Here is a 43,023-nt window from a genome sequence, read left to right as displayed (position 1 = left end):
CGCTCTGGTCATACATGAAGTGCTCTTCGACGCCATCCGCAACGCGCCGTGCCAAGCGCCCGCCACGATCGTGCTCGAACTGAGTGACTTGGCCGGCCTCTTCAACCGAGAGCAATCGCCCGTTACCTTCTTGGTATGTATAGCGCGTGGTCTTGCCGTCGAACGCCGTCTCTTCGAGCAGCTTGCCCACCGGATCGTAAGCGAACCGATAGGTCGCGCCGTTTTGGTCGGTCAACGCCGTGAGACGCCCTACGCGGTCGTACCGATAGGCAAGCGTTTGATCGAGCGCGTCTCGACGACGCGCGATCCGCCCCGCCTCGTCATAGGTGTAACGTGTCGTGCGCGACAAGCCATCGGTGTGGCTCAGTAACCGCCCCTCAGCGTCATAGCTCAGTTGCTCGACACTGCCCGGAGCACGAATCGCGATCGGATGCCCGTTCGGGCCGTATTCGATCGTAGTCGCACCGCCTTCCGCATCCTTCGTTTCGGTCAGGCGACCTTGGCTGTCATAGGCCCACTTGGTGGTCTTTCCCGAGCAGTCCCTGTAGCTCTTGAGCAGCCCAGTGTCGTCGTACGCGAGCGCCTTCGTACCACCCTTGGCATCCTTGATTTCAGTCAGCCGCCCTTGGCCGTCGTAGCTGTATTCGGTCTTGTGACCCAGCGGGTCGATTTGCTCGGTGACGTTGCCCTTCTGGTCATACGCGCGCTTCCACACCTGACCGTGCGGATCGGTCAGGCGAGTTATCTGATCCTTCTCGTCGTACGCGAACTCGACAAGGCTGCCATCGGTACGGTGATGGCCGATTAAGTTGCCACGCTCGTCATATGCCAAGCGTTCGACGCTGCCATCGCGATGAATGTACTGCGTGAGGTTGTCATCCTTGTCGCGGTACATCCACTCTTCGCTACCGTCCGCATACACGACACGGAACGGATAGCCTTTGATGTCATAGTCGTACTGCGTCACGCTCCCCAGGGCATCCGTGACGAACACACGCCGCATGTCGGGATGCCAAGCCAAGCGCACTTCATCGCTGCCACCGTCCGCGTATTCGCGCACACACTTTGCCTTCGGCCCCGTACCATCCCATTCGAGGTTCACGCCGCGACCGGTACGATCCGTGTAGCGCGTCACCAGATGATGCTGGTACTGATACTGCCGCCTGTTGTCGTAACGATCGAACGCCGCTACCAAATCGCCCGCATCATCGTAGGCATAGCGAGCCAACGTCCCGATCCGATCCCCTGCATCGTTGTGATGCGAGATCTGAACGATGAGCCCCCGCTCGTCGCACTTGAAGGCCACTTGCTGGTGACCAGCGATCAGCCGCAGCAAGCGACCTTGCGCATCGTAGTCGACAACGATCTGATGGCCGGCACGTGTGCGGATCATGCTCAGGCGGAACGTATCGCCGTGGCGCTCGTAGGCTTCCAGTAACTCGTAGCTGCGCGTGAGCATGAGCTGGTCATCGCTGAGCCGCAGCAGCGACAAATTCTCGGAAGGATCTCGATGATTCTGCTCTGGGGCCAGCAGCGGATACGTGAGGCTCCGCCCATCCGCACCGTGATAGACGAGTTCATTCTCGCGGATATCAAAGCGCGTCGTGTACGGCGTAATCCACCGTGCCCCAAGCTCGCCATGTGCATCGTTAGCATCGAAGAACGACCGATAGGTCCGCTGCCACACGATCGGCAGTGGTCCCTCCAGCACGAAGTCCTCGTGTTCGATCCGCTCATCACCGAGCGCAAAGCCCACCGACCTGGGGGTGCTGGCCGGCGGCGTTTTCACCGGACAGCTCTGCTTGCAAGGACCCGCGCCCGGGTGCTGGGCCTGAGCCGTGACACGCGTCGTGTCGACGCGCCCTTCCTGCTTCACGTGCTCAACCTTCGCACTACCCTTCTCGGGCGTCGCCGTCATGTGCATGTTGTGGTGCGTGCGCTCACGCCAGCGCACGACGCCCTGCTCGCCCATCGAGATGAGCCAACCGATCTTGCCGACATCCTCACCGTCGAGCTCGCGCACGCGCCTGGTCACTTCCGGAATATGCCCGCGCAGAAACGTCGACACCTTCATCAAGTGAGCGCTGGCCTGCGCGTCGATCATCTTGGCCGCGCTTGCCGTCACATTGATCGCCGCCTTGCACTCGATCTTGACGAAGTCGAGCAGGAACTTGCCCGTGCCATACACCACGCGTCGCCCGTCGTAGGACTTGAAGCCCTCAGCCACGTCCTCGGCGTGTTTCCCGGCCGCGTGCAGGTTACCCGTCACGCTCAGGTGCTTCTCACCCGCTGCCTCTGCAAAGAGGTCCGCAAGCGCGTTCATCAGCTTCTCGATGAACTCGGCACTGTGCTTCAGCACCTCGGCCAAGCCCGCCCGCAGCCGCTTCATGAACGTCTCGATCTCGCCCGCGTAGCGCTCGTTCAGGTTCGCCACCATCGCGCTGATCACGGCATCGCGCAACTCGAACGCGGCACCTTCTACAAGCGCTTTGCCGCTCTTGGCAATCTCTTGGCGCAACAGCTTCAGCAGAGGCCGCGCGCCCAAACGCAATTCAGCCGTTCCCGGTGGAATCGGCACCACGCCGATCAAGTCGACACCGAGATTGAGCCAATCGAACGCGTCGACGGGTTTATCGCCGTGCTCGACCATTGCCTTGATGTCGAGCACGGCATCGGCTGCCGCGAAGATGTTCGCGAGAATCGGAGCGTTCTCGGCGACGGACTTCAACCGCTCAACCGTAATCCATCCGTTACTGATGCTTTGCAGCCACTTATCGATGGCATCGACGCTCGCATGGACGTCGATCGGCTTCAGGTCGAACAGTGGCGAAACGAACACGTCGGTCGGTTTCGGTTGCAGGACGCCCGTTTCGGCCATGATCATCCTTCTTTTTTTGATTGGTGTAGAACGTGAGAGCCAGCGTAACCATGCTTGCCAGCACGGCCTGAGAGATCAGAGCGACTTCGCCATCGGCATGGCATTACGCGCCATCTGCACCGCCCCACTCATCTGCTGAGCCGCCGCACCTAGTTGCGATGCTTGCGACAACGCGGGTTGCATCCCCGTCGGCAGCGCCTTTGTCAGCGCTTGTTGAGCAAGCCCCAACGCTTGCCCCTCGGCGGCCTTCGCGAGCGCGCCGGTACCTTGCGTCGCCTGCGCGGCTAAACCCATTAGCGCGCCAGCGTTCTTACCGATGCCGTTCACGGCCGTCCCGCCCATCGTGTTCGCGAGACTCGCCGAACCCGGGACACTGCCAACGCCAGCCACCTTCCCCAAACCCGCCGCCCCGCCAGGCCCATCGCTATCCGGCATCAACCCACCTAGCTCGCTTTGCGTCTGCGAAGCACCGGCCCCTTTCCCTTCATCAGCCTTCGCCGGCCACTCCGCCACCTCGAACCGGCTCGGATCGTGATCCTGCTCCCGCGGATCGTCCCCAAACACGACCTTCTTCACTCCCGCGGGCAGCCCGCTGACGATCATGTGCCCCGCGCCATCGAGCGCGCCGGTCTTGAGCAACGCGCCACCCGCGTCATAAACCGAAAACGCGCCATGCTTGACCGCTTCCTTATTGGCGTAGCGATGCAATAGCTCGAGCTGCCCTGCCTGATCCGGACGCGGCGACGGCAACGGGTAGTTCATGTTCGCCGCGCTTTCCTTCGACCATGACGCCCCCCGCTCGAGAATCTGCCCCGACGTACCGTTCTCGATCTGACTGCCGTTGATCTTGATGTACGACCCACCCGCCCCGATCCAGATCTCCTTCGACGCCGCGAGCGTGATCTTGCCGTCCGAGCTCGTGATCGTCAGATCCTTCAGCGCGGTCAGCGCCATCGCGTCGTTCTGCGCTTGAATCTCCACCTGGCCTTTACCGGCGAAGAGCTTCATGCCCGCGTTCTGCACGAACAGACTCATCATCTGTCCCATGCTCGCAAGCAACGACTTGCCCGTCACCACATGCGTGCTCTGGCCACTCACGACGTTGACCTGCTCGTTCGCGATGACGTGCGTCGACTGCTGCGTCGATAAGCCGATACCGTCCGGGCTCGCCATCAGCATGATCGGATCGGCAAAGCCGTTTGCGTTGCCCGTGCCACCGCCAGCCGTGCGGCCACCGTTCGATTCGCTGCCAGCGACGCTGTGCTGCGTGGCGTCGGTGAACTTCTTCAGCGCATCCTCGCCCGCCTGCAAGGTCTCGGCCTTGCTTGTGGCACTCGCCTGCGACATCGCGTCCATCACGCTCTCGGCATTGACCAGTTGCTCGCTGGCAGGCCCCGCGCTCATCGGTTGGCCCGCCGAAGCAGCGTGCGTCGTGACGTACAGACCTTGCGCCGCGCGCAGCGCACCATAGGCATCGGACTTCAAATCGAAGCCCGTGCCCAGATACGCGCCGCGCGTGTTGTCGGTGTGCTGGATCAAATAGCCCAGGTGTAGATGCGACTGCGCCGTCGTCGTGTAGAGGTGCACACGATTCTGTCCCGTCGAGTCGTCCATCACGATCTGGTTGTAGCCGCTGCCGCCGTACTCCTTCGAGCGATGGCCCGACAGCAGCCCATGCGTGTTCCAGATCGGTGCCGTATCGCCGCCGTGCATGCGGCTCAGAATCACCGGGCGATCGCAGTCGCCCTCGAGCCATCCGACGAGAATTTCATCGCCCTTGCGCAACGGAAACGTGCCGCCCCGCGTGCCACCCGCATCGGGAAACGCTGCACGGACCCAGCACGAGGCACGCTCGTCGCCACTATTGCGCCGATTCCACGGGAACCACACTTTCACGCGATTGAGTTCGTCGGTGTAGACCTCTTCCTTGTCCGGTCCGGCGACGATCGCGTTTTGCAGTCGCATCCTCGGCTTGCGATGCTCGAACGGGCTCCGGAACGGCACGCGCCGCAGTTGCGCTTCAAGTTCGATGCGATAGAAGCCTTCGCTACCATCAGGATGACTCACGATTTCGCCACCTTGCTGACCGTGCGCAGCACGGGCCTGCTCGAGCTCCACGTTGAGGCTTTCAGGAAAGTCGACGCTGCCGTTGGCACCGGGCAGGTTATTCCGGATGATCCAGTCGACTGCGACGATCAGGAACTCGCGATCGGTCTGCTGACCTTCGTCGTGAATCGGATGGCCTTGCAGCTCGAACCAGCGTCCCGGCATCGCGTTGCGCAAGCCACCTACACCATGAAAACGGCGTGACCGAGATTCCCATTCCTCCATGCGGATGCGCGCAAAGAACTCGCCGTCCTTGGATTGGCCCCAGCTATAAGCCCCCGTGTAGTCGTAAATCTCGCCGTCGGCGGGCAGGCGATTCTGTGCCGGCACGTCTTCGCGCGAAGTGACGATCTCCTTGTTCAGATCGGAGCGCTTGTAGTCGAACGTACGCGTGGTCAGTTGCGCGCTGTCGAGCTGTCCTTTCTCGACCCACTGCGTCAGGCCGTCGGCCTCATCGTCGAGGCCTGCGCGGCTGAAGCGCACCGTCTGCTGACCGAGCGGCGGCACGAAGAACGCATCGTCCATCACGACCCACGTATGCGACTTGCCATCTTGCGCTTGCTCGAACCGCCCGAACATGCCAGCCGGCTCCATGCGCCGATGCGTGAAATTCCAATCGGAATCGGCCTGCACGCAATACGACGACTGCGGGCGCGTGCGGCGCAACTCAAAGCGGAAATTGGCCTGCGGATGCTGGTGATAGACGTCGGCGAGAATTTGCTCTTCGCTTTGCTCCTGCCAGTCGCGCATATCGCGGCGCAAGCGCAGGAAATACAGCCATGAGGAAAACCGTAACTGGAAGTACGTCAGATAGCCGTCCGAACCCAGGCGGCTGAATGCATGGACGTAGCCGTGATGCGGCAAATAAGTGCCGTCGGTCTGCTGAATCCACAACGTAACGGGCTGCGCAATCAGCGATTGCAATTCGATTTCTCGACGCGTAGTGACGACGTCGACGACGAATTCGTAATCGCGGCCCAGACGGCTCGTGCCCTTGACCTGTAGCGGCAGCAGGCAGTCGGTGCCGAGCGGCGTGTCGAGCTTGATCAAGCGGTTGTATTGCGGATTGCCGTTGACCAGTGCGTCATAAAGCCTATTTGAGCTCATACCGCCATTCCTTTCTTCGTCAGCCTGGGTCGCTTGATAGGGTGCGAATTTTAATTGACGAGCAAAAGGAAAGCGATAGTAAGCAGCATCACACTACGGGGCACCCGAAATGCATCACATGCATTAAGTGGAAATATTTTCCGAGATCAATTCTTGGACCTCACGGAATCAGAAATTATTTCCATGCATCGTCTTGCGCAATGCTTGCGTTAGCCCAAACAGCAAATCGCCCATTACCTCGATCAGGCAATGGGCGACGTGAAATCCACCGCCGTTCGAATCACCTCATGCGGCCATCGCCATCGCACGCGGCGTATGCAGCGCCGGCAATCTCGCCGACGGATGCGCCGTCAACGCGTCGTACCCGAACACCCATTCCGGTTGCGTCGGCCCGCGCATGAAGGTGTTCGCCGACGACACGCGATGCACTTCGCCAAGCCGCTCGGCGCGCGTGGCCGCAAACGTCGCGAACGCGGAGCCGAAGTCGCCGGCCCCCATCAGCGCACGGATCAGCGTGGCCACATCCTCGAGTGCCATGGCCGCACCTTGCGACATGAATGGCCGCATCGGATGGCAAGCGTCGCCGATCAGCAGCACGCGCGAGTTGCCGAATTCGAAACGTGCCGGCCGCTCGAACAGCGCCCACTTCGTCACGCTGCCTTGTGGCGCGCGAGCCAACATGTGCCGCACGTCGGGGTGAAAGTCGGCGAAGCGAGCACGCATTTCGTCGAGATCGCCAGGCATCGACGACGCCTCTGTGGGCCATTCGCTCTGCGGCATCATGGCTGCAAAGTAGAAGTCCTGGCGCGCGTGATCGAGCCAGTACGACAGCACGAACGTCTCGTCGCCCCACCACTTCGTCAGATCGTCCACGCGCAAGCCGCCAAGCAACGCCCGCTGATACGAGCCGCGAAACGCGACTTGCCCCGAGAACGTCGGCTGCTCGAAACCGCACAGCGCGCTGCGCACGCGCGAGCGCAGGCCGTCGGCACCGATGACGATGTCGGCATGGGCACGCGTGCCATCCTCGAATGAGAGCTCGATCGTCTCGCCACGCCAATCGAGGCCGGCAAGCCGTTTGCCCCATTGCACGGTGTTCGGCGCCACGGCCGACATCAGCGCCGCATGCAGATCGCCGCGCCGCAACGCGACGAACGGTGCGCCGAATTGCCGATGCGCCGCTTCTCCGAGCTCGAGGGCATACAGCATGTCGCCGTCGTAGGCATCGCGGTTCAGGAAACCCGCCGGCTCCTGACCGCTCACCAGCACCTGACGATGCAAATCGAGCCGGCGCATCACGCGCATGAGGTTCGGGCTCAAGTGAATGCCCGCACCTACGCGCATGAAACGCTCCGCCTGCTCGTAGACGGTCACGGTGTAGCCCAGACCCTGCATGAGGGCCGCAAGTGCACTGCCGCCGATGCCCGCGCCAACGATTGCAACGCGCGCGGCACCATTGTTCGTTAAAGACATGCCGTCCATCGAAGGCTCCTTCAAACACAAGAAGAGACATCACGCGTATGCGCTATGTGATCCCGGCAGGCACACGCGCGAGCCGATCTATAAAGAGAAGAACAGACAACCGATCAGGCGCCGTCGACGACAATGGCCACGCTGTTCGCGGTGCAGTCGCGAATCGCTTTGGCTGCCTGATATTCAGGCGAGCTATGCCATGCACGCGCTTGCTCGGCCGAGTCGAACTCGATCACGATCATGCGTTTGGGCTCCCAGGTCCCTTCGAGGTTGGCGGCCGCACCGCCACGCACGATGAAGCGCCCACCGTATTGCGCGACCGTCGGCGCACCGAGCCGGCGATATTCCTGATAGCCCTCGTTGTCGTGCACGTCGATGTCGAAAATCACATATGCCGTCATGGATACGGTTCTCCTGTTCTGATTCGATGCGTTTGGAGTGAGCGAGAGACGTGTGAACGAAAGCGATCAAAGCGCGGGGAATGCGACACTGCGCGTCGTCCCCGCGTTCACGCGCAACTGCCGTGCGGCCTGATATTCGGGCGACGCATGCCAGCGCTGCGCGTGCTCGACGCTCTCGAACTCGAGCACGACGATGCGCGGCGGATGCCACTCGCCTTCGAGCGACAGCGCATCGTCGCTGCGTGCCAGCACACGGCCACCGTACTGTTCGATGCTGGGCACCCCGAGCTTACGGTAGGCGGCAAACGCTTCGGCGTCGCGAATCTCCACTTCCACCACCACGTATGCCGTCATCTCAGCGACCCTCCGCGCAACCCTGCGCGCAGGCAGACACGGCAACGTCGACTGCCTGCTCATCGCCGTCGACCGAGACGAACACGCGCCCGCCCTCGATCTTGACCGGGAAGACGCGCACCGGACGTTGCAGCGGCGCGCACATTGGTTCGCCGGTGCGCAGGCTGAAGCGCCCCTGGTGCAGCGGACATTCGATCTCGTCGCCGAGCAGAAAGCCGTCGCTCAGACGCGCATCGCCGTGCGTGCAGCGGTTGTCGCTCGCGAAGACCTCGTCGTCGACCGCATAGAGCGCAACGTCGCGACCTTCGACGATCACGTTGGTCAGGCCTTGCTCGCGCAACGTGCCCGCATCGAATACGTCATGCCATCTCTCGCTCATGGCTCGCTCCTTACACCGGATAGATCAGCGAGTTCGGAATCATCTCGCTGTCATAGACGCACAGTCGCGATTCGACGCGCAGCCCCTGCGGCGTACGGCGAATGCGATCGATGTAGCGCCCCGTGTTGTAGACGTCGCTCATCTGCTCGGTCTTGGTGCGCAGCACGGCGTAATTGGCCTCGACTTCGAGCACATCGCCGTGCACGGCCTTGACGAAGGGCATGCCGATGATGTGCCGCTGATAGTACGGGTCGAAGAACAGCGTCTCCTTGATGCCGTAGACGCGGTCCTTCAGCATGCCCTTGCTTTCGAAGTCCATGACGGCGAGCGGATAGCCGCGTTCGTGGTTCTCGCGCGGAATCACCTTGTAGACGCACTCTTCGACGAAGAACTCGGGCCATGCATCCCATTCGCCGGTATCGAGCACCGACGCGTAGTGCGAGTAGAACGTCACGAGCTCGTAGTACTCGTCGAAGCTCAGACGCGGAGCGGTGTCCGCATGGCGGGCCGAGACGTTCAGTGTTGTCGTTGTCGCCGTCATTCAAGCCTCCATCACTTGGCGCCAGTATTGGTACATGCCGCGCACGAGCGTCTCGCTGACCATGTGGTCGGTGCGATCGTCGACCTCCCGCCCGCCCAGTTCGTTGTACACGTTGCCTTCCTTGATCGTGTCGAAGTTCTGCTGCACGCATTCGATCACTTCACCGTCGTCGGCCGAGACAAACCCAGCCGGGCCGAACAGATTCGCCTGCCGCAAGCGACGGCGCGTCATCGCTTCGTCGTCGGTCTCGAAGCCGAAATGCGTCCACACGTAATCGAACACGCCCGGGCTGATCGGGCGGATGCGTCGCGTCGACAATGCGTTGACCTGCTGCTGGATGATCACGCTCGGCATCAGCGTCAGCATCACGACGGTCGGCTCGCCCCACCACGGCTCGTGCACGACGTCGAGGAAGCGGTCGTCGTTCAACGTCATGCGGTCCTTGAAGCTCGTGACGTTGTGCGTAACTTCGCCACCGCCGCCACCGCTGCGGATCGAGATCATCGCGCCGTGCCGATGATGCGCGTCGGTGACGAGTTGGGCCGGATTGTCCGCACGCCACAGCCCGAAGTTGACGAACCAGGTGTGCAGCAGGCCTGCGTGATAGGGATCCTTGATGTTCTCCACCATTAGCTTCCAGTTGCTCGGAATGCGCTGACGCGTATAGCCGAGCACCGTGAGCTTCGGGCCATGAAAAAGGCGATCGTAGTAATGCAGGATCTCAGGACCGAGGTAGTCCTCGAACGATTCGACGTTCTGGTCGAACGAGGCGAACACCGCGCCGCCGCGCGTCGACACGCGCAGCCGCCGCAGCGCATGGTTCTTCGGATCGAAATCGGCCGGCATGCCGCCGTTGATCTTGCCGCCTTGACGCACACCGCGACGGAACGGCACGCCGATCAGGTTGCCGCACAGGTCGTAGTTCCACTGATGATAGGGGCAGTGAAAGTCCTGCGTGTTGCCCGAGCGCTCGCGGCAGAACTGCATGCCGCGGTGCGCGCACGCGTTTTCGAAGACGGCGACCTCGCCTTCATTCGTGCGCGTCATGATGACCGAACGCTCGCCGACTTCCGTGCGCTGGAAGTCGCCCGGATTCGGAATCTCGGCCACGAGCCCGATGTAGCACCAGTGCCCGGCATAGAACAGGCGCTCCAATTCGCGCTGATAGAGCGCCTCGCTCGTGTAGGCCTCGAACGGAGTGCGGCTTGCGCCCTCGCCTTTCCAATCGAGCTTGATGGGTACTTCGATAGGTGCGTTCAAGTGATCCTCCTTGTCAGTCGGAAAAGGCGTGTTGCGCCAGCGCGCTCCGATAGAGCGCAGAACGCCGCCGCGCGCGCACCGCACCGGCCAGCGTGTGAATCAATTCGACGGTGTCGTCCCAACCCAGACATTCGTCGGTGATGCTTTGCCCATACGCGAGCGGCACACCCGGAATCAGGTCCTGGCGGCCGTGCGACAAGTGCGACTCGATCATCACGCCAGCGATGCGGCCCTCGCCATCGGCGATCTGCTTGGCGAGATCGCGACACACGGCCGTTTGTCCTTGCGCGACCTTGCCGCTGTTGCCGTGGCTCGCGTCGACGACGACGGTCTGCGCCATGCCCGCGCGCGCAAGATCGGTGCACACGGCGTCGATACTCGCCGCGTCGTAATTGGGCTTCTTCCCACCGCGCAGCACGACATGCGCGGACGGATTGCCATCGCTTGCTACGGCTTCGATCCCCCCGTCCATCGACAAGGCGAGATAGCGATGCGGCGAATGCGCCGCGACGAGCGCATCGATCGCCACCTTCACGCCGCCGTCAGTGCCGTTCTTGAAGCCGATCGGCATGCCGAGCCCCGAGGCGGCCTGGCGATGCATCGGCGATTCAGTCGTACGCGCACCGATTGCGGCCCACGACACGAGGTCGTCGAGATAACGCACCGTCATGAGATCGAGGAATTCGGTGGCAGCGGGCAAGCCCAGCGCATGGATGTCGAGCAGCAGACGCCGCGCGCGCTCGAGCCCCTCAGCGATGCGATAGCTGCCGTCGAGCCGGGGGTCGTTGATCAAGCCTTTCCAGCCGACCGTCGTGCGCGGCTTTTCGAAGTACACACGCATGACGATTTCGAGCGCGTCGCGATAGGCATCACGCAGCGAGGCAAGACGCGTCGCATACTCGAGCGCCGAGCGCGTGTCGTGAATCGAGCACGGCCCGACGATCAGCGCGATGCGCGTGTCCTCGCGCCGTACGATGCGAGTCAGCGCATCGCGGGTGCGGCGCACGAGCCCATTGGTCGGCGCGCTGGCCGGCAGGAAAGCGCGCAATTGCGCGGGCGAAACGAGTCGTGCCGTGCGGGAAGGCAACGCCCTGTTGTCGATCACATCATCCATGTTTCTCTGCTCCTGCTGCACCCCGATTGGATGGGACGCATTAGAACGGAGCAAAGGCATCGCGAAAACTGGCAGATCTTCCAGAAACCTGCCGTCACTGGCAGTTCTCTCAGTTTATTGGGTGATGAATAAATCTATAGTGTTTCCACGCGTTTAAGCGCGAACGGTTTCTTGTACGAACTCCCGTGGAGACACAAATGGAAAAGAAGCATTTCGAAACACCGATCGAGGTGAAGTATCGTGACGTCGATGCGATGGGGCACGTGAGCAGCACGGTGTATTACGACTATCTGCAGCACGCATACCTGACTTTCATGCATGCACTGCTCGAGCTACCGCTTTCGGAAAAGCTTCCGCACATCATGGTCAAAACGGCATGCGAATACGTCAAGCCGGCGCACTATGGCGACCGGTTAAAGGTATGTAGCAGCATCACGCGTTTCGGTTCGAAGAGCTTCGATATCGAGCACCTGATGAGGCTCGATTCGGATGACGGCCAGATCGTAGCGAAGGGGTATTCGACGCATGTGATGTATGACTATACGAATAACGTGTCGCTTGCGGTTCCCGACGAATTCAAGGCACGCGTGGAAGAGTTTCAAGGCGTGCTGGCGAGTTGAGCGACGCACCGCTGTCCTGGTCGGCCCGGCCTCGCAAAATGCGAGGCCTTCGGGCCGGTAGTGGGTGCTAGTTGAACGCGATGATCCCCAATATGACTGCCTTTACGGCAGCGTGCGTCTTATTCGACGCATTCAGTTTTGAAATGGCACTGGCCACGTGAAAGTTAATCGTGCGCTCGGTGACCCCGAGAATCATTCCGATTTCACATGACGTTTTTCCCACGGCGGCCCAGCGCAGGACCTCGCATTCACGCTCGCTAAGTGGCGACACTCCCCTTGCATCGCCACGCAACGGCAAAGGCGGCACAAAGTTCTCGTGCTTAATCAGTTGCTCCATATTCTGCTCCGCAAAAGAAAGCAATACCCGCAAGTTACTTGCTTCATTCGCCATCCGGACCGACGGCAACAAACGATCGGTCCGTGCCAGCACGGATCGGACGGCGGCGTTTAAAAATTCCCGACAGCTCAGGAGGGAACAAATAGAACAGCTAGAATTAGCGGCTTCTTCGAGGCATGAATTATCGAGTGTGTACGGATGGGGACGCCGTGCCTCTTGACCGCTCTCTGGCAACATGAAGCCCTTGGCTTACGAGCCTTTTTTCGTGTCGCAATCAGCATAATCGCAGTTGTCGCACTGCGGAAGAAGCGTGAGGCGCACTATATTCGTGATTACAGCGCCATGAACGGGGTAGCCGCCATGTCATCCACCATCGACCTCAATATGCTCGTCGTACTCGACGTGCTGCTGACCGAACAAAGCGTCGCACGCGCCGCGCAACGTCTGGAACTGAGCCCATCCGCGATGAGCCGCTCACTGGCCCGTCTGCGCAACGTCACCGGGGACCAGTTGCTCGTGCGCGCCGGCCATGCCCTCGTGCCGACACCGCTTGCGCTGGAGTTGCGCGGCAAGGTCCGCGCCGTGGTGGCCGATGCTCAGAACGTGTTGCGCCCATCGGTCCACCTGGATCTCGCCTCGCTCGAACGAACGTTCACGGTTCGCGCGAACGACGGCTTCATCGAGCGCTACGGGGCACGCATTGCGGGGCTGGTCGAGCAGGAAGCGCCCAACGTGCGCCTGCGCTTCGCCGCCAAACCCGACAAGAGCGGCGCGATGTTACGTGACGGCATCGCCGATCTCGAGATCGGCGTCGTCAGCAACATGGCACCGGAGCTGCGCATTCAGGCGCTGTTTCGCGACCGCTTCGTCGGCGTCGTGCGCGCCGGTCATCCGCTCGCCGAGGGCGAGATCACGCCGGAGCGCTACGCCGCGTTTCGCCACGTCAGCGTGTCGCGGCGCGGCCATCCGTTCGGGCCCATCGACGATGCGCTGCGCGACCTCGATCTCAAGCGCACGGTCAGCATGATCGTGCCGAGCTTTCCCGCTGCGCTGGCCCTCGCGCGCTCGACCGAGCTCGTCGCCAACGTGCCCGAGCGGCAGACCGAGCCCGCGCGCGCCGGCATGTTCACGTTCCGCCTGCCGGTCGCCACGCCCGACGTGACGGTGTCGCAGATCTGGCACCCGCGCTTGGAAGGTGATTGCGCGCATCGCTGGCTGCGCACGTGTCTGCGACGTGTATGCAGCGATTCCCAGGACACGGCAGAATGACACGCTCGGTCGCCTGCTTCACGAATCAATCGGCCACGATCCATCGCGCGAGAGAGCGCGCGAGGCACTAAATCAAAACAAGCGAGCATCGACATGTTTTTCTTTACGAAGCAGAAGTCGAAGACGCCCCCACCGCTGGCCGTGGAAGTCGTTCACATCCACGATCTGACGCCGCACATGCGGCGCATCAGCGTGACGGGAGAAGGGTTGGCCGCGATGAAGGCGGTACTGCCCGCCCAGTGGGTCAAGATGTACGTTCCGCTCATGAGCGGGGGCAGCGCCGGCCGCGCCTATACGATCAGCGCACTCGATCGCGGCGCGCACCGCATGGATATCGACATCGCGCTGCACGGCGACGCAGGGCCGGCAACGACGTGGGCCAGGCGCGTGAAGCCCGGCGAGCGCATCGAGATCGCCGGGCCGCGCGGCGGCTACGAGGTTGACCCCACGACCCAGCATTACACTTTGATCGGCGACGTGACGGCGCTGCCGGCCATCGCGTCGATCCTGCGGCATCTACCCGAATCGGCCGACGTGCAGGCGATCGTGGAAGTGGCCGACGTGCGTGAAGAGCAGACGCTGCGCAGCCCCGCGCGACTGGCCATGCGCTGGCTCTATGCGGGGCGCGCGCAGCCAGGCACGACGGGACAGATGGAAGCGCTCGTGCGCGACGTCAACATCGATGCGCTCGGCCATCGCGTATGGATCGCGGGCGAGGCCTCGATGGTGCGCAACGTGCGCAACCATCTGCTATTCGAACGCGGCCTGCCGCGCGAGGCGGTCAACGCGACCAGCTACTGGAAGCTCGGCACAGCCGATCACCGCGAAAAGCACTAGGGCCCGTTCACGCGGATCACAGGCCCTCGGACGACCCGGCTGCGCCGTGCTAGCGTGGGGTGGTCAGCTCTTCGGAGCCTCGCGCATCGCGCGTTCGAGATCTTCAGGGGTGGCGTCGCGGATATGCGTCGCAATGTGCCACTGGTGACCGAACGGGTCTTCGATGTGGCCCCAGCGGTCGCCCCAGAACATGTCGGCGAGGGGCATCTTCACGATCGCCCCGGCCGCAACGGCGGTTTCGAAGACCTTATCGGCGTTCTCGACGTACACGTACAAGCTGACGGGCGTGCCCTTGAGCGCCTTCGGGCCCATCGAACCGCATTGCGGTGATTCGTCGCTCATCATCACGACCGAATCGCCGATCCGGATCTGCGCATGCGCAATCTTGCCGTCGGGACCCGTCATGCGGTGCAGCTCGACGGCGCCGAACGCCTTCTTGTAGAACTCGATCGCCTCGGCCACGCCTGCACAGACCAGATACGGCGTCAGCGAATGCATACCTTCGGGAATTGGCTTCACGGATGACGTGGACATCATGTGGCTCCTGTTAGCACATTGGAAGAAATGAAAGCTTCGCGACGGATCTGGCACGGTCCGTCGTTTCGCGACGCTTCATTCCCACGACGAGCGAGCACACGCCGACTCGACATCGGCTCGAAAATTTTTTTACGCGGCGCGACGAGTACGGCGAGCCCGGTCAGCGCTACGCGATGCGCTGCATGAAGTGCCACAACGCGTCGTCGGTCGAATGCGGCACGTTGAAGCGAAACCATGCGCTGGGTGCATCGTCGGGACGAAAGTACGAGCCCGGCGCGAGCCAGATGCCATCCGCGAGCGCGGCGGTGGCCACCTGTGCCGCGCGCTCGGCATCGATCGGCAAGCGCGCCCATAGAAACAGCCCCGCCCTCGGACGATGAAATACCTCGAAACCGAGCTCGTCAAGGCGCGCCTCGACGATCGCGTGCGCTTCCTTCAGCCGCTCGTCGACGCGCTCGACATGGCGCGCGTACCGTCCTTCGACGATCACCTTGTCCACGATGCGCTCGATCGTCTCCGACGACGTGAGCCCGACCGCCATCTTCGTGCGCGCGAGCTCGCGCAGCACGTCGCGTTGTCCCACGACGTATCCACACCGCAAACCCGGCGTAATCGTCTTCGAGAAGCCGCTCACGTACACCGCGCGCTCCAGGCCTTCCATCGCGGCAATCAACGGCACGCCCGACGGCGCGAGCTCGCGGCTCACGTCGTCTTCCACGATCCAGATGCCGGCACGCTCCGCTATCTGCACGAGCCGGAACGCCGAGGCCATGCCAAAGCTCGCACCGGTCGGGTTCTGAAGTACGGTGTTCACGAAGATCGCCCGCGGACGATGGGACTCGACGATCCGCTCGAGCGCCTCGACGTCGAGTCCCGTCGGCGTGCGCGGTACGCCGTACACGTGCAGACCCGCAAGCTTCAGGATTTGCAGCAGATTGCAGTAGCCGGGGTCTTCGACGACGACCGCATCGCCAGGCCGCAGCAGCGTGCGCACGACGAGGTCGAGCGCTTGCGTGGCGCCTTGCGTGAGCAGCACGTTCTCGAGTTCGGCCGGCATGCCGAGGCGATCGAGCTGTTCGACGATGCGTTCGCGCAGGGGGGCAAAACCATACGGATGTCCGTAGTCGGCGAGCCGTGCGGCCGGCACCCGCGCGAGCGCGCGCAGCGCGTGATGCAGCCCGCTTTCGTTGATCCATTCGTTCGGCAACGTGCCGCAACCGGCCTTGATCGGCACCGAGCGATCGGCGTAGACATCCGATAGCAGCCAGGTCGCGGTCAGGCTCGGCGGTTGCCACGCCGGCATGGCTGCGCGCGGGGAGGCCGCACGCGCCGCCACGCGATACCCGGAGCCGCGCCGCGCCACGACGAGCCCCATCGACACCAGACGGCCATAGGCTTCGGTCACCGTGAAGGTGCTCAAGTCCTGCTGCTGCGCGAGCTGACGCACCGACGGCAGCACGGCGCCCGCGCGTAGCGCCTGCGTCTCGATCGCCTCGGCGAAAGCACGGACGAGCTGCTCGACGAGCGTCGACGCGCGGCCGCGACCGCGCGCCAGGTTCAGTTCGATCATGGCAGGCCCCCACCTCTTCCAATACGGTTGCCGTCAATTTACCAGCACAGTTGGCAGCGCAGTCGGTCGACTGTGCATGTCCAACGTCGGAAGGCGGGCGCTACAGTCGTGACACCCCCGCGCTGGTGCGCCCTCTCGCTGATCGCATAGCCTGAACGAACTCGAACCAGGAGAAACATCGTGACCTCCCGCCCGACGATCGAAGACCTGTCGAATTTCTGGATGCCTTTCACCGCCAACCGTCAATTCAAAGCGGCGCCGCGCCTGCTCGTGTCGGCGCGCGGCATGTACTACCGCGCCAGCGATGGCCGCGAAGTGCTCGACGGCTGCGCAGGCTTGTGGTGCGTGAATGCCGGCCACTGCCGCGACGAGATCGTGGCCGCCGTGAAAAATGCCGCGGAATCGCTCGATTTCGCGCCGACATTCCAGATGGGTCACCCGCTCGCGTTCGAGGCGGCCGCGAAAGTGGCCGAAATCATGCCGGAAGGGCTCGACCGTATCTTCTTCACGAACTCGGGGTCGGAAGCCGTCGATACGGCGTTGAAGATCGCGCTGGCTTATCACCGCGCGCGCGGCGAAGGCCAGCGCACGCGATTGATCGGGCGCGAACGTGGCTATCACGGTGTCGGCTTCGGCGGCATTTCGGTGGGCGGCATTTCGTCGAATCGCAAGACGTTCTCGGGCGCGCTGCTCGGCAACGTCGATCATCTACCGCATACGCACAACCTCGAACACAACGCGTTTTCGAAGGGCGAGCCGGCGTGGGGTGCGCATCTGGCCGACGAACTCGAGCGGCTCGTCACGCTGCACGATCCGTCGACGATTGCGGCAGTGATCGTCGAGCCCGTCGCCGGCTCGACCGGCGTCCTGATCTCGCCACAGGGCTATCTGAAGCGGCTGCGTGAAATCTGCACGAAGTACGGCATCCTGCTGATCTTCGACGAAGTCATCACGGGTTTCGGCCGACTCGGTCGAGCGACCGCCAGCGAATACTTCGGTGTCACGCCCGACCTCATCACGCTGGCGAAGGCGATGAACAACGCGGCCATTCCAATGGGCGGCGTCGCGGCGAGCCGCGCCGTGCACGACGCGATCGTGCAAAGCGGCATGCCGGGCGCGATCGAGCTCTTTCATGGCTATACCTATTCGGCGCACCCGGCTGCGAGTGCCGCCGCGATCGCAACGCTCGATCTGTATCGACGCGAGGACCTGTTCGCGCGCGCGGCCCGGCTTGCACCGGCGTTCGAGCGTGCCGCCCATGCGCTGGCCGACGCGCCGCATGTGAAGGACGTGCGCAATCTCGGGCTCGTGGCCGGTATCGAGCTCGAGTCGCGGGAAGGCGCGCCCGGTGCACGGGCTTATGAGGTCTTCGTGAAGTGCTTCGAGGCCGGCGTGCTGATTCGTTTCACGGGTGACATTCTTGCGTTTTCGCCGCCGCTGATCGTCGAGGAAGAGCAGATCGCACGGATGTTCGACACGGTGCGAGAAGTGCTGTCGGCTGTGCGATAAGGGCAATCGGTCGCCTTCTGCGACCTCATCGAATCGATCTCTGTCGTTCCACGTCGTTGCCCGCCGCCGCCTCGCCGGCCGGCAACGGCGCCATCCCATAGACGGCCCTCAAACAATTAAGCAAACGCTCCCGAAAGCAGCGCCACCGCACGACGCATGCCTGTCCGTGTTCGCACTCATTGTTTGACGGCCGCCGACATGCGACAGTGGACTGGGCGCTCATGGAGCCGCCGTCGTCAGAGCATTTGTCAGCACAACTCAGAAAAATCAAAGAGGCGCAAATGTCCAATCAGAAATCGGCTGAGATCGCGGCACGGTTCGACCGGCTGCCGCCGTCGCGCACGGTCTGGACAATGGTGATCCTGATCTCGCTCGGTGGCGTTTTCGAGTTCTACGATCTGTTCTTCACTGGCTATGTGGCCCCCGGCATGGTGCAATCGGGCCTGTTCAAGCCCGAGTCGCTAGGTTTCTTCGCCGCGCTCGCGCCACTTGCCGTCGCCGGCTTCGGCACATTCGTGTTCGCGACGTTCGTCGGCCTGTGGCTCGGGGCGCTCGTGTTCGGCTTCGTCGCCGATCGCTTCGGACGCCGATTCATCTTCACGTGGTCGCTGATCTGGTACATGGCGTGCACGGCCATCATGGCGTTCCAGCACTCGGGTATGACGCTCAACATCTGGCGCTTTCTAGCCGGCATCGGTATCGGCGTCGAACTCGTCACGATCGACTCGTACATCTCCGAGCTGATTCCGAGCCCCGAACGCGGCAAGGCGTATGCCGTCAACCAGTTCATCACGTTCAGCGTCGTGCCCGTCGTCGCGTTTCTCGCTTACATTTTGAAAGACACGCAACCGTTCGGCCTCGAGTACTGGCGCGTCGTGATGCTGATCGGCACATTCGGCGCGCTCGCCGTCTGGATCATCCGCCGCAACATTCCCGAAAGCCCGCGCTGGCTCGCGCGCCACGGCCGCCTGGAAGAAGCCGAACGCATCGTTGCCAGCATCGAGCAGCGCGTCGCCGCCGAGAAAGGCATCGCGTTACCCACGCCACAGCGCGTGTCGGCCGAGATGGAAGGCCGCGGCTCGTATCGCGAGATTTTCGGGCCGCTGTACCTGAAGCGCACCATCATGCTGTCGATCTTCAACATGGCGCAGGTCATCGGCTTCTACGGCTTCGCGGCATGGGTGCCCACGCTGCTGATCCATCGCGGCGTTCACGTCACCGCGAGCCTGCAATATGCGTTCATCATCGCCATCGCCAACCCGTTCGGCCCGCTGATGGGCACGCTGTTTGCCGACAAGATCGAGCGCAAGACGCAGATCTGCGGCGGCCTGCTCATCATGGGCATCGTCATCGCGCTGTTTTCGCAAGTCTCGGAGCCGGCGCTGCTGATCGTGCTCGGCGTACTGTTCACGCTCGCCGCGAACGTCATGTCGTACGCGTATCACGGCTATCAGGCCGAGCTCTATCCGACGCGCGTGCGGGCCCGCGCGGTCGGCTTCGTCTATTCGTGGAGCCGCATCGCGGCCGCGTTCGCGGGCCTGGCGATCGGTATCCTGCTGCACAAGTACGGTGTGCCCGGCGTGGCGCTCTTCATCGGCGCATCGATGATCGTCGGCATCGTCGTGATCCTGCTTGGGCCGTCGACGAAGGGCCGTGCGCTCGAAGCGATCAGCCACTGAGCTTCGCCATGACTGCGCTTTCCCGCGCGACGGATGCAGACGCCGCGCGAGGAGCGTACCCTTTATCTCAGGCGGCGCGAGATGCCGCGCACGTGCTCGCACGGCTGTGCTGCCACAGGGGGATTCGGATGAAAACACCCGTTCGTACCGGCATCCATATCGAAGGCGTCCATTGGATCGCCGAATACCTCGAAGACACGCATGAGATCCGCGTGCTGCGAGAAGGGCTCGAGGTGAGCGTCCATTGCGCGCCGCCCACGCTCTTCGGCGAGGAAGCCGAAGCGGGATCGAAAAGCGTGGCCGATCATCGCGCGCTCGAGGCCGCCTTGCGCGCCTGCCTGACCCGCTTCGTCGCCGAGCACGACGCCGAGGAATGACGAACGGACCGGTGCGTCAGGCACGATAGCGTGCACGGCGGCGCCGGCCGGTGCACCGTTCCTCAGTCAAGCGTTGCCGTTCAGAAACGCGAGCAGCGCCTGCGTGAATTCCTCGGCCCGCTCGACGTTCGAGATATGGAACGCATCCAGTTCGACATGACGCCCATCGGCCAGGGCGGCCGCCAGCGCGCGCGTCTGCTCGGGCAGCGCAGCGACGTCGTGCGTGCCGCCGATCACGAGTACCGGTGCGGCGATACGCGCGACGTAAGCCGTCAGATCGGCGGCCCCGATCGCCTCGCAGCAGTTCGCGTAGCCTTCGCGATCGGTATGCGTGATCACGTCGCGGATCGCCGCGCATATGACCGGTTCGTGCTCGATGAAGTCCGCACTGAACCAGCGCTCCATGGTCGCGACAGCCAGCGCCCTCGTGCCGCTCGCCCGCGCCTCTTGCGCCCGCGCGGGCCAGACCTGCGGCGGTGCGCCGTTGCGAGGCGTCGTCTGCGCGATCACGACCCGGTTCACGCGTTGAGGGTAGCGCGCCGCCAAGGCAATGCCCGTCATCGCACCCATCGAAATCCCGCAGAAGTGGGCGCGTTCGATGCCCAACGTATCGAGCAGCCCGACGACGTCGTCGCTCAGCTGTTCGAACGTGTAAGGGCCCGGCGGGATGCTCGAGCGCCCGTGACCGCGCGTGTCGTAGCGCAGCACGCGGAACACGCGAGCAAGCGCGTCGATCTGCGGCGACCACAGCGAGACGTCACTGCCGAGCGCATTCGACAACACGAGCCAGGGGGCATCGGCCGGCGAATCCTGGTCGATCCGGTAATAGAGCTCGACACCGTTGACGTTGGCATAGGGCATGGAACGCAGTCCTCACTCGAATGATGTGCCGTCATTCTGCTACAGCAGCGTGTGCCGTGCAGAGGCGAAACATGGAACAATGGCTCGGCATGCGTCGCCTCGAGCAGCGCATCGCCAACCGTGGTCAGCCAACGGCGGAGAAGGAGCGAACGATGGGTAGCGAATCTCGAACCAAGAAAAAGGCCGAGCCCGGCGCCAAGCGCGGCGCAAAGGCACGCAAGGACCACGAAGCATTCGAGCCGCCGACTAGGGCCAGTGCGCCTGTCTCGTCGCCGCGCCCCACGCGCGAGCAGGCGGAAGACGCCGTGCGGGTGCTGCTGCGCTGGGCCGGCGACGATCCCGAGCGCGAAGGCCTGCTCGATACGCCGGCGCGCGTGGCGCGGGCCTACGAGGAGTTCTTCTCAGGCTATTCGGTCGATCCGCGTGACATCCTGGCGCGCACGTTCTCGGAAGTCGATGGCTACGACGAGATGGTCGTGCTCAAGGACATCCGTTTCGAAAGCTACTGCGAGCATCACATGGTGCCGATCATCGGCCGGGCGCATGTGGCGTACCTGCCCAAGCATCGTGTCGTCGGCATCTCCAAGCTCGCGCGGCTCGTCGATGCGTTCGCGAAGCGCTTGCAGATCCAGGAGAAGATGACGGTGCAAATCGCCGACACGCTCAACGAAATCCTGCAACCGAGAGGCGTCGGCGTGATCCTCGAGGCCGCGCATCAATGCATTACGACGCGCGGCGTGCACAAGCCCGGCGTCGAGATGGTCACCTCACGGATGCTCGGCGCGTTCCGCACCGATCCGTCGACGCGCCGCGAATTTCTCGCGATCGTCGCGAATCCGGCCGCCGTCAACGTGCCCAATACCTGACCCTGAAGCGAGCCTTCAGTCGGGTCAGGCCTCGCCCTTACCTGGTACGTTCTCTCACGCACTCGGTAAGGGCCGCTCGCGGCGCTGTGGGCACGGGCGTAGTCGAGCGCTCTCCTCGCGCATGCCGTCGCATACAATCAGCGCGACCGCAACGAGCACGCAGAGCATGCCCATCAACTGCACGACGCCGATCGTCTCATGCAGCACGAGCGCGGCCAGCACGGCTGCCGACAGCGGCACGAAGGCCGTAAACGCGCCGGCCTGCGCACCCGCGATACGCGCAGCGCCGGCGAACCAGAGCAGAAAGCCGCCGACGGTTGGCACGAGCGCGTAATAGACCACGCCCTCGATCGCCGTCACATCGATTGCCTTCGTCCACGGCCGCTCGATCAACGCGGGAACGAGGGACAACGCGAGACCGATGCCCGACATCAGCGTCGACATCTGCAACGGCGAGATCGGCGTGCGCAGCCGCTTGTTCAGCAGGATGAACAGCCCCTCGCAGAATACGGCGGCGACGATGAACAGGTTGCCGAGCAAGGTAGACGCCGCGTGGGCGACGGCAGCGGCGTTTGCCGTTCCCCCTGTGCTTCCCGTGCCGCCTGTGCAGACGAACACCCCGATCGACGCGAGCGCCACGGCGGCGACCGTCAATCTGCCGGGCCGTTCGCGCAGCGCGAGCACGGCGATCAATGCGGCGACGGCGGGCAGGCTGCCCGTGATCACACCGGCGTTGGTCGCGGAGGTGAAGCGCAAGCCGGCCAACAGCAGCACCGTATAGCCCACACTGCCCGAGCCGGCCTGCACCGTCAGCAGCAGCGCCTCACGAGCGCTCACGCGCGGCCAACGTTCGCCCGCCAGCTTCATCGCCGCAACGAACACGGGAAAAGCGATCGCAAAACGCAGCGCCGTGGCGGAAAACGGCGGCAGTCCGTGCGCGATCAACTTGCTGGCGACCACGGTGCTGCCCACGCCGATCATCGCGAGCGTGCAAAAGAGGTAACCCGTCCAACGCGAATTCATACACTGCACTCCTCACATCATTGATCGACGTGAGGAGCGTAGACGCGCACAAGTAGGGCGTCTTGAACGAAATTGCAGCCTGCCAGGGGAACGGAATGCGAACGGCCGGCACGATGCGTGCCGCGCGGCAAGCTCGTCAGCGCACGGCCGTCGCGTAGTTCGACGGCGTGACGCCGAAGAAGCGCACAAACGCACGCGTCATGTGACTCTGATCGGCGAAGCCTGCGCCGGCCGCCGCGTCGGCCAGCGCCGTGCCGTCTGCTATGAGGCGTCGCGCAAGCGCGACGCGCCGCTGGATCTGATACGCGTGGGGTGGCAATCCTGTCGCCCTGGCGAACTCGCGCAACAGCTGAAAGCGCGTCAGGCCCGCCTCGGCGGCAAGACATGCGAGCGTCACGGCCGCAGCGGGATCGTCGTCGATACGCGCGCGCACGCGGGTCATGACGTCGGCCGGCCCGCGCGTGAGTGCGCGCGCGCCCTGCCTTACCCTCACCGTCGTATGACGTCGGACAAGATCCGCGAGCAACCCGAACAACACCTCTTCGCGTGCCAGTGAATCGAGTGAGGCACCCTCTTCGACAACGGCAGCAAAGGCGCGCGTGAACAAGCCCGCGAACCGGGCGTCACGCAGCACGGGCCGCTCGAGCTCCATTCGGGTTGGCGACGGTGCGTCGAATTCGTACGCGACGTCGTGCATGAGTGCGGGCTCGATGTAGAGCATCCGCCAGGCACGGCCGCGTTCGTCGAGCGGCGCGCCATCATGCACTTCGCCAGGGTTGACGGTGATGACATCGCCGGCGCGCGCCTCGACCGGCCCACAACCGCTCGCCGAACGCTGCGCGCCGCGCAGCACGACGCCGACGCCAAACCGATCGTGCGAATGCCGTGCGAACGATTGCGCGGTATCGGCGACGGTCGCCTCGACACCGCCGACCGCGCAACGATGCATGACGACGCGGCCGCGTTTCATCACCGGGCGCGCTTGGCGGCGTCGAGCTCGTCGGCGTGCGTGGTTTCCGCGCGCACGTTGCCTTGCGAGATGCTGCTGCCGGGCGGGACGCTGTGTGTAAGCCACACATTGCCGCCGATCACCGCACCGCGCCCGATCGTCACGCGTCCGAGAATCGTTGCACCGGCGTAGATGACGACATCGTCCTCGACGATCGGATGGCGCGCGCGACCTTTGACGAGCGTGCCGTCATCGTCGGCCGGGAAACTCTTGGCGCCGAGCGTGACGGCCTGATACAGACGAACGCGCTCGCCGATGATGGCCGTTTCGCCGATCACGACACCGGTGCCGTGATCGATGAAAAAGCTCGGACCGATTTGCGCGCCGGGGTGGATGTCGATACCGGTGGCCGAGTGCGCGATCTCGTTGATGAAGCGTGCCAGCAGCGGCACGCCGAGCTGGTGCAGCGCATGCGCGAGGCGGTGATGCATCATGGCCAGCACGCCGGGATAGCACAGCAGGATTTCGGTGATGTGCTGCGCCGCCGGGTCGCCTGCAAAGGCCGCCTGAATATCGCTCACGAGTATCGCGCGAATGGCGGGCAGCTGCGCGCCTAACGCACGCGTGATCTCGAACGCGCGCTCGGTGAGTTCAGCCTCGGGAGTTTCGGCGTGTTCGGGTAGAAAGCGCAGCGCGCGGCGCACTTGCTCGCAGAGCAGCCGCAGCGTGCTCTCGAGCGTGGTGCCGACGTAGTAGTCGACGCTTTCGCTCGTCAGATCAGGGGCGCCGTAATGCGTCGGAAACATCGCGGCGCGCAGGCCATTCACGATACCGACGATGGCCTCGCGCGAAGGCAGTTCGCGAATGCCGCGCGGATGGCGCGTGCGGTGCAGCTCCTCACGCGACGCGCGCAACTCCGCGACGATCTGCTCGAGCCCCCACTGGCGGGAAGACGGATTCGACATGATGAAAGCAATAGCCGCGCGATGTACGGCTTGAAAAAGTGACGAATGCGAAGAGATTACCGCTTTTTTGCGGGGGGCGCGTGGCACCTCGGCGGCGGGAGCCGAAACGACCACAACCGCAGACGGATTCAATGCGAACTGGACCAAGGCATATGCCCCCCGTCAAGTCGAACAACCTGCATAGGACATGGGCTGAAATTTCGCAGGTTGACTGCGACACCGTCCCCGCGAGCCTTAGCCTGTATCCATACGGGCTGATTAGCGGTGCCAAAATGACGCCATCGCGGTGGCAAAATGACACCACAGTGATACACTGGCTTTTCCCTCGTCGAGGGATTCCAGCAGTAACGCGTTGATGAACGAGGGCCTCACCCTATTCATCCCAACAATCAAACAAGGGCCGCAAACCTGTCCGCGCCGGGAGGCACCGCAGGGAGGCCCTGGAAAGGAAAGCGATGGCTATGAAGCACGGCAGCGACACGAGCGATAGCCCCGGTCGCGGGCGAATTACTGCCCGGTTGAGTGCGGAGAAGCAGGAACTACTGCAGCTTGCTGCAGAACTGTCAGGCAGTACGCTCAACCAGTTCGTTGTGCAATCGGCGCTTCGTGCGGCAGAGCAGGTTATTCAGCAGGAAGAAGTCATCCGGTCCATCCGGCTGACGATGGCGGAATCGAAACGCTTCTTCGAATCACTGGACCAACCTGCGGCACCAAACGAAGCACTTCAACGCGCGATGGAGCGTTTTCGGAAAAAGAAGAGTGGAAGCAGAAATTCGAAGTCTGGAACCGAGCGACGACCGCGACACGTTTGATTGCGGTATCCGTTCACTAAACGACTGGTTGCGCAAAACAGCCAGGCAACACCAGGAGAAGAACCTTTCTCGCACCTTCGTCGCGATTCGACCCGCCGAACCTCACAGGATCATCGGCTATTACGCGCTAGCGGCGACGTCGGTGGAAACCACCGGGATGTCGAGTCACAAGCTTCCGCGAAACGTACCGGCCGTGCTCTTGGCACGGCTGGCTGTTGCCGACGACAGCAAGGGCCAGGGCCTCGGTGAATACCTTCTCATGCACGCGCTCGATGCAATCGTGACCACCGCCGCCACAATCGGCGCGCAGTGCGTGGTCGTCGACGCTGTCGACGCGGCAGCAGCTGGTTTCTATGAGAAGGATGGGTTCCTGCCTCTCACCACCAACCCTCTTCGACTCTTCCTTCCGCTTGCCACGATTCGCCAAGCTTGACGACATCTCACGACATCCGCGATTTCGGCATGCAAGCCGCACCTGTCATCACTCAGATCGTCATGCTGCTCGCATCGATCCAGCGCACGGCCCAATCGCGGGCATGCGCGATGGCGGCGGATTCTTCGGCAAAGCGCAGCTCGGCCGGGAAAAAGCGGTTGGCCACGAGCTCGCCATCGCTCGAACGCGAAATCACGACGTACGCCTGGTACGTACCGTCCCCCGCACGCGCAGGCGCGCAGTTGAGCAGATATCCGCGATGAGTGAACGCGGCGTCGGGATGCATGACTCGCCTGCCTCCAAATGCCCTGATACGTTCGTTTGGCGCGTTGCCGGGTCGCAGACAACGCCACGTCGCAGCCGCCCCGGGCCTTTTTTCACGGCCCGTACCGGCTGGCAGGATTCGAATCATACTCTGTAGAAATCGGCGCTTCTAAGGAAAAAAATGGGGGTTGCGCACCGTGTAGCGGCGGGCATGGCGCTTGCGAAACAAAGCTTGCGGAACACATGTTCCGCGCTCCCGCATCCCGCGTTTCCCCTGCCTTGAAGTATCGCGAAACGCTGCACTACGATGGATGAACCGCGACACGCGTGCCGAACGCGTCCAAGCGTCGATGCTTCACGAGCAAGCGCCGTACCCAGCGAGCAGATCATGAATGTGAGCCATCCGATTCCCGGCGACCCGCTGCGGCGCGTCTATCATCTGTTCGAGGCGCGGCACCATGCGCTCGAGCCTCGCGCGGCAAGACGCTTGAACATCGCGCTCATGTGCCTCGGCGTCAGTTATGCGCTCGCCTGGCTGGAGATTCCGCTGAGCTTTGCGATGTCGCCCCCTGGGGACGCGTCGATGGCCGGTGATTCGCCGCTCGTCGCGGCGATCACGGCGTGCGTGCTGCTGGGCGCGCTCTACACGTTCGTCGCCCTCTGTTATGCCTGGGCGCGCTGGCTGACGGTCGTGATGAGCTTGTTGTCGGTGGTGTTCGTCGGCCCGCTGCTGCCCGCCGAATGGCAAACATTTGCGCTCGGCGCGCTCGTGACGAGCACCGGTCTCGCCGCCAAGTTCGCCGCTGCCTTGCTGCTGATCGCACCGCTGCACAAGCGGCGCGACGGACGCTAAGCGGCGACGCACGCGTCAATCTCGCACACGGCACAGCGCGTCTTCGCTCGTGCTCGCGTTCGAACGCGTGGCCTGTGTCACCTTCGTTGGGAGGGAGCCGGAGATGAAAATCGTCGTCATCGGCGCGAGCGGCACGCTCGGGCGAGCAGTCTGCACCGAACTCAAGACACGTCATCAAGTCATCGAAGTCGGTGCCTCGCACGGCGACTATCACGTCGACGCGACCAACCTGCCCAACGTCGAGCGCCTCTTTCACGAAATCGGCCGGGTCGATGCGGTCGTCACGACGATGGGCAAACTCCATTTCGGCCCGTTTCACGACATGACGGCCGATCAGTTCTGGATCGGCCTGCGCGACAAGCTGATGGGGCAGATCAACGTCGTGCTCGCAGCCCAGCACCACGTGAACGACGGCGGTTCGTTCACGCTCACGAGCGGCATCCTCGCCGACGAGCCGATTCGCCACGGCATCAATGCCACAACCGTGAACCTCGCGGTCGAAGGCTTCGTGCGCGGCGCGGCGATCGAGCTGCCGCGCGGCATCCGCATCAACGCCGTGAGCCCAACCGTGCTCGAAGAATCGATGGATGCCTACGCGGCATACTTTCGCGGCTTCGAGCCTGTCCGCGCGCATCGTGCCGCGCTCGCCTACTGCCGCAGCGTCGAGGGTGCGCAGACGGGGCGTGTCTATCGAGTCGGGGCATGAGCCCTTGAGGCGGTAGGCGCCGGTAGACCCCGCAGGCCGTCAACCGGCCCACGGCGTCCCACCAGCCACGCCCTGCTCAGCGGCGCTCGAGCGAGCCGTCGCGCAGCCGCCAAAGCCCCAGCGGGTTCGCGTCCTGCACGGCATCGGGCAACAAGTCTGCCGGCAAATCCTGATAGCAGACGGGTCGTAGAAAACGCTCGATCGCCAGCGCGCCGACCGAAGTCGTGCGCGGATCGGACGTAGCCGGGAACGGTCCGCCATGCACCATCGCATGCGCAACTTCGACGCCCGTCGAAAAACCGTTCGCCAAAATGCGCCCGGCTTTGCGCTCGAGCGTCGGCAACAGCTTGCGCGTCAGTGCGTAGTCTTCGCGTTCGATATGCAGCGTGGCGGTCAGCTGCCCCTCGAGATGCTCGGCGAGCTTGATCATCTCGTCGACGTTGGCGCATGTGACGATCAGCGACGTCGGTCCGAAGATTTCGTCCTCGAGCACCGGCTCGGCCAGGAATTGCCGCTGCGTCGTCGTGAACAGCGACGGCAGCGCCGCATGCTGAGCCTCGCTCGCCGTACCTTCCCCAACGCGCTTCACCCCATTCGTCGCCGCGCGCTGAGCCACGCCGCTGCGATAGGCCGACGCGATACCGGCAGTCAGCATCGTCTGGGCGCCCTTCTTCTCGAGCGCCTTCGCAGCCGTATCGACGAACATTTGCAGATGCGGCCCTTCGAGCACGACGACTAGCCCCGGATTCGTGCAGAACTGACCGACGCCGAGCGTCAGCGATTCGACGAAGCCATTGGCGATCGCCTCGGCGCGCGTCGCAAGCGCACCGGGCATGACGAAGCACGGATTGATGCTGCTCATCTCGGCATAAACCGGAATCGGCTCCCGACGCCGCGCGGCAATATTCATCAGCGCAATCCCGCCGCCGCGCGAACCCGTGAAGCCGACGGCCTTGATCACGGGATGCCCGACCAGCGCCTCGCCGATTGCATTGCCGGCACCGACCACCAATGCGAACACGCCGGCAGGCAGGCCGCATTCGGCCACCGCCTGCTGAATCGCCCGGCCGACGAGCTCCGAGGTGCCCAGATGCGCCGGATGCGCCTTGACGACCACGGGGCAGCCGGCCGCGAGGGCTGATGCCGTGTCGCCCCCGGCCACCGAAAACGCGAGCGGGAAATTGCTGGCACCGAACACGGCCACCGGCCCGACGGGGATTTTTTGCAGACGCAGATCGGGCCTCGGCAGCGGCTTGCGCTCGGGCTGGGCCGAGTCGAGCGTCGCGTCGAGCCAGCGGCCTTCGCGCACGAGCGTGGCGAAGAGCTTCAGCTGATTGATGGTACGCGCGCGCTCCCCTTCGAGACGCCCCTTCGGCAAGGCCGATTCGGCGTGGGCGCGTTCGATCAGCGCGTCGCCGAGCGCGAGAATCCGCTCGCCGATCGCCTCGAGCAGGCGGGCACGCGTCTCGAGCGGCGCGGTGCGAAACGGATCGAAGGCCTCGTGCGCCAGGCGGCAGGCGCGTTCGACGTCGCCCGCGTCGCCCGCGCCGAAGGCCGGCTCGATGTCGCTGTTACGGGCCGGGTCGAACGCGCGCAGCGTGCCGGCGGTGCCCCGCACCGCCGTGCCGCCGATCAGCATGTCTCCGGTGATCTGCATCGTCTGTCTCCTGGTGGATGCCGGCCGCACGACCGGCGTCAAATCGCGATGCGGCAGGGACGAGCGTCGCAGCCTCCGTCGCGAGCGTCGATCTTCGCACGATTCGCGTTTTTGCGACGAACGCCAAAATATGAAGCGTTCAAAGTCCCGAAAACGCTCACCTTTGACCGGCGAGCGATCGACGCGGTGAGCGCGTTGTGATCCACGGGCCTCACCTGGGAAGCCGTCAAGCGCTTGAAAATACGGGGCCTTCGTTCATTACCGGCATATTCGAGGCAATGAAAGGCGAGCCGGCGTCGGTTTGCCGCCTCACCTTTTAGCCGCTCCCGAAAAGACTCACCTATGGCGAGAGGATGCGTCGAACGTCGCAGAAGCGGGATCGCGCCCCCTACCCGGCGACCGTCAAGCAGATCGATCAGGAGTACAAACCGGTCATCATCGAAGGCGGTTCGACTCACCACGACTGAACGACGAGCACCCCGTTCAGCGCGACGATGGCCGCTGCCGCGACGATCGCCAGCAGCGTCGTCGTGTTGTGCAGCCGGAATCGCCCCATCGTGCGCGCACGCGAGGCGAACACGATCAGCGCGATCATCGGCACCGGCACGGCGAGACTGAGCACCACCTGGCTCATCACGAGCGCGCGTGTCACATCGACGCCGAGCGCGACGACCACCACGCTCGGCACCATGGTCACGAGTCTGCGCGCCCACAGCGGAATCGCGAAGCCGAGGAAGTCCTGCATGATCATCTGTCCGGCCATCGTGCCGACGACGGAGCTCGAGATGCCCGACGCCATCAGCGCGGTCAGGAACAACCCCGCCGCCATCGAACCGAATACCGGGGTGAGCGTGTAATAAGCGGTACCGATTTCGGCGGTGCCCCGGTAGTCGCGATGGAATGCTCCGCTCGCCATCACGACCATCACCATGTTGACGAGCCCGGCCACCGCCAACGCGATGACGACCTCCCGGTTCGAATAGCGCAACAGCTTGCGCGTGTCGTCCTCGCTCTGTGGCTTGATGCGCTCGCCGCTCAAGCCGGAGTGCAGGAACAGCGCATGCGGCATCACGGTTGCGCCGACGATGCCGACCGCGATCAACAGCGCGTGGCTGTCCGCGAGGTGCGGCACGAGCGTGCCACGCACGATGGGTCCCCACTGGAGCGGCACGAAGAACAGCTCGGCGAGGTAGGCCAGCGCGATTACGCCAACGAACGCGCCGATTGCCAGTTCGAGCGGGCGAAAGCCGCGGCCTTGCACCAGCAGCAGCCCCCACGTGACCACCGCCGTGGCAACCATGCCGGCCAGCAGCGATACATGGGCGAGCAGCGCGAAGCCGATCGCACCTCCCAGGAATTCGGCAAGATCGGTCGCCATCGCCGCGATCTCGCCGACGACCCACATCGCCAACACGACCGGTCTCGGCAAGCTGCTCGCGCACACGGCCGCGAGGCTCATACCCGTCACGACGCCGAGCCGCGCGGAGATGGCCTGAAACAGCATCGCCACGACGTTCGCGAACAGCACGGCCCACAGCAGCGTGTAGCCGTAGCCAGCCCCGGCCTGAAGGTTGGTGACGATGTTGCCGGGGTCCATGTAGGCCACCGACACGACGAGGGCCGGCCCTGCGAATGGCAGCAGCATCCGCACGCCGCGCCGACGGCCGTCGAGCGCCTCGCGCATGTGCGCCGCGGTGCGCTCGCTCCAACTCGGTTGACGTTTGGGCACGGAAGCGTCGTCCATGGCGTGGCCTTCCTCGGTTGGCGCGTCCACTCAATCATGCGCCAGACTCGACGCGACTGCACGGCAAGCGTAGAGACAAACGACAAGCGGGGCGCCCCGCCATCCACGCCTTCGTACGATCGCGCACGTGAAACGGACGAATCGGTACAGTCCGAATCGGATCGCCAGCGCGCACGACGGTACGCAGGGCATTACACTGATATCTCGCCAGACGCATGTTGCGCGAGCCGCATCGGCGGCTTTGGCTCCCTTTAACGCGGCCTTCGCGGCCAACCCACTCCATGGCAAAGCAATTCGACGATTCAGAAAGAGCCGCGGTGTACCGGGCCATTTATGAACGGCGCGACATGCGTCATTTCGTCCGCGAGCCGGTCGACCCGGCAGTGCTCGCGCGCCTCATCGACGCCGCGCATCACGCGCCGAGCGTCGGCTACATGCAGCCCTGGCGCATCGGCCGCGTCACCGACCAGGCGCTGCGCAAGGCGCTGCACGACAGCGTCGAGCGCGAGCGCATCAAGACAGCGGACGCGCTCGGCGAGCGGCACGACGAGTTCATGAAGCTGAAGGTGGAGGGCATGCTGGAGTGCGGTGAGCTGCTCGTCATGGCGCTGATGGACGGCCGCGACAAACATGTGTTCGGCCGCCGCACGATACCGGAGATGGACCTGGCCTCGGTCTCCTGCGCGATTCAGAACATGTGGCTCGCCGCGCGCGCGGAAGGGCTCGGCATGGGGTGGGTGTCGCTATTCGATGTGGACGAAGTGCGCGCGCTGCTGCGCATGCCGCCCGGTGCAAAGCCTGTCGCGCTCTTGTGCCTGGGGCACGTCGAGCAGTTCTACCCGCGGCCGATGCTCGAAATCGAGCAGTGGGCGCAACGCATGCCCCTTACGGAATGTGTATTCGAGAATTACTGGCCCGCCGCACCGCGCGAAAACGACTAAACCGAATCGGAAATGGCCGAGACCGCCGGGCGCGCGGCATTGCGCCGGCGTAAGGGTCGCCCTGGGGCCAGTTCAAGCCGATAACAGACGCTAGCCTTCGCTTTCGCAGCGGTAGAAATCCATTTGCTGCCCCGCGGCGACTGCGCGACGCAACCAATCGGGGGGATCCCCGAAGCCGTCCCACGTATTACCCATTGCGTCGCGATAAAGCACAGGCCGCACAGCCTGCTTATCGGCCGTAATCGATTCGGCCACGGCTTCCACGGTGATGCCGTATTCTTCCATGCGGCGCCGGAGCCAGCGAATCAATCGTTCGCGAGCCTCGCCTTCAAGCTGTTCCATCGATGATTCCGGTTAAGTTGATGCGGGAGACCGAGCCCCCATGACCGAGCCGAATCATACTCGACTCGCGGCCTGCAGCGCTTGCAGCCACTCTGCGCGCCGGCCGGATAGGGCGCGCGTCGGATCGTTTTCCAGGGTGTCGATCTGAATTATCGATACAAATTTTTGAAAAAGCAAAATACCAAAAACAGGCGGTCAATCAGTGCCACGCATGTTTCGTTCCACGCCTTCCGGGTAAGCCGAAGGCTCGAATAGGTTTCAAGAACGTTTCCTCTTACGTATTGGTCTGTCCTAAAGCGATGCGCATCGTGGTTTGCGCAGCAACCGCTTCAAAAACCACCTGCTGGCTTGGCCGGCGCCGTGCTTCCGCCCTCCGACGAACCGCTGTGGCGCCGCGATTTGCCTTCCTTTTTTCCCATTTAGAATTCACGCCGGATAGAGGCTGCTATTCCCTACATAATGCCGTTCGCATCGGCATCGCTTAATTCCTGCGACGCTTCACCATTAACTCCATCCGAGGGCGAAATCGTGAATACACTCGAACAACTCGACGAAGCGCTGAAGGTGCAACATCGGCAACTTGCTCATCATCCTGTTTTTCACGCCATCACCTCCATCGACGAGCTGCGTACCTTCATGGAATGGCACGTGTTCGCGGTGTGGGATTTCATGTCGCTGGTCAAACGCCTGCAGGCCGACCTGACCACCGTCACTGTACCGTGGGTCGCGCCCAAGAGCGCGAAGGCCGCGCGCCTCATCAACGAAATCGTGCTGGGCGAGGAATGCGACGCCACGCCGTGGGGGCCGATGAGTCACTTCGATCTGTACCGGCGCGCGATGCGTGATGTAGGCGCTAACACCGGGCGGATCGACGGGATGCTCGAGTGCCTGCGGGCCGGCTCGAGTGTCGAGCAGGCCCTCGTCGCGGCCGACGCGCCCGCGCCGGTACAGTGCTTCGTCAACGCGACGCTGGCCACCTGCGTTCGCGGCGCCATGCACGAGGTGCTCGGCAACTTCTTTTACGGCCGCGAAAACGTGATTCCCGACATGTTCCGCACGCTGCTCGCGCGCTGGGGCATCGGGCGCGAGAAGGTGCCGCTGTTCGCCTTCTACATCGAGCGGCACATCGAAGTCGACAGCGGCGAGCACGGTCCCGCCGCACATGAACTGATTCGCGAGGCGGCGGACGGCGACACGCATCGCACGCGTGAAGCGCTCGAAGCCGGGCTCGCTGCGATCAGCGAGCGGTTGCATCTGTGGGACGGGTTGCTCGCGCAGCTCGAACGTCGACATGATGTGTTGGCCACCTGAACACCGAACGTTAGAGCGTTAGAGTGCTCGGGAGCGCCGGATGCCGCACCCTCCCGAAAACACTCACCTTTGCCACAAACGCCACGTGCCGCCCGTCAGTTTGCGACCGGCACGTGCATTTCCTCGAGCAGGTTGTCGGCATGGCCGAGGTGATGCATGACCCACAGCATGTACCGGATGTCGACGTGGATCGTTCGGAAAACACGCGGATCATAGAGCCAATCACCATCGATTCCCTCCCATTCGCCGTCGAAGGCAAGGCCGACGAGCCGGCCGTTTTTGTCGAGCGTCGGCGAACCCGAGTTGCCGCCGGTAATGTCGAGGTTCGACAAGAAATTGACAGGCAGCGTACCGAGCTTCGGCGATGCGAACCCATCGTAGGCCTTCGCGCGGATCGCCGTCAGCTCGACGGCAGGAATGTCGAACGGTTTGGCACCGCTCTTTTGCACGATTCCTTCGGCCGTCGTGAACGGCGCATTGATGACGCCATCGCGCGGCTCGTAGCCCTTCACATTGCCGAACGTCACGCGCAGCGTGAAATTCGCGTCAGGGTAGATCGGCAGCCCGCGCACAGCGTAATAGGCAGCCAGCGCCTGAACATAGCGCGGACGCAGCAGCGCCTCCTCGCCCGTGAATGCCTTCGTCTCGCGTTCGAGCGTCAGCAGATCGGGCATCAACGCGCTCATCCATTGCAGCCACGTATCGTCGCTCGCGTGGATCTGCGCCGGCGTCGCGTCGAGCCATTTGACACGCGTAGCCGTGTCGGTGAGCCGCGTGCCCGCAAATAGCGCCGACACCTTCTTCGTGATCGCGGCTTCGTCGGATGCGCCGTCGAGCCATTTGTCGAGCGAAGGCAAATGGTCGGTGGCGGGCAGTTTCACGTAACGCTGTAGCAGATAGACCAGCTTGCGCGATTCGACAGATGGGTCCATCTGGCGGTCAAGCTTTTTCTCGTTCGCAAGCAGACGTGCTTCGTCACGCTTCTGATAGCCGACCTCACGCTCGGCATCGGGCTTCTGACGTTCGTCGGCGAGACGCACGATCTCGTATGTCGCGTTGAACAAGCCACCGCGCTTGAGCATGGCCAGAGTAATGTCACGCTCGCGATGCCGCGTCCGCGCATCGACAAGCGTGCGCAAGCGACCGATGTCGGCACGCAACGCAGCCGCATCGACACTGCCGCCCGGCTTTTGCTGCGCAAGCCATTGATCGAGTGCAGCCTCACGCGCTTGCTTGACCTCCAATGCATTGCTACGCGCGAACGCTTCGAGATCGCCTTGATCCTTCTTGACGTAGTTGTCGTACGTTCCGACGATGTCCGCATACTTGACGGGTACCTCGGGCTTGGTCTTGCCCACATCGGCTACGATGTTGGAGAAGCCCTGCGCCAGCTCGATGAACAAGGGGTGTTCTTTGTCGCGCGCCTCTTGTAGCTCTTCGGCGAGACGATAGCGATTCGTGTACCCGGGGTAGCCCGCGACCATCACGAAATCGCCTGCCTCGACGCCCTTCGGATTCACCGACAGCCAGTGCTTGGGGCGATACGGCACGTTGTCTTTCGAGTATGGCGCCGAGCTGCCGTCCTTCGCGACATAGGCGCGCAGGAACAGAAAGTCGCCACCGTGGCGCGGCCACATCCAGTTGTCGACCTCGCCGCCAAATTGGGCGATCCCGTACGGCGGCGCGTACACGAGCCGCACGTCGCGGATCTCACGTTGCTTGATGAGCCGATAGCTGTCACCTCCATTGAACGTATAGACATCGCAACGATACCCGGGCTGCTCGCAACCTTGCACGAGCTGCTTCTTCGCAGCGTCAATCGCCATATAGCGGGCGTAACCGTCCATCTGCGGCGTCAGCTTGGCCTTGACGCTGGTGGTGACGTCGCTGATCGCCTCGGTCACGTAGACGCGCTGCGTCGGGGCGGCCGGCAGCTCCTCGCCTTTGGTGCGCGCGAGAAAACCATCGTCGACCAGGTTCTTTTGCGGCGTGGAGTTGTATTGCAGCGGACCTATCCCGCAGTGATGGTTCGTCACGACGAGGCCATCGGGTGAGACAAACGAAGCCGAGCAAAATCCGAGACTCACCACGGCATCCATCGGCCAGTCCGTCAGTTCGGTGAGCTTTTTCGGGACCAGTTCTAGGCCGCGTTCTTGCAGCGTCGCGGCCAGGGAGGGCAGTTGGGACGGCTGCCACATGCCCTCGTCGGCATAGGCGGCAGGGTAAATCGATGCGACGACAACGGCGCATGCCGTCATCATCAATGACAGTCTCGAAATCATGTGCACTCCGTTTTTTCGTTCTTCTTGTTGAACAGACCAGGCTTGGCTGACAGTGGGCACGCGTTCGCCCGGCGAAGGTGTGAAGCAGCGTCTTCGACATATCCAGCCTGGTGGATTTGCCTCGTCGCGAAGAGGGAGTCGAGGGTCTCAAGTCTTATCGATCGTTGGGTCCTTGCCACCCAGGCTGACCGGTATGCTGCCAGAGTTAAGCGAGGCGTGCACAAGGTGGCTGCGCGGTGGTGTGCGCAGCGAAAGGGGCACGCAATGGCGCCCTACGAAGCGCGTATGAAGCGGGTGATACTAAACGCTGGGTTGTGGCCAGATGGTGGAATGCTGAAGTAATGACGCGTTAGGTTCGCTGCTCATCGTACGCGTTCGATGTCGAAGCTCCCGAAAATGCTCACCTTGCGTCAAGGTGCCGCCCTGCGACCGTGGCCGATTAGGTGCCTCATTCACCGATTATCAGTGATTTCCTTCAGATTGCCGGCTACGAGCAGCGCAAGTATGTCACTCGTAGAACTCCATCGTGTCGGATGAGGTGCCGATCCAGTCGACTGTCGTCCCGAAGGGTACGCGCTAGCTTATGGTATGCAGAGGCGTCCAAAGATCGAGCGACAGATTGAAAATTTCAGTGCAGGGTTCATCAATATAAATTTGTTTTTTTTGAAAAATTTCAATTCATATTAACACCTCCCCTGGAGGCCCTCTGAATGATGACTCGCGACGCATCGATCGACGTAACAAAACTCGATGGAGACTGGATTCTCGACGCCCTTCCGGAAAGTATTCATAAACACGTTTTGTTCGCATGCCTAATCGGCTCGCATGCCGAAGGACTCGCGACTGTTACGTCCGACATCGATGTGATGCTGGTTCATAAGGATGATGCGTCGCGCACGCTCTTTTTCGGTGCAAATGGCCCAACACTATGTGGTGGGCTACGCATAGATATAATCGCATTTTCGCATAATGAAGTTATGCGCCTCCTGGAATCGGGGCGTGGAGATTTAAACAAATTATCAACACGCCAAGTCGAACTTATACACAAGATATTAAAAGGGCGCCCCATTTTTAATCATCGAAATCACCAGAATCTCATAGCAAATATTAGAATTGAAGATTTCAATCGTGGCATGTATTTTCGGTATCTCTGGATGGCTAACGACCAGTACACAGACTTGGTTGGCCTTATCGAGGGAGGCCACATTCGCGAAGCCGCTGAGACCGCGAGATCGCTAACTCGTAGTTACACAGATGCATTTCTTGCAATGCGTGGCGACACCTATCCTCGCTCCAAATGGAGATTGAGCAAGCTTGAGCGTTCGCTTTCACAAAAATCCTTGTTGTTTCGAGAAATACTAGGAATCGAATTTGGCGGAGCAAGGGAAATTAATGATGAATCTCTCTACAGGCTCATCTATCGCTGCATGGCAGTGGTTCGTATGTTGCAGATAAGTTGTTATTTCAACTCCGAACTAGTTGAATACCTCTATGCACCACCATGCACCGCAGACTATATTTCCCGCATAAATCAAATTGAACGATCAGGGGAAAAATTTATTCTTCGACATGCGCTTGAGGAGAAAGTAGTTGACCCCTTAACTGCCATATGCTTGCTTGTTGATGAGCAGCGCAGCGATGCCGATATTTATTCCGCACTCAAATTTGTGAATTTCGATGGAGGGTTTAGCTTACAGTCCATTGCACGCCGCCGGCAAATTCTGAAGAATCTCGGCTTTCTTTCATGAACGACTATTTTCATGAACTCTGCCGCGATAAGGAGGTATTGTCAATTTATTCAGCGAGTCGACAGACATCGAACTAGGTCGATGTCTCGCCCCCATTTTTGCAACGTCATCTGATCGGTGGTGCTTCCGCCGTTATCGCGATCGATCAAACGATGCCATATGAAAAATAACGCAGCAACTACGAAAGACAAAGCACCACTCATCCGCCAAGAAGCCCTTGTGCACGCCAGCCTGAGACGGCACGGGACCGTCCTTCTGACCACGTCCCGTGTAGCTAGCATCACCTCTGCCGCCGCGCTCACGACGTCGCTCTGCCTCGTCGCCCTACTCATGTGCGCGTCCTATACGCGGAAGGTGTCAATCCACGGGCATCTTCGTCCGGCACAAGGTGCTCTCGCCGTGGTGTTCGGCGTCGAAGGCGTCGTTACGAAGGTGCGCGTGAAGGACGGCGAGAAGGTATCGACGGGCACGCCGATGTTCGAGATTCAGACAGCAGCCTCAAGTGGCTCGCCTATTGTTATCGTTGCTCGCCACGCTGGCATAGTGACCGACCTCGCCGTCGATATAGGGCAACTGGTCAAGCCAAGTTTGCCGCTTGCCCTAGTCTTTCCAGAAGGGACACCGCTGGAAGGAGATGCCTATGTGTCCGCGCAGCTCTTAGGCCAGATCAGGGAGGGCACGAACGTATCAATTCGATACTCCGCACTCCCTTTCCAAACCTTCGGGCAATTCCACGGCGTAATCACGGAGATTACCGAAACCACGAACGTGCCTGCGGCAGTACGCTCAGGCACAACGTTGGACCAACCAGCCGAATCGATCTTTCGTGTGCGCATCCGGCTTGACCCGCAAAGCACGAAATCGCTCCGTGATACCTCGCAGCTGCGCTCGGGAATGTTGTTCGATGCGTCGGTACCGCTCGAGCGCCACCGGCTCTATCAGTGGATCCTGCCTTCTCTTTCCAAGCCATCCGGCCGCATATAGATGAATCTCAAGAAAATCCCGGATCTGCGCTTCTGGCGCAAGCCCATTGTTCCACTAATGCTGCAAACCGAGGCCACCGAGTGCGGCTTGGCATGTATCGCAATGATTGCATCGTACTGGGGACACGAGACTGATCTTCGAAACATGCGGTTGCGTTTCTCTGTTTCCCTAAAAGGAATAACGCTTAAGACCCTGATGTCGATCTCGACCACACTCGGGTTGCGCGCTCGCGCACTACGCACGGACGTCAAACAACTGGTGTCGGTGAAGCTGCCTTGTGTGTTGCACTGGGACATGAACCACTTCGTCGTACTAAAGCGAATCAAGGGCAACACTCTGTACCTGAACGACCCTGCCGTTGGAGAACGCATCCTGGACATGGTAGCTGTCAGCTCCCATTACACTGGCGTCGCGCTGGAACTGCAGCCCTCCGCATCGTTCACACCGCAGGACGCTCCACCTCGCTTCGCTATTTCCTCACTGATTGGGCGTGTCGTCGGGCTACGCCGCGGATTAGCGGCGATCGTGTCGCTCGGGATCGCGATGCAAATCCTTTCGATGATTGCGCCGTTCTACGTCCAGTGGGTGGTCGACGAGGTGTTGGTGGCTAGCGACGAGAACCTGTTAACCGTGCTGGCACTCGCATTCACGCTACTAGCCGTAATGCAAGCCGCACTGTTTGCACTGCGTACCTGGTTCACCACGACCCTGTCCACTGACTTGAATTTCCAGTGGCTCAACAACGCGTTCACTCACCTGATGCGTCTGCCAATCGATTTCTTCGAGAAACGGCACGTGGGCGACATAATTTCCCGATTCGGTGCAATCCAAACGATCCGGCGCAGCCTGACGAACCAATTCGTTGACGCCTGTATCGACGGCATCCTCGTCGTCGGCTCCTTGACTATCATGGCGATGTATAGCATGCGACTTACGGGGATTGCACTGCTTGCTGTGGTCCTGTATTGCCTCGCGCGCACGCTTTTATACCGTCCGTTACGGGCCAAGACTCGTGAGCAGATCATCCATTCATCCAAACAGCAAACTCACTTCATTGAATCGACGCGCGGTGCACAAACGATCCGCCTGTTCAACGGTGCTGAAGAACGCCGGGCCGGATGGGCCAATTTGCTTGCCGATCAGATGAATGCGGAACTGGACATTGCTAGGCTCAGTCTTGGGTTGCAGACTGCAAATAATCTCATCTTCGGCATCGAGCGAGTCGTTGTAATTTGGTTAGGGGCCAAGCTAGCGCTGAATGGACATTTCTCTGTCGGTATGCTGCTAGCCTTTCTGGCGTACAAGGAACAATTTTCGCTGCGGGTAGCCGCGCTGGTCGACCGATTTTTTGAGTTCAAGATGCTTGGCCTCCAAGGGGAGCGTCTTGCCGACATTCTCCTTGCTGCGCCGGAATCCGAATGCTGGGAGCATGAAAACTTGCTGGACGACGTCGATAGCATCCCTTCGGTCGAGGCACGTAACGTGTCGTTCAAATACGCATCAGATGAGCCCTACGTGCTAAAAGACATCAACTTTTGCATCGAACCGGGCGAATGCCTCGCACTGACGGGAGCCTCTGGTAGCGGCAAGACTACGCTGGTGAAGATCCTGCTGGGCATGCTGGAGCCAACAGAAGGGGAAATTCTGGTGAACGGAGGGCCGTTGCGCAAGGTCGGACTCGACAACTACCGCAACCTGCTTGGTACGGTCATGCAGGACGATGTTTTGTTCTCCGGCTCGATCGCCGATAACATCTGTTTTTTCGACCCCGATCCACGCCGGCGACGCATTGAGTCGTCTGCCCGACTGGCAGCAGTCCACGACGAAATTACCCAGATGCCGATGGGATACTCCACCTTGATAGGCAATATCGGAAGCGGGATCTCTGGTGGGCAAAAGCAACGTGTCCTGCTCGCTCGGGCGCTGTACCGAAATCCGAGGATCCTGGTGCTGGACGAAGCCACTAGTAACCTGGATGTCCAAAACGAACGCTTGGTCAACGCAGCGATAATGGAACTCGGTCTCACTCGAATTCTCGTCGCACACCGCCCAGAGACCATCGCGATGGCACAGCGCGTAGTTATCCTCGACAAGGGCGCGATAGTCTCCGATACCCGGCTAGCGGTATGATTTTCCCGAGCGGGGTAATAATTTGCGGCAGTCCACGTAGTAAATTCGCTTGGTACCGTCGACACGTGCAATCAATACTCGGTTGCCCCACGACAACCTCGCTTAGCACTATTCACCCAATGCCCCTGTGCAACCTGTGACAGACGATAAATTTCCCTATCCCCTTTCAGGACAATACTTGCGGCGACGGCTTGCTTTGAGCTTGTTCAAGCCCTTTGATGTTCCCGACAGTCTTGGCCGACCGCTAATGGAAGGACGTTCGGTTAACTATCCACTGCCTCATTCTGACTTTCGGAAATGCCCATTTCGCGACTCGCGTGATGGCCACCGCAGCCCAATGAATCTAGGTGCGCTTGCCCGCTTTCACATGGACCGGAAAGAGGTCATGGTCATGCTGGGCACACTAGCGCAAGCCATCCGATGTCATTGTCCACCCGTCGGAGATAGCTCGGGATCATTATTGGAAATCTGGCGCCTCGCGCATAGCGCTCGCATGTTGCCCATGCCGGAACTCCTCCTATCTAATTACCTCAGTACGAGCTCCCCGACGATTTCAGCACCAGTCAGCACCACGCATAAGTTCGCGCTCGGCATGCTCGACACGGTATTCTTCGCGCTGCGCCAAGGGTATCGGATTGACGCTGTATGCACACCCGAGCATCTGTACCGCTTTGCCGATGAACATAGGCGCTTCATCGGACGCACTGAGGTTTGCCCCGCATCGCCTAGATTAATGCGAGAGGTGCTGGCCGAACTAATTGGTACGCTCTCCGCCCCGATAGCACCGCTCGCCGACGCCAGTCACCCCGCAGGCACATACTTCGCTGCTATTCGCGTCGCCAAGGTTCAATGGATTCTGCATCGGTTCGCACTCCTGTTCGATATCGCGCGGCTTCGTACTTGGCACCAACTGCAGTCCCATACCGTCTCAAGCGAGATGCAGCCTGATGTCCGTCACGCCAGCGCTTACGCAGCCGAGGCGCAGAGCACTGCTTTGCTTGACGCACCGCTGGACAGTCCCTTCGTACGAGCCATGCTCGATCTCGACTGGCGAGTTGGAGATGCTGACGCACTGGATGAAGCATTTGCCCGCTTCACCATGGCTGCCGAACACGTCATTCGTGCGACTGCTTGGTCCATTCCAACGTCTCTGCATGGCGACTGGGCGGTCATTTTGCATGCTGCGCTGTCGTTGTTACAGGAAGCGGAGCATCAGTTGGGAACGCTTCTCGCACTACCGGCCGATCCGCCTCGCTACACCTATGTTAGAAGAGATCTCGATCACTTCTTCGGAAAGGCGCATCCGGCATTGCAATGCACGACCTCATCTTTATAGAGCCCCTTACACTAGTGAGCGTGTGCGCAGCCTCAGCCAGTCGCGTCTTGCGCCTTTTGTCGAGAAATTTTAGACAGCTCTAACACGACTCTCACGATTCTCGCTGGAGTTGCCCCTGTAATCCCGGACACAGCATCACACTAAGGTTGCTGAATCCATCGCGCGACGAAACGCTCGTGGCGAGCGATATTTCAACGCGCTATGGGGATGCTTCTCGTTGTAATGCTCGAAGGCGATGGCCAAGTTCCGCGCAGCAGTCGCGGCGTCCGGCTTGGGCATGAAGGCGACGTAATCGCGCTTCATCGTTTTCACGAAGCTCTCAGCCATCCCGTTACTTTGCGGGCTGCACACGGGCGTGGTCAATGGCTTCAAGCCGATATCCACGGCGAACCGGCGCGTCTCGTCGGCCGTGTAGCCCGAACCGTTGTCGCTCAACCACTCGATTTCGGATGGCGTATGCAACGCAGG

39 protein-coding genes are annotated in these 43,023 nt (G+C 62.0%); 17 read left to right on the top strand and 22 right to left on the bottom strand.

Annotation, left to right across the window (positions count from 1 at the left end):
• The 9 genes from D7S89_RS26195 to D7S89_RS26155 all read right to left on the bottom strand — a co-directional run.
• Positions 1-2,878, bottom strand: a 2,878-nt coding sequence (locus D7S89_RS26195; RefSeq protein WP_220702212.1) for a DUF6531 domain-containing protein, incomplete at its 3' end; no start/stop codon positions are given.
• Positions 2,879-2,953: 75 nt separating this feature from the next.
• Positions 2,954-6,091, bottom strand: a complete 3,138-nt coding sequence (locus D7S89_RS26190; RefSeq protein ID WP_121281789.1) for a type VI secretion system Vgr family protein — start codon at positions 6,089-6,091, stop codon at positions 2,954-2,956.
• Positions 6,092-6,376: 285 nt separating this feature from the next.
• Entirely contained in the window at positions 6,377-7,573 is a 1,197-nt protein-coding gene (locus tag D7S89_RS26185; protein WP_245983324.1) for an FAD-dependent monooxygenase, read from the bottom strand.
• 104 nt (positions 7,574-7,677) lie between these two features.
• Entirely contained in the window at positions 7,678-7,965 is a 288-nt protein-coding gene (locus D7S89_RS26180; protein ID WP_121281788.1) for a DUF1330 domain-containing protein, read from the bottom strand.
• A 66-nt stretch (positions 7,966-8,031) separates the two neighbouring features.
• Positions 8,032-8,319 (bottom strand): DUF1330 domain-containing protein, encoded by a 288-nt coding sequence (locus tag D7S89_RS26175; protein WP_121281787.1) that lies wholly within the window; start codon positions 8,317-8,319, stop codon positions 8,032-8,034.
• A gap of 1 nt (position 8,320) precedes the next feature.
• Positions 8,321-8,698 (bottom strand): non-heme iron oxygenase ferredoxin subunit, encoded by a 378-nt coding sequence (locus D7S89_RS26170; protein WP_121281786.1) that lies wholly within the window; start codon positions 8,696-8,698, stop codon positions 8,321-8,323.
• 10 nt (positions 8,699-8,708) lie between these two features.
• Complete coding sequence (locus D7S89_RS26165) at positions 8,709-9,239, bottom strand: aromatic-ring-hydroxylating dioxygenase subunit beta (protein ID WP_121281785.1); 531 nt, start codon at positions 9,237-9,239, stop codon at positions 8,709-8,711.
• Positions 9,240-10,499 (bottom strand): SRPBCC family protein, encoded by a 1,260-nt coding sequence (locus D7S89_RS26160; protein WP_121281794.1) that lies wholly within the window; start codon positions 10,497-10,499, stop codon positions 9,240-9,242.
• Positions 10,500-10,512: 13 nt separating this feature from the next.
• Positions 10,513-11,613 (bottom strand): 3-deoxy-7-phosphoheptulonate synthase, encoded by a 1,101-nt coding sequence (locus D7S89_RS26155; protein WP_121281784.1) that lies wholly within the window; start codon positions 11,611-11,613, stop codon positions 10,513-10,515.
• Positions 11,614-11,810: 197 nt separating this feature from the next.
• Here D7S89_RS26155 and D7S89_RS26150 point away from each other — a divergent pair, with 197 nt between their 5' ends.
• On the top strand, positions 11,811-12,233 hold the full coding sequence (locus D7S89_RS26150) for an acyl-CoA thioesterase (RefSeq protein WP_245983322.1): 423 nt from the start codon (positions 11,811-11,813) through the stop codon (positions 12,231-12,233).
• Positions 12,234-12,300: 67 nt separating this feature from the next.
• Here the strand turns inward: D7S89_RS26150 and D7S89_RS27695 are convergent, their stop codons facing one another.
• Complete coding sequence (locus D7S89_RS27695; RefSeq protein WP_220702211.1) at positions 12,301-12,570, bottom strand: helix-turn-helix domain-containing protein; 270 nt, start codon at positions 12,568-12,570, stop codon at positions 12,301-12,303.
• A gap of 360 nt (positions 12,571-12,930) precedes the next feature.
• Here D7S89_RS27695 and D7S89_RS26140 point away from each other — a divergent pair, with 360 nt between their 5' ends.
• Positions 12,931-13,839 (top strand): LysR family transcriptional regulator, encoded by a 909-nt coding sequence (locus tag D7S89_RS26140; protein ID WP_121281781.1) that lies wholly within the window; start codon positions 12,931-12,933, stop codon positions 13,837-13,839.
• 93 nt (positions 13,840-13,932) lie between these two features.
• Complete coding sequence (locus D7S89_RS26135; RefSeq protein WP_121281780.1) at positions 13,933-14,676, top strand: siderophore-interacting protein; 744 nt, start codon at positions 13,933-13,935, stop codon at positions 14,674-14,676.
• A 63-nt stretch (positions 14,677-14,739) separates the two neighbouring features.
• Here the strand turns inward: D7S89_RS26135 and D7S89_RS26130 are convergent, their stop codons facing one another.
• Entirely contained in the window at positions 14,740-15,210 is a 471-nt protein-coding gene (locus D7S89_RS26130; RefSeq protein ID WP_121281793.1) for a VOC family protein, read from the bottom strand.
• Between the two features lie 169 nt (positions 15,211-15,379).
• Entirely contained in the window at positions 15,380-16,783 is a 1,404-nt protein-coding gene (locus D7S89_RS26125; protein WP_121281779.1) for an aminotransferase-like domain-containing protein, read from the bottom strand.
• A gap of 180 nt (positions 16,784-16,963) precedes the next feature.
• Between D7S89_RS26125 and aptA the strand changes: the two genes are divergently transcribed.
• From aptA to D7S89_RS26110, 3 genes are all read left to right on the top strand, one after another.
• Entirely contained in the window at positions 16,964-18,292 is a 1,329-nt protein-coding gene (aptA, locus tag D7S89_RS26120; protein ID WP_121281778.1) for an omega-aminotransferase AptA, read from the top strand.
• Positions 18,293-18,645: 353 nt separating this feature from the next.
• On the top strand, positions 18,646-19,971 hold the full coding sequence (locus D7S89_RS26115; protein ID WP_121281792.1) for an MFS transporter: 1,326 nt from the start codon (positions 18,646-18,648) through the stop codon (positions 19,969-19,971).
• Between the two features lie 128 nt (positions 19,972-20,099).
• Positions 20,100-20,348, top strand: coding sequence for a hypothetical protein (locus D7S89_RS26110; protein ID WP_121281777.1), 249 nt, complete (start codon positions 20,100-20,102; stop codon positions 20,346-20,348).
• 66 nt (positions 20,349-20,414) lie between these two features.
• Here D7S89_RS26110 and pcaD read toward each other — a convergent pair whose 3' ends face one another.
• Entirely contained in the window at positions 20,415-21,209 is a 795-nt protein-coding gene (gene pcaD, locus D7S89_RS26105; RefSeq protein WP_121281776.1) for a 3-oxoadipate enol-lactonase, read from the bottom strand.
• Between the two features lie 305 nt (positions 21,210-21,514).
• Between pcaD and folE the strand changes: the two genes are divergently transcribed.
• Positions 21,515-22,075, top strand: a complete 561-nt coding sequence (gene folE, locus D7S89_RS26100; RefSeq protein ID WP_484419722.1) for a GTP cyclohydrolase I FolE — start codon at positions 21,515-21,517, stop codon at positions 22,073-22,075.
• Between the two features lie 54 nt (positions 22,076-22,129).
• Here folE and D7S89_RS26095 read toward each other — a convergent pair whose 3' ends face one another.
• The 3 genes from D7S89_RS26095 to epsC all read right to left on the bottom strand — a co-directional run bounded on the left by D7S89_RS26095 (position 22,130) and on the right by epsC (position 25,012).
• A complete protein-coding gene (locus D7S89_RS26095) occupies positions 22,130-23,098 on the bottom strand; it encodes a DMT family transporter (protein ID WP_121281775.1) in 969 nt (322 codons plus the stop codon).
• 136 nt (positions 23,099-23,234) lie between these two features.
• Complete coding sequence (locus tag D7S89_RS26090) at positions 23,235-24,068, bottom strand: AraC family transcriptional regulator (protein WP_183085351.1); 834 nt, start codon at positions 24,066-24,068, stop codon at positions 23,235-23,237.
• Positions 24,068-25,012, bottom strand: coding sequence for a serine O-acetyltransferase EpsC (epsC, locus tag D7S89_RS26085; RefSeq protein ID WP_121281773.1), 945 nt, complete (start codon positions 25,010-25,012; stop codon positions 24,068-24,070). Before epsC ends, D7S89_RS26090 begins: the two co-directional genes overlap by 1 nt.
• 455 nt (positions 25,013-25,467) lie before the next feature.
• On the opposite strand from epsC, the gene D7S89_RS26080 reads away from it, so the two are divergent.
• Together D7S89_RS26080 and D7S89_RS26075 are read left to right on the top strand one after the other, a co-directional pair.
• Positions 25,468-25,824, top strand: a complete 357-nt coding sequence (locus tag D7S89_RS26080) for a type II toxin-antitoxin system TacA family antitoxin (protein WP_121281772.1) — start codon at positions 25,468-25,470, stop codon at positions 25,822-25,824.
• A complete protein-coding gene (locus tag D7S89_RS26075; RefSeq protein ID WP_121281771.1) occupies positions 25,772-26,257 on the top strand; it encodes a GNAT family N-acetyltransferase in 486 nt (161 codons plus the stop codon). Before D7S89_RS26080 ends, D7S89_RS26075 begins: the two co-directional genes overlap by 53 nt.
• 52 nt (positions 26,258-26,309) lie before the next feature.
• Here D7S89_RS26075 and D7S89_RS26070 read toward each other — a convergent pair whose 3' ends face one another.
• On the bottom strand, positions 26,310-26,543 hold the full coding sequence (locus tag D7S89_RS26070; protein WP_121281770.1) for a hypothetical protein: 234 nt from the start codon (positions 26,541-26,543) through the stop codon (positions 26,310-26,312).
• A gap of 366 nt (positions 26,544-26,909) precedes the next feature.
• On the opposite strand from D7S89_RS26070, the gene D7S89_RS26065 reads away from it, so the two are divergent.
• The gene (locus tag D7S89_RS26065; protein ID WP_121281769.1) at positions 26,910-27,374 is read left to right on the top strand and encodes a hypothetical protein; all 465 of its coding nucleotides are present in this window, start codon (positions 26,910-26,912) and stop codon (positions 27,372-27,374) included.
• Positions 27,375-27,477: 103 nt separating this feature from the next.
• Positions 27,478-28,080: a short chain dehydrogenase gene (locus D7S89_RS26060; RefSeq protein WP_121281768.1), complete on the top strand. Its 603-nt coding sequence runs from the start codon at positions 27,478-27,480 to the stop codon at positions 28,078-28,080.
• 76 nt (positions 28,081-28,156) lie between these two features.
• Here D7S89_RS26060 and D7S89_RS26055 read toward each other — a convergent pair whose 3' ends face one another.
• A complete protein-coding gene (locus tag D7S89_RS26055; RefSeq protein WP_121281767.1) occupies positions 28,157-29,737 on the bottom strand; it encodes an aldehyde dehydrogenase (NADP(+)) in 1,581 nt (526 codons plus the stop codon).
• A 454-nt stretch (positions 29,738-30,191) separates the two neighbouring features.
• Positions 30,192-31,481 (bottom strand): Nramp family divalent metal transporter, encoded by a 1,290-nt coding sequence (locus D7S89_RS26050; protein ID WP_121281766.1) that lies wholly within the window; start codon positions 31,479-31,481, stop codon positions 30,192-30,194.
• A 281-nt stretch (positions 31,482-31,762) separates the two neighbouring features.
• Between D7S89_RS26050 and bluB the strand changes: the two genes are divergently transcribed.
• The gene (bluB, locus tag D7S89_RS26045; RefSeq protein ID WP_121281765.1) at positions 31,763-32,422 is read left to right on the top strand and encodes a 5,6-dimethylbenzimidazole synthase; all 660 of its coding nucleotides are present in this window, start codon (positions 31,763-31,765) and stop codon (positions 32,420-32,422) included.
• A gap of 90 nt (positions 32,423-32,512) precedes the next feature.
• Here bluB and D7S89_RS26040 read toward each other — a convergent pair whose 3' ends face one another.
• The gene (locus D7S89_RS26040) at positions 32,513-32,764 is read right to left on the bottom strand and encodes an H-NS histone family protein (protein WP_121281764.1); all 252 of its coding nucleotides are present in this window, start codon (positions 32,762-32,764) and stop codon (positions 32,513-32,515) included.
• 528 nt (positions 32,765-33,292) lie between these two features.
• On the opposite strand from D7S89_RS26040, the gene D7S89_RS26035 reads away from it, so the two are divergent.
• Positions 33,293-34,075, top strand: a complete 783-nt coding sequence (locus tag D7S89_RS26035) for a DUF3050 domain-containing protein (protein WP_121281763.1) — start codon at positions 33,293-33,295, stop codon at positions 34,073-34,075.
• 95 nt (positions 34,076-34,170) lie between these two features.
• Here the strand turns inward: D7S89_RS26035 and D7S89_RS26030 are convergent, their stop codons facing one another.
• A complete protein-coding gene (locus D7S89_RS26030; RefSeq protein ID WP_245983319.1) occupies positions 34,171-36,357 on the bottom strand; it encodes a S46 family peptidase in 2,187 nt (728 codons plus the stop codon).
• Between the two features lie 710 nt (positions 36,358-37,067).
• Between D7S89_RS26030 and D7S89_RS26025 the strand changes: the two genes are divergently transcribed.
• From D7S89_RS26025 to D7S89_RS26010, 4 genes are all read left to right on the top strand, one after another.
• Positions 37,068-38,105 (top strand): nucleotidyltransferase domain-containing protein, encoded by a 1,038-nt coding sequence (locus D7S89_RS26025; protein WP_121281762.1) that lies wholly within the window; start codon positions 37,068-37,070, stop codon positions 38,103-38,105.
• 159 nt (positions 38,106-38,264) lie between these two features.
• Positions 38,265-39,089: a beta-barrel domain-containing protein gene (locus D7S89_RS26020; RefSeq protein ID WP_121281761.1), complete on the top strand. Its 825-nt coding sequence runs from the start codon at positions 38,265-38,267 to the stop codon at positions 39,087-39,089.
• Positions 39,090-41,219 (top strand): peptidase domain-containing ABC transporter, encoded by a 2,130-nt coding sequence (locus D7S89_RS26015; RefSeq protein ID WP_121281760.1) that lies wholly within the window; start codon positions 39,090-39,092, stop codon positions 41,217-41,219. It abuts the gene before it with no gap.
• 502 nt (positions 41,220-41,721) lie between these two features.
• A complete protein-coding gene (locus D7S89_RS26010) occupies positions 41,722-42,555 on the top strand; it encodes a hypothetical protein (RefSeq protein WP_147426775.1) in 834 nt (277 codons plus the stop codon).
• 135 nt (positions 42,556-42,690) lie between these two features.
• On the opposite strand, the gene D7S89_RS26005 is transcribed toward D7S89_RS26010, so the two are convergent.
• The coding region (locus D7S89_RS26005) for an integrase core domain-containing protein (RefSeq protein ID WP_147426774.1) at positions 42,691-43,023 on the bottom strand (333 nt) is incomplete at its 5' end.

The sequence above is a fragment of the Trinickia fusca genome (assembly GCF_003628145.1).
Classification (GTDB): domain Bacteria; phylum Pseudomonadota; class Gammaproteobacteria; order Burkholderiales; family Burkholderiaceae; genus Trinickia; species Trinickia fusca.
This window is presented reverse-complemented; position numbering and strand designations above follow the sequence as displayed.

Bases quoted from the DNA above. Each gene is read 5' to 3' on its own strand.
- D7S89_RS26130 (WP_121281793.1), bottom strand. From the start codon at position 15,210: ATGTCCACGTCATCCGTGAAGCCAATTCCCGAAGGTATGCATTCGCTG.
- pcaD (WP_121281776.1), bottom strand. From the start codon at position 21,209: ATGCCCTATGCCAACGTCAACGGTGTCGAGCTCTATTACCGGATCGAC.
- D7S89_RS26135 (WP_121281780.1), top strand. From the start codon at position 13,933: ATGTTTTTCTTTACGAAGCAGAAGTCGAAGACGCCCCCACCGCTGGCC.
- D7S89_RS26020 (WP_121281761.1), top strand. From the start codon at position 38,265: ATGAAAAATAACGCAGCAACTACGAAAGACAAAGCACCACTCATCCGC.
- D7S89_RS26080 (WP_121281772.1), top strand. From the start codon at position 25,468: ATGGCTATGAAGCACGGCAGCGACACGAGCGATAGCCCCGGTCGCGGG.
- bluB (WP_121281765.1), top strand. From the start codon at position 31,763: ATGGCAAAGCAATTCGACGATTCAGAAAGAGCCGCGGTGTACCGGGCC.
- D7S89_RS26040 (WP_121281764.1), bottom strand. From the start codon at position 32,764: ATGGAACAGCTTGAAGGCGAGGCTCGCGAACGATTGATTCGCTGGCTC.
- epsC (WP_121281773.1), bottom strand. From the start codon at position 25,012: ATGTCGAATCCGTCTTCCCGCCAGTGGGGGCTCGAGCAGATCGTCGCG.
- D7S89_RS26065 (WP_121281769.1), top strand. From the start codon at position 26,910: ATGAATGTGAGCCATCCGATTCCCGGCGACCCGCTGCGGCGCGTCTAT.
- D7S89_RS26125 (WP_121281779.1), bottom strand. From the start codon at position 16,783: ATGATCGAACTGAACCTGGCGCGCGGTCGCGGCCGCGCGTCGACGCTC.
- D7S89_RS26060 (WP_121281768.1), top strand. From the start codon at position 27,478: ATGAAAATCGTCGTCATCGGCGCGAGCGGCACGCTCGGGCGAGCAGTC.
- D7S89_RS26185 (WP_245983324.1), bottom strand. From the start codon at position 7,573: ATGGACGGCATGTCTTTAACGAACAATGGTGCCGCGCGCGTTGCAATC.
- D7S89_RS26050 (WP_121281766.1), bottom strand. From the start codon at position 31,481: ATGGACGACGCTTCCGTGCCCAAACGTCAACCGAGTTGGAGCGAGCGC.
- D7S89_RS26150 (WP_245983322.1), top strand. From the start codon at position 11,811: ATGGAAAAGAAGCATTTCGAAACACCGATCGAGGTGAAGTATCGTGAC.
- D7S89_RS26010 (WP_147426775.1), top strand. From the start codon at position 41,722: ATGCCGGAACTCCTCCTATCTAATTACCTCAGTACGAGCTCCCCGACG.
- D7S89_RS26140 (WP_121281781.1), top strand. From the start codon at position 12,931: ATGTCATCCACCATCGACCTCAATATGCTCGTCGTACTCGACGTGCTG.
- D7S89_RS26055 (WP_121281767.1), bottom strand. From the start codon at position 29,737: ATGCAGATCACCGGAGACATGCTGATCGGCGGCACGGCGGTGCGGGGC.
- D7S89_RS26110 (WP_121281777.1), top strand. From the start codon at position 20,100: ATGAAAACACCCGTTCGTACCGGCATCCATATCGAAGGCGTCCATTGG.
- D7S89_RS26170 (WP_121281786.1), bottom strand. From the start codon at position 8,698: ATGAGCGAGAGATGGCATGACGTATTCGATGCGGGCACGTTGCGCGAG.
- D7S89_RS26095 (WP_121281775.1), bottom strand. From the start codon at position 23,098: ATGAATTCGCGTTGGACGGGTTACCTCTTTTGCACGCTCGCGATGATC.
- D7S89_RS26030 (WP_245983319.1), bottom strand. From the start codon at position 36,357: ATGATTTCGAGACTGTCATTGATGATGACGGCATGCGCCGTTGTCGTC.
- D7S89_RS26025 (WP_121281762.1), top strand. From the start codon at position 37,068: ATGATGACTCGCGACGCATCGATCGACGTAACAAAACTCGATGGAGAC.
- D7S89_RS26190 (WP_121281789.1), bottom strand. From the start codon at position 6,091: ATGAGCTCAAATAGGCTTTATGACGCACTGGTCAACGGCAATCCGCAA.
- D7S89_RS26070 (WP_121281770.1), bottom strand. From the start codon at position 26,543: ATGCATCCCGACGCCGCGTTCACTCATCGCGGATATCTGCTCAACTGC.
- D7S89_RS26090 (WP_183085351.1), bottom strand. From the start codon at position 24,068: ATGAAACGCGGCCGCGTCGTCATGCATCGTTGCGCGGTCGGCGGTGTC.
- D7S89_RS27695 (WP_220702211.1), bottom strand. From the start codon at position 12,570: ATGGAGCAACTGATTAAGCACGAGAACTTTGTGCCGCCTTTGCCGTTG.
- D7S89_RS26155 (WP_121281784.1), bottom strand. From the start codon at position 11,613: ATGGATGATGTGATCGACAACAGGGCGTTGCCTTCCCGCACGGCACGA.
- D7S89_RS26180 (WP_121281788.1), bottom strand. From the start codon at position 7,965: ATGACGGCATATGTGATTTTCGACATCGACGTGCACGACAACGAGGGC.
- D7S89_RS26015 (WP_121281760.1), top strand. From the start codon at position 39,090: ATGAATCTCAAGAAAATCCCGGATCTGCGCTTCTGGCGCAAGCCCATT.
- D7S89_RS26175 (WP_121281787.1), bottom strand. From the start codon at position 8,319: ATGACGGCATACGTGGTGGTGGAAGTGGAGATTCGCGACGCCGAAGCG.
- D7S89_RS26165 (WP_121281785.1), bottom strand. From the start codon at position 9,239: ATGACGGCGACAACGACAACACTGAACGTCTCGGCCCGCCATGCGGAC.
- D7S89_RS26115 (WP_121281792.1), top strand. From the start codon at position 18,646: ATGGTGATCCTGATCTCGCTCGGTGGCGTTTTCGAGTTCTACGATCTG.